Origin of the sequence: Pseudoalteromonas sp. P1-13-1a (assembly GCF_001401875.1) — a bacterium.
Lineage (GTDB): Bacteria > Pseudomonadota > Gammaproteobacteria > Enterobacterales > Alteromonadaceae > Pseudoalteromonas.
The window spans coordinates 57,672-111,557 of sequence record NZ_LKDV01000014.1 but is presented as its reverse complement, the minus strand read 5'-3'; the positions used below and the strand labels follow the sequence as shown (position 1 = coordinate 111,557).

The window sequence follows — 53,886 nt, the reverse complement described above, 5'->3', positions numbered from 1 at the left end:
GAAGGCTGGATGTACCTTGCTGTTGTAATGGATTTATATTCTCGTCGAATTGTTGGCTGGCATATTGATAAACGTATGACGACTGATTTAGTAATGAAAGCCATGATTAGGGCTTATAACCTAAGAAAACCAACCAAAGGCTTGGTATTTCATTCTGATAGAGGGTCTCAGTATACGAGTAAGCGATATCGCAACCTATTAAAGCAGTTTGGTATGCGAGCAAGCATGGGTGATGTGGGGGCTTGTTGGGATAACGCTGTTGTTGAAAGGTTCTTTGGCAGCTTGAAACATGATTGGTTGTTAAAAGTGGCTCAGCCAACTCGTAAACACATGAAAAATGATGTTACTGAATATATGAAATATTACAATCTGGAAAGGCTGCACTCAGCTAATAATGATCAGTCACCAGTAAGGTATGAAAACTCTTTAAGAAAAGTGTCCGGCTGGAGTTGACCAGAACAATCTTGCCAAACGTGCTCGTATAAACAGTTATGAAAATAGTAAAAATTTAAATTCTTATCTTTCTAATAACTGATTTTAATCCTTCTATTTATTAATCTAAATTAAATATGAATCCATGGTTAGTGTCAGATTTAAAAATTATAAAGATTAGGCGCCTAGTTACAAGTGTTATTTTTTTGTTGTGTTTTTAATGCTTTATGCTTATTATTTTAACCGTTGATAAATATAGGGAAATATAATGGAAAATCAATTTAAACTTAAACCTCTTCTTGTTTTACCTTTTGTAAGCGTATTAACTGCATGTGGCTCATCAGATTCTGATAGTGAAACTGCGGTTGTAGGCGAAAATAGCATACCAGTTATCACTTCTCAGGCTGTTATTACGGCAACAGAAGATACTCAATATACTTACGACTTAGTCGTACAAGATGATGATAGTAATTTAACTTATTCATTGAATTCTGCCCCTGAAGGTATGACTATTTCAAGTGATGGTACTATTCGATGGGTACCCACTGAAGGAGTAGTAAGCTCAGGAAATGTAGTTGCAGCAGTAAATGATGGGGTAAATGATAGCGTATTGCAGTCTTTTGAGATTGAAGTTACTCCTGTAAACGATTCTCCGGTACTAACTGAAGTAGCAAATCAGGTGGTTAAAAACGGAGAACATTTTACTATTCAAATTAATGTAACCGACCCTGATGATAACGTTGGCAATGGTGATCTAAACTTTACCTTAACCTCTGCGCCTGAAGGTATGAATATTGATCAAACAGGCTTATTGACATATTCAGCTAGCGCTTCTGAAACGTCTTCCTATGCCGTGACAGTTAGTGTAAGCGATGGCGGAGAAGATGGTTCTGTCCCTTCGACAACATCGTTTACACTTGACGAGCAATATTTTTTAAATATTTCAGCAGTGATTAAAAACTATTACACTGAAGATGTGATTGAAAATGCGACAGCTTATATAACGAATGGAGATGAAATCGTTGACGAAGCAGTATCTAACCAAGATGGTATCGTTTCATTTTCTGTACAAGATATAGATATGACATCCCGTATGTCTGTTATCAGTGATGCTGAAGGCTTTGCTGAGATGGGTATTGGTTTAAACGAAAACCAAATAAACTTAGCCAACAATATATTACTGCAACCTGTTCATGCAGAACAGTCATTTGATCCAACAGTAGAGACGCAGCTTTCGGTAGAGGATACTGTCTTAGTTGAACTACCAGCTAATAGTTTGATAAGAGCTGATGGTACATTGGCCACAGGGATTGTGAATGCCGAGTTAACTATCATAAATCCAGCGATAGATATTAATCTTATGCCAGGCGATATGATCACCAAAAATGATAACGGTGAAGTCAAACCTATAGAATCATTTGGCGCAATTACCGTTACATTTAAAGACGCCAATGGTTTGGAGCTAAATTTAATCGAAAATGCACAAGCCAAAATTTATATTCCTGCTGTAGGGGAGCTTGAACCAACAGTTCCGCTGTATTATTTTGATCAGAATACTGGGTTTTGGGTTAAAGAAGGTGAAGCTGAATTAATATCAAACTCTCAAGGTAACTTCTATACGGGTATGGTGTCTCATTTTACAACGTGGAACGCAGATAGAATCTACGATACAGTATTTATAAATGGCTGTATTGAAGATGAAGAGCAAAACCGTATTGCAGGAGCGCAGGTAAACTCAGAGGGGCGTGACTACATAGGCTCGTCTTCGGCAGTAACAGACGAAAACGGTATGTTTTCGATACCTACTAAAATGAATAGTACAGTTTTAATTTCATCTACAGTTGGTGCTCAAAGCCGAACTTCTTCTATTGAAACAACAGATGTAGATTTAAACTTAGGCGAGTGCATCGTCTTAAATGAAGCGCTTACAAGAATAAAGTTAAATTGGGGTTTAACTCCTTCAGATTTGGACTCTCATTTATGGGGTCCATCAAATAGTGATGGTGGGCAATTCCACATTTACTATATAAATAGAGAAATTGTTGTTAACGATGTCGTTATGTTTTTGGATGTTGACGATGTGACAAGCTATGGTCCTGAGGTCATTTCAATTCCAGAATTTGCTTTACCTGGCACTTATACTTATAAAGTACATAATTATTCTCAAACTCCTGATATAGATACTGATACAGCTAAAGTTGAGCTCATCGTTAACGATAGGCGTTATATATTTACTCCACCAAGTGATGGAGTTGATGATATGTGGTACGTATTTGATTTAGTCGTGAGCGAGTCTGGGAATGTAGACATTAATGAAGTGAATACATTTGAGCCGGATTATCGTTTTTCAAGTAATGTTAATCCTTCAGGTTATAGTATACCTAGAGTTAATTTGTCATCAAAAGCTCAATCTTATGAGCTAATATATAAAGACTTGGTTAAAGGGAAATATTACTCCTACTAATCTACAAATAAGCCTCCATATTTGGAGGCTTATTTTTTTAACTCAGTTCTTTTATCGCATTACTTATGCCATCCAAACTCAGCGGGTACATTCTGTTATCCATCAGCTGCTTTATAAAATCAATTGATTGATAGTACGGCCAGTGTTCAACGGGTTGCGGGTTGAGCCACGCAACTTTATCAAAGTGGTTGGTGATTCGTGATAACCAGGCGCTGCCGGGCTCTTCATTGTAATGCTCTACCGAGCCGCCGGGGTAGGCTATTTCGTATGGGCCCATAGTGGCATCACCGACAAATATCACTTTATAGTCGCTGGTAAATTTATTAATCAGCGTCATAGTGTCGATGATGTTTGAATGGCGGCGCGCGTTATCTTGCCAAACGTGCTCGTATAAACAGTTATGAAAGTAGTAAAACTCTAAATGTTTGAACTCGCTGTGGGCTGCGCTAAATAGCTCTTCGCAGGTATGAATGTAGTCATCCATTGAGCCGCCAATATCAAACAGCATTAATACTTTTACGGCATTGTGGCGCTCGGGTGCCATTTTTACATCTAACATGCCGCCTTGTTTGGCGGTTGCACGAATAGTCTCGTTTAAATCAAGGGTATCGCTTGCGCCAGTGCGGGCAAATTTACGCAGCTTTTTAAGGGCGAGCTTTATTGTACGTGAGCCAATTTCTCTGTCGGAGTCTAAATTGCGGTATTCGCGTTTATCCCACACTTTTACCGCTTGGCGATTGCGGTTACCGTCTTGCCCTATACGTACGCCTTCTGGGTTATAGCCGTAGGCACCAAAAGGCGATGTGCCGCCAGTGCCCACCCATTTATTGCCACCTGCGTGGCGTTTTTGTTGCTCTTGTAAACGCTCTTTTAGGGTTTTCATAAGCTCGTCAAGCCCACCCATGGCTTTTAGCTGGGCTTTTTCTTCATCGCTTAGGTGTTTTTCAAACTCTTTGCGTAGCCAATCTTCAGGTAAGTTGTGTTGTTTCTTTAAACTCTCGAGCAAATCAAGGTCGGCAATGCCGCTAAAGTAATCACTAAAGGCTTTGTCGAACCTGTCAAAATGGGTTTCGTCTTTTACCATTATGGTGCGGGCTAAATGGTAAAAGCCATCTACATCGGCAAATATAACGCCTTTTTTTAAGGCGTTAATTAAATCGAGTAGTTCGCGCAGGCTTACCGGTAAGCGGTATTCACGCAGTTTGAAAAAAAACTGTACTAGCATGTTAGCGACGGCTCATAAAAGCTAATTTTTCGATTAGGCTTATGTCTTGCTCGTTCTTAAGTAAAGCGCCAAACATTGGCATTAAGCCGCCTTTTTGGGTTTTGTCGTGTAGTGTTTTTGCGTCTATGTCTTCTGCCATTAAAAGCTTTAACCAATCGAGTAACTCACTGGTAGAGGGCTTCTTTTTAAGGCCGTTGGCTTCACGTAAGTTAAAAAATACTTCGAGTGCTTGGCGTACTAAATCTTGTTTAACATTAGGGTAGTGTACATCAACAATTTGCTGCATTTCCTCGTTGCTAGGAAAATCAATATAGTGAAAAAAGCAACGGCGTAAAAAGGCATCTGGTAGTTCTTTTTCATTGTTTGATGTGATGATCACAATTGGGCGCTCTTTGGCTACAATGCGCTCGTTGGTTTCGTAAACGTGAAACTCCATCTTATCAAGCTCTAGTAGTAAATCGTTTGGAAACTCGATGTCGGCTTTGTCTATTTCATCAATTAAAAGTACAGGGCGTTTGCCGTTAAGCTCGGCATAGTTAAACGCTTGCCACAATTTACCTTTTACAATGTAGTTGCCAATGTTGTGTACGCGTTCGTCACCTAATTGGCTGTCGCGTAGGCGCGATACGGCATCGTATTCGTATAAACCTTGTTGCGCTTTGGTGGTTGATTTAATGTGCCACTGAATAAGTTCGGTATCTAAGCTTTTTGCAAGCTCCTCAGCCAGCATGGTTTTACCCGTGCCTGGTTCACCTTTAATTAATAATGGTTTTTCGAGCATAATGGCGGCATTTACAGCCTGTTTTAGTGAGCTGCTTGCGATGTAATTGTCGGTAGAATTAAATTGCACGGGTTACCCTTATCTGGTCTGAGCAGTATTAAATGTGGTTTATAATGCCATAGTTAATCTGCAGGTCCAAGGTATGCAAAACGAGGTATGGTTTCGCCATCTTTTTCAACGGTTTCTAAAAACATACTTAGTGGGCGTGCCCACATGCCGTACTCGCCATACAGGGCTTGGTATATAACTAGTTGCTCGTCGGTTTCACTGTGTTTAGCTACGTAAAATACTTTGTATTGCGGCCCTTTGTAGTGCTGATATATGCCAGGTTTGAGGGAAAGCGGTTTTATTGCTGTAGTCATGTTTTGATCTCTTGTATAATTGCGTTTGCTTTTTATTATGCCAAAGAATACACCAACATTATGAATTATATTTCTCTCGATGATCACAAAAAGGCCTGGGTTTTTCGTCATAAAGACCTCCCTGTATCTGATGAAGACGCTGCGCGTATAAAACCCATGACCAGCGAACGTGCTGCGGTGCTTTGGAGCACTATGGTGAGTCGCGAGTTCGACCACCCCGATTTTTTTGATAAAACCGATTGGTGCGGTAAAGAAGAAAGTTTTAGCGATGAAGTAAACTGGGAAGAGGCCTGGGAAAATGGCGATGAAAGCTTACCACAAGCCATATTGGCTCATTTAGATTGGCAGGCTAATACCACTGTTTATTTTTGTATGGCGCGCGATAACGTTATCGAAACCACTTTTGATGTATTTAAACGCAATTGGCAAAACTTTATGTTTTTAGCCGATGGCAGTTTATTAATTGGTAAAAAGCGCAATACAGTGGTGCAATTTTTAGAAAGCGGCATTGCTAAGTTAGGTGAAAAGCCAAGCGCTTAAATTGCTAGGCGCGCTTAAAAAATAGCCGTTATTGTGCTATAAAACAGCTACCTAATTGTTTTTTGAGTATAACTATTGGTAGCGAAGAGTCAGCCACTTGCCGCGCAGCAGCAAGAAATATGGCAAAGTGATGCGCAAAAAGTGCTGTATGCACAATTGTGCAATGCGTTTTATCAGCGAGAGGTGCAGCGCCTAGTTGCTGAGCCTAATGCCGATAAACTACGCCGCCAACTTAAAAGCTTACCGTATTACATAGAGCGGGCGGCGACGTTGGTTGCCAATGGGAGTTCGCCGTTTACGCTCGACTCACAAAATGGCTCATGGCTTGAAAAACAAAAGCCAACGCCACCAGAAGTTAACGCTCAAGCAAATGAACTTTTTTATAAAGAATATGCCAAAGTGGGGCTAATAGTGCCGGTGTTATTAAATAGCCATGACCAAGTGAAGCTAAGAATAGACAGCATAGATCAAGTAAGCGACAATAAACTGCATTGCAACGAACTAGGTTGGTTCGATTTTTTTGGCAAGGGTCTAGAGCATGCAAATGCGCAGTTGGTAAAACCCAGTAAAATGAGTTTAACAGCCGCGTGTTGTGGGCATCAGTGGCAATTTTCAAAACGCTGCGCACCTAGGCTACTTTCACTGCGAGAAATGCTATTAGCGGGTAATATTAATTGGCGTAATATAAAACGTCCACGAGCCTAATTTTATTTAAAAAACGAATAGGGAGTGTTAAATGCGGTTGTTTCAGCTTGGCCTGTTGTGCTTAGCACTGTTCATACAATACCGACTTTGGTTTGGTCATAACGGTGTGCAAGATTATACGCGTTTAAAAGCGGCCGTTGTTTCTCATCAACAAACAAACGAAAAACTAATTAAGCGCAATAAAGTACTTACCGCCGACATAGAAGATTTAAAGCTTGGCCAAGAAGGCATAGAAGAGCGCGCTCGTAACGAATTAGGAATGATTAAACCGGATGAAACATTTATACGTGTTTTACCGGGTAAACAACATGAAAATTAATACTACAATTGCTGCCATCGTCCCTGCTGCCGGCGTGGGTAGCAGAATGCAGCACAGCGCACCTAAGCAGTATATTAAATTGGCAGGAAAAACTATTTTAGAACATACGCTTTGTAAGCTTTCGCAGCTTCAAAGTTTAAGCCAAATAGTGGTCGCCGTGAGCCAAACAGACCCTTATTTTGACACGCTTCCATGTATAGACTCTCGCATCTTGCGCGCTAACGGCGGACAAGAGCGTGCTGATTCAGTGCTTAATAGCTTATTATTTTTAGAAAATAACCCTCCTGAATGGGTGTTGGTGCACGACGCGGCCCGCCCACTTGTCACTATTAACGATATTGAAACCTTAATAGCGCATTGTATAGCCGACGACGAAGGCGGTATTTTAGCAAGCAAAGTGAAAGACACCATCAAACGCGGTAGCACGCATAGTGAGCAAACCGTGCCTCGTAATGATTTATGGCAAGCCCTTACGCCACAGTTTTTTAAATATGACGAGCTAAAAAATGCGTTGCAGCATGCGCTTGGTGAGGGCGTAACAATTACCGATGAAGCCAGTGCCATTGAGTGGGCAAGCAAGCCCGTTAAACTAATTTCAGGGCGCAGCGATAATATTAAAATAACCACGCCAGAGGATTTAGATCTGGCGGGGTTTTTATTAAACAAACAACAAAACGAGCAAGCATTATGATTCGAATTGGCCATGGTTTTGACGTACATAAATTTGGCGGCGAAGGCCCAATAACAATTTGCGGCGAAAAAATAGATTACCCGCAGGGTTTTTTAGCACACTCTGATGGCGATGTTGCTATTCATGCATTATGCGATGCTATTTTAGGCGCGTTGGCGATGGGCGATATTGGTAAGCATTTTCCGGATACGGCGAGCGAGTATGAAAATATCGACAGCCGTATTTTACTTCGCCATGTTGTAGGCCTTGCTAAAGAACAAGGTTATGTATTGGGTAACGGCGATGTCACTATTGTTGCACAGGCGCCAAAAATGCTGCCGCACATCCACGCTATGCGCACTAATTTAGCCAGCGATTTAAATTGCGAACTTAGCCAAATTAACGTTAAAGCCACCACCACCGAAAAGCTTGGGTTTGAAGGGCGCAAAGAAGGTATTTCTAGCCATGCGGTGGTTATTATGAATAAAGCGCTTACGAGTAACACCAACGCATGAGCGATTTAAACTATTTATACGGCGCACCGCTTTCTAAAGGCGACTTTAAAACCATTGCTGAAGATTTTATGGTTGATGAAGACCTTGGTATAGAGTTTACCGGCAGTGGTGAGCATGTATGCTTGCAAGTGGTAAAAAAAGGCGAAAACACGCAATACGTTGCTAAGTTAATTGCACAAAAGGCTGGAGTGTCGCCGCGTGAAGTAAGCTATGCCGGTATGAAAGACCGCCACGGCGTGTGTAGCCAATGGTTTAGCGTAAAAGTGCCCATTAAAAAGCATATTGATTTTAGTGAGCTAAATAGCGACAGCATTTTTGTGGTTTCGCAACAGCGCCACGAGCGCAAGTTACGCACTGGTTGCCATAAAGGAAACCGATTCACTATTACCCTTCGTAATGTTACCGAGCCGCTTGATATATTATGTCGTATTAATGCCGTGCGTGCTGGTGTGCCTAACTACTTTGGCGAGCAACGATTTGGTCGCGATGGGCATAATTTAGTAATGGCCGAAAAAATGTTTGCCGGGGAGCGTATTCGCGATAAAAAACTGCGCGGTATTATTATTTCCGCCGCCCGTTCTCATATATTCAATCAAATAGTGAGCTTGCGTGTTAAAGAGCATGGCTTAGCCAAAACCATGCACCGTGAAGTATTTATGCTCAGCGGTAGTAACGCATTTTTTGAAGATGCAATAAGCGATGAAAACATAGCACGTTTAGCCTCTGGCGATATTATGATGTCGGCCCCTATGGTGGGAAAAAGTGAAAAAGGTTTAACTGAACAAGAAAAAATATGGTTAAAACCGTACCAAGCATGGTGTGAAGGCTTAGGCGAATTAGGCCTTAAAAATGAGCGCCGTATGCTGCGCCTCATTCCGCAAAATTTAACCATAGAAACACTAGACGAAACGACTTTAAAATTAAGCTTTGGATTGCCTAGAGGGTGTTTTGCTACCGCACTTTTACGTGAGCTGGTGGATTACACCGATGCAAGCCCTAATGAGCGAAAAGAAAAGGACAGTCAAAATGAAGATACTGCTTAGTAACGACGATGGTGTAAATGCCAAAGGGATTGCGGTTTTATACCAAGCCCTTACGCAAATTGCCGATGTAACTCTTGTTGCTCCAGACCGCAACTGTAGTGGCGCCAGTAACTCGTTAACGCTCATCAACCCATTACGTTCAACCACCCTTGAAAACGGTTTTATATCTGTGAATGGCACGCCGACGGATTGTGTACATTTAGGGGTTAATCAGTTAGTTGATGAAATCCCAGATTTAGTAGTGGCAGGTATTAACCACGGCGCTAACTTGGGCGATGACACGCTTTATTCAGGTACTGTTGCAGCGGCAACTGAAGGGCGCCATTTGGGTTTACCAGCAATTGCTGTATCACTTTGCTCGCACCATGGTGAGCATTTTGAGACCGCAGCTGCTGTAACCGTAAACATAATTAAAGGGCTTGCCTCGCACCCACTACCTAAAGATCAAATTATCAATGTTAATGTACCTGATGTTCCTTTAAGTGAATTAAAAGGCGTACAAGTAACACGATTAGGTGCTCGTCATAAAGCGGAAACCATGACCAAACAAACAGACCCATGGGGGCGCGATATTTTTTGGTATGGTTCGCTTGGTATTGAAAGTGATGCTGGTGAGGGTACTGATTTTTACGCTATTAATAATGGCTTTGCATCAGTAACGCCATTAAGTGTAGATATGACAGCAAAAGAGAGTATTGAAGCGGTTGGACAGTGGTTGGCAGAAATGGAGATAAACCGTGCTGGCTAATTACTCGCGCAGTGCTAATGCGCTTTCTAAGCTTTTAGAGCAAGAAGGGGTAGAAGATAAACAGGTATTAAAAGCCATTGCCGATATACCACGCCATGCCTTTATTGATGATGTGCTAAAGCACAAAGCATATGAAAACACGGCCTTGCCTATAGGGCAAGGGCAAACTATTTCGCAACCTTATATTGTGGCGCGCATGACCGAGCTGCTTTATTTAGCGGGTGTGCGCGACAAAGTATTAGAAATTGGCACAGGCTCTGGTTATCAAACCGCGGTGTTAGCCAAATGTTTTAATAAAGTATTTTCGGTTGAGCGGATTAAGACGCTGCAATGGCAAGCTAAACGCCGTTTACATCAACTTGATTTATACAATGTAACCATGAAACATGGAGATGGTTGGCAAGGCTGGCAATCTCAAGCTCCGTTTGATGGTATTATAGTTACTGCCGCCGCTTCAAAAGTGCCTCAGGACTTGCTCGGGCAGTTAGCTGATGGTGGTGTATTGCTTGCCCCTATTGGAGAGCAAGAACAAAAATTAACCATGATTATTCGCCAAGGCAATGACTTCGCAGAGCATGTTATTGCACCCGTACGGTTTGTCCCCCTCGTCCCTGGTGATATTGAATAGGAATTCACGTTGAAATTGTTTACTAAGTTATACGATATGGCCCTCGTGTGGGCAAAACACCGTTTTGCTGAGCGCTACTTAGCAGCCATGAGCTTTGCAGAGTCGGTTTTTTTTCCGGTGCCCCCTGATGTCATGCTTGCCCCTATGTCGCTTGCACAGCCAAGTAAAGCGTGGCGTTTTGCAAGCTTTGCAACGGTTGCCTCAGTGCTTGGTGGTATTGTAGGTTATTTTTTAGGGTACTGGTTATTTGAGCCGGTTGTTCAGCCGTTAATAGAGCAAATGCATTGGCAAGAAAAGTTTGAAACAGCGCTTACGTGGTTTAAAGAGTATGGTGTGTGGGTGGTATTTTTAGCAGGGTTTTCACCGATACCTTATAAGGTATTTACCATAGGTGCAGGGGTATTACAGATGGCCTTTTTGCCATTTTTAATCGCTTCAGCAATTGGCCGTGGTGCGCGTTTCTTCTTAGTTTCTGCTTTAATGAAGTGGGGCGGAGTTAAAATGGAGCAAAAATTACGTCAGTATGTTGAGGTACTTGGCTGGGGTTTAGTTGTATTAATAGTAATAGCGTACTTTTTTCTACGTTAACTGTTTAAAATAACACTTTTATAGTTTTGGAGTTAAATCTGTTGAATAAGCGATTGTCATTTTATTTGATTGTATTTGCAGCAGTTTTACTCCATGGTTGCTCATCTCGAAACGCGCCTGCTCCTGTAAGTAGTTTAAATAGTAATGTTAACGGTTTTCAAAAATCTGTTAACATTTATGGTGATAAATACAGGGTGCAAAAAGGTGACACACTTTATTCGATTGCCTTTAGCGCAGGAAAAGATTTTAGAGCGCTTGCAAAAAACAATTTAATTCCATCACCTTATGTTATCTACCCTGGCCAGGTTATTGACCTAACCGCCAATGATAAAAATAGTATTGCTAAAAACTCTTCTAATAAGAGTAAAAGCACTAAAAATAAAACACAGAAAAAAAGTAACAAAAAATTAAAGAAAAGTCTTGATCAGCCGAAACAACGAGAGTATGTTCGAAAACAAGCCAATGAAATAGTTAGTAATGCTAAACCTTCGTCGAGCAGTAAAGTAAAGTGGTTTTGGCCTGCAAAGGGCAAAGTGACTAAACGCTTTTCTAATAAGGAAAACGGTTACAAGGGTTTACAGATTACTGGCCGTACAGGGGCTTCAGTTTTAGCCGCAGCACAAGGAACGGTGGTGTATGCGGGTAATGCGCTTCGAGGATACGGTAATTTAATCATTTTGAAACATAATGATGATTACCTAAGTGCTTATGCACACAACTCGAAACTACTTGTTAAAGAAAAGCAGAAAGTTAAGGCAGGACAAAAAATAGCAGAAATGGGCAAGTCAGAATCTTCGGTCACTGCGCTTCGTTTTGAAATTCGCTACCGTGGGCAAGCTGTCAATCCTGCTAAATACCTTCCCTAATTTCTAGGTATTGATAATTGCTCGGGAGAAGGCTTATGGCTAACGCAGCAAAACTTGACAAAAACACCACCGACGAAAAATTTGATGACACCGCAGTAGAGGAAACTGCAGCCCTACTTGAAGAGGTAGAGAACGAAGAAGAGATATTTGCAAAAGAGGAAGTAACTAAAAACCTCGATGCGACCCAACTATATTTAGGAGAAATTGGTTTCTCTCCCCTGCTTAGCGCTGAAGAAGAAGTCTTTTTTGCCCGCAAATCACTACGTGGATGTGAAGCATCTCGCAAGCGTATGATTGAAAGTAATCTACGTTTAGTTGTAAAAATTGCCCGCCGTTATAATAACCGAGGTTTAGCACTTTTAGATTTAATTGAAGAAGGTAACCTAGGTTTAATTCGCGCTGTTGAAAAGTTTGACCCTGAACGCGGGTTTAGATTTTCAACTTATGCAACTTGGTGGATACGCCAAACAATTGAACGCGCTATTATGAATCAAACGCGCACTATTCGATTACCAATCCATGTAGTTAAAGAATTAAATGTTTACTTGCGTACAGCACGTGAGCTAACTCAAAAGCTAGACCATGAGCCTACCGCTGAAGAAATTGCTGAGTGCCTAGGTAGACCCGTAGAAGACGTAACTAAAATGCTACGCTTAAACGAAAAAATAGCCTCAGTTGATATGCCAATTGGTGGTGAAAACGACAGCGCTCTTTTAGATATCATTGCCGATGAAAAAAGCGCAGGTCCTGAAGGTGAAGTACAAAACAACGATATTAACAAACATATTGTTGATTGGTTAGGTGAGTTAAACCCTAAACAACGTGAAGTATTAGCGCGCCGCTTTGGTTTACTAGGCTACGAGCCATCAACACTTGAAGATGTTGGCCGTGAAATTGGCTTAACGCGAGAGCGCGTAAGACAAATTCAGGTAGAAGCATTACGTCGTTTAAAAGATATTTTACAACAAGAGGGGTTAAGCACAGAAAGTTTGTTTGACCAGTTCTCGTAACTCATACTTAGACTGTCTATGTGTTTAAAGGCTGAAGGATAAAACCTTCAGCTTTTTTTATGCCAAATTAAATTTAAAGCAGCGCTTTTAATTTATAAAGTAATTCGTGTGCTTGACGCGGCGATAGATTATCAGGGTCAATGGCACTGAGTTGCTCCTCAACCTCTGATGGCTGTGGCGCAGGTAACTCATTAGCAAAAGAAAACGCTTGCTGATCTGAATTTGGAGCAGTCACGCTTTGGTGGTTTTCGAGCATTTTAAGCTTTTGCTTTGCTTGAGCTATTACGGCCTTTGGCACACCAGCAAGCGCTGCAACCTGTAACCCAAAGCTTTTACTTGCTGCACCATCAAGTACAGTATGCATAAATGCAATGGTGTCGTTGTGCTCTATGGCATCTAAGTGCACATTCACTAACCCCGCTTTTTGCTCTGCAAGTTCTGTTAATTCAAAATAATGCGTAGCAAATAATGTTTTAGCAGATATTTTTTGTGCCAGATGATCAGCGGTTGCATAAGCAAGTGATAAGCCATCGTAGGTACTGGTGCCTCTGCCTATTTCATCCATTAATACTAAAGATTGCGCAGTTGCATTATTTAATATTGTGGCGGTTTCTGTCATCTCTACCATAAAAGTAGAGCGACCAGAGGCTAAGTCGTCGCTTGCGCCAATGCGAGTAAATATTCGGTCAATATTACCAATTTTTGCACTATCAGCAGGGACATAACAGCCAATATGCGCCATCAATACGATAAGTGCTGTTTGACGCATATAGGTTGATTTACCACCCATGTTAGGACCAGTAATAATCAACATTTTACGCTGGCTATTTAGCTCCACAGGGTTAGCAATAAAAGGTTCTTTCATTACTTGCTCAACCACAGGGTGGCGACCTTGCTTAATACTTATATTATCATCATCGCATAGTTGTGGTTTTGCATAATTAAGCGTTTGTGCTCGCTCTGCTAGGTTATTGAGTACATCTAAATCGGCCAATGCACTAGCCATCATTTGCAGCTGTTCAATATGCGGTGCTATAAATTCAAATAGCTCTTCGTATAACTGTTTTTCAAGTGCGAGCGCTTTTGATTGGCTGCCTAGTACTTTATCTTCATGCTCTTTTAGTTCAGGTATTATATAGCGCTCATTATTTTTAAGCGTTTGGCGGCGAATATAATCAGCAGGTACTAAGTGCGAATTAGCACGACTTACTTCGATAAAAAAGCCATGTACCTTGTTATAGCCAATTTTTAATGTGCTGATCCCCGTGCGCTCGCGCTCTCTAAGCTCTAGTTGCTCAAGTATATCAGTAGCGCCTTTACTCAAGTTTCGCCATTCATCGAGCTCGCTGTTGTAGCCTGGTGCAATAACGCCCCCATCGCGAATGAGTACTGGTGGGTTATCAATTACAGCGCGCTCAAGTAAAGCTTGTAGTTCAGGTAGCTCTGGAGAATGGCGAACAATGCTGGCGATACGCTCATCATTAGCATCGTTTAATAATGCGTGCAGTGGTGCGAGTGCTTGTAAGGCATTGCGTAGCCGAGTTAAATCGCGCGGGCGTGCGGTGCATAAAGCAAGACGTGCTATTACGCGTTCAATATCACCCATTTCTTTTAATGAGTCGTGTAGCTCGCCATATAACTGCGCATCTAAAATAGCGCTAATAGCATTTAAACGTGAGTTAAGTTCATTTTTATTGCGCACAGGTGTATGAATACGGCGTTTAAGTAAACGTGATCCCATGGCTGTGGCAGTCTTATCGAGTACCTGAGCTAAGGTGTTTTCAAAGCCACCTGATAAATTAACAGTTAACTCTAAATTTTTGCGTGTTGCAGCATCTAATATAACGGCATGCTCATTATGCTCAAGTGTAATAGCACGAATGTGAGGCAGGGCAATACGTTGTGTATCTTTTACGTATTGCATTAAACAACCCGCAGCGACCAAAGCAGCATGCGCTTTATCTACACCAAAGCCTACTAAATCTTTGGTGCCAAACTGCTCGCACAGTAAGTGTTGAGCGGTATCTAAGTCAAACTCCCATTCAGGGCGTCGGCGTGCCCCTTTTATATGTTCAATTAAATGTGTGCTTTCAAAGCTTTCACAGTATAAAAGCTCAGCAGGAGCTAAACGCTGTAGGGTTGAAGTAAACGCTTCGTCGGTGTTCACTTCAACTATATTGAAACGCCCTGAATTTATATCAAGGTAGGCAATACCATACAGGCCTTTTTTATTTTGCCATACGCTGGTAAGCAGGTTGTCTTGTCGCTCTTGTAAAAGCGCCTCATCTGAAATAGTGCCTGGTGTTACAATACGCACTACTTTGCGCTCAACAGGCCCTTTACTGGTTGCGGGGTCACCAACTTGCTCACATATAGCGACTGATTCGCCCATTTGCACTAAACGTGCTAAATAGTTTTCTACTGCGTGATAAGGAACACCCGCCATAGGGATAGGATCGCCACCGGCTTTACCACGATGCGTTTGCGAAATATCAAGTAATTGGGCCGCGCGTTTAGCATCGTCAAAAAAGAGTTCATAAAAATCCCCCATACGATAAAACAATAAAATATCGCGATGCTCAGATTTAATTTTTAGATACTGCTGCATCATAGGGGTTTGTTGTTTTATAGTGTGCGGTGCATAAAGATCAAACGACATGTATTTACCCAAAGGCTGAATATGGAATTACATCAAGAGATTAAAACACTTGCTGCGCAATTGGGCGTTATTTTAACGGATAAACGCTTATGGATCACTACCGCTGAATCATGTACTGGTGGTGGGGTGAGTTATGCGCTGACAGATACACCTGGCAGCTCTGCTTATTTGGGCCGCGCATTTGTTACTTATAGTAATGAAGCTAAGCATGAGCTGCTTAATGTGGCTAATACTACGCTTGAGCAATTTGGTGCCGTAAGTGAGCAAACCGTAAAAGAGATGGCTTTTGGTGCCGCAAGCGCTGCCAAAGCTGATATTGCAATTGCTATTTCGGGTATCGCAGGGCCAGGCGGAGCAATGCCTAATAAACCGGTAGGCTTTGTGTGGTTTTGCATACAAATTGCCAATGAACAATTTACGTTTAAGCAAATATTTAAGGGAGATAGAGCACAAGTTAGAATGCAAGCTATTGAATTTGCATTAAAAAGCACTATCGATAAGATAAAGTTATAAATTTAACTTGATACTGTGATTTCATACAGTATACTTGTTCGCATTAGCCGGATTTGGAGAACAGAATGAACGATAATAAACAAAAAGCGCTGGACGCTGCACTATCACAAATTGAGCGTCAATTTGGTAAAGGCTCAATTATGAAGTTGGGCGATAACAAAGCCCTAAACATAGATGCTGTATCTACAGGCTCACTTGGGATTGATATTGCTTTAGGCATAGGTGGTTTGCCTATGGGGCGTATTGTTGAAGTGTATGGCCCTGAGTCATCTGGTAAAACAACGCTTACTTTGCAAGTTATCGCACAAGCACAAAAAGAGGGCAAAACATGTGCCTTTGTTGATGCTGAGCATGCTCTAGATCCGGTATACGCGCAAAAGTTAGGTGTTAACATTGATGAGCTATTAGTTTCTCAGCCAGATACCGGCGAGCAAGCTCTTGAGATTTGTGACATGTTAGTACGTTCAAGTGCTGTAGATGTTGTTATTGTCGATTCTGTTGCTGCACTTACACCTAAAGCTGAAATTGAAGGCGATATGGGTGATTCGCACATGGGCTTACAAGCACGTTTAATGTCGCAAGCATTACGTAAGCTTACAGGTAATATTAAACGCTCAAATACGCTATGTATTTTCATTAACCAAATTCGTATGAAAATTGGTGTAATGTTTGGTAACCCTGAAACCACAACTGGTGGTAATGCACTTAAGTTTTACGCGTCAGTTCGTATTGATATTCGCCGTATTGGCTCTGTAAAAGAAGGCGATGAGGTAGTTGGTAACGAAACCCGTGTTAAAGTGGTTAAAAACAAGGTTGCACCACCATTTAAGCAAGCTGAGTTCATCATTATGTATGGTGAAGGTATTTCTAAACAAGGTGAGTTAATTGATTTAGGTGTTAAGCATAAAATTGTTGAAAAAGCAGGTGCTTGGTACAGCTACAATGGCAATAAAGTAGGCCAAGGTAAATCAAACTCTATTAAGTTTTTGAAAGAAAACCCAGAAATTGCTGATGAGATTGAAGGTAAATTACGCGATATGTTGCTATTAAAAGCAACCGTTGAGCCAGAAGATGGCGAAGACGTACTAGGTGATGAGCCTGATCTTTAAGTGTTAAATGTTCTCTAAGCTTGATTTGACCCGAGCTTTAAAAGGCGCTAACCAGCAATGGTTAGCGCCTTTTTGTATTGTAACTTTAAAAAAACGGCACTAAAAAGTGCCGTTAAATTTAAAAGCTGTGCTTTAAAAGTGCCTCATATCATAGAGGGTATTATAGCTGCCAGTTTACTGATAGCGCGTAATTACGCGGGGCACCGTAGTAACCTTGAGCCCAGTAAAGGCTGTGTAGGTACTTTTCGTCTGTGGTGTTATTTACGTTAAAAGTAACACCTACGTTTTCTGTGATTTTGTAGTTAGCCATCAGATCAAGAATACCGTAAGCATCTTGATTAGTGGTTACAAGGGCGGCACCGGTTGCATCTTCAACTTGTACGCGGCTAACAGAATCTTGCCAGCGGTAGTTAGCACCAAATGTTAAGCCTTCAACAAACGGAACTTGATAAGTTGCAGCAAGTTTTAACTGGTTCTCTGGTGTGTAATCTTCAACTAAATCATCACCTTCAATACTTAAATTACTAAAGCTGATGCTTGCACTTAAATCGTCGGTTACTTTACCACTTAGTTCTATTTCAAACCCATCACTGTTGATACCATCAGCACCATAATAACGAGTATCGCCTGGTAATGAATCAGGTAATGCAACGGCTAGGTTTTCTTGCTTTGCATCAAAGTAGGCAAAGGTGACAAATACTTGGTCATCTAAAAGCTGTGCTTTTAAACCAATTTCGCTACTTTTACCTGTAATAGGCGCCAATTGCTCAGCATTAATATCTAGCTCTTTTTGCGGTACGAACGTTTCAGTGTAACTTGCATAAGCTGAAAGTGATTCATTGAAATCGTATACAGCTCCAACATATGGAATAACTTCACTATCGTCACGGGTTTGCTCAACACCATAAGCTGTTCCTGATGTTTCCCAATCTGTGTAACGTACACCCGCAAGTACACTTAACGGTGCGCTTAATTTTATGCGAGTAGATATATAGGCAGATTGCTGTTTGTTTTCTATCTCACTGCCGTTTAAACCATCAGCAAGGGTTGCTTCAGGTATTACACCATCCCACGTGTCAAGCGAAGGCATTGCTGGGAAGCCATTACCCGTGGTGTAATCATAAAGTGACTGCTCATTGTAATCCATTTTTGCTTGGCTAACACCAAATGATAGGTCGTGCTCTTGGCCAAATAAATCAAATTTACCGCTGGCGTATAAATCAAACAAATCGTGCTTGTCTTCGTAGTCGTAACGGCTTGCGTAACCTGTTAAACCAAGGCCAGTTTCGCTATCGGGTGTGCCATATACGTAAAATAGCTCTGAGTCTTGCTCATTTTCTATGTGTGCATAACGCGCCGTTGCAACCCATGTAGCAGATAAGTTTTGCTCAAGTGTTACGTAGACTTGCTCTGCGCTATTATCCCAGTATGACCAATCAGCTGCAGTGCTTGTAGATACGTCGTAATCTGTTGCTGTGCCATCGGTATAGTAAAGAGGCAATGCTCCCCAAAGAGGGCTGTCGGCATCTTTTTGTTGGTTAACATAGTTGATGCTTAACGTTGTATCGTCAGTTAACTTACCTTCGTAGGCAAGGTAACCAATTGTTTTATCTGTTTCGTAACGATCAAGGTATGACTCAGATTTTTGCTTTGTGAAAACTGCACGCACAGCGTGGTCATCATTAATCGGTGTAGAATAATCGAGCTCTAAGCGCTTGTTATCCCATGAGCCGTAAGATAAAGATGCGTGAGCTTGTGTTATGTAGGTTGGTTTTTTTAGCACCATATTTACAGTGGCAGAAGGATTACCTGCACCTGTCATTAGGCCGTTTGCGCCTCGTACAATTTCTACACGGTCGTAAATAGAAGTATCTAAAGTGCCTTGAATAGAGCCTGAACTTTGTGGGATACCTAAACCATCAACCTGAAAGTTTGTGATTTCAAAGCCGCGGGCTTTAAAATAAGTACGGTCTGTTTCTATTTGCTCTACAGTTACGCCAGGCGTGCTTTCTAGCACTGAGTTAATATCATCTAGTGAAAAATCATCCATTAAAGCGCGAGAAACAACAGAAATACTTTGAGGAGTTTCTTTGATTGTTAGGCCTAGTTTTGTAGCAGATTGCGCATCTTCAGTGATGTAGTTTTTATGATGCTGGCCGTATACCGCTATTTTTTCTAATGAATCATCTGTATTTGTTGTAGTTTCTTGTGCAAATGCATGACCAGATAAAACAAGTGAAGTAATAAGGCTAAGCTTAGATAAACGCAAAATTTGTTGGGACGACATGTGTTTTTCCAATAGGTTCAAAAAAGAAGTGCATAACATAATCTAAATGAGAGTGATTTTCAATAACAAGGTTGTTATATAAACAAAATAATTAGGGCTTACCAGAAATTATTGATAGTTTGGGAATTTTAGCGCCTTAATAGCTACTTAGTTTGATGTTAAGGCAACAATTATATTAAGTGGGATAGGGGATTGAATTACAAGTTCTACTGAGCTTTTAGCTAAATCGTTATTTAGACGATTTAATATGTTAGTCAATTAGTTACTTTAAAATTTGCTACTAAACATTTTTAATGCCTCACGTTAGCAGACGATTTAACAGCTAATCACTCTACTACAACTGATGTAAACGTTGCTAAAGTACAGTTTACGCTGATTAATAGTAAATAGCGCTGGTTCAGTCTTTTTTCAAAGACTAAAAAAAGCGGCCTAAGCCGCTTTGGTGTTATTAATATGCTTAATTAAAAGTTGTACTTAACAGAAAACTGTAAACGGTCTAAATCTCCGTCAATACCACTTTCAGTTTCACGCTCGGCATGCTTAAACTCAGCACCAAATGTCAAACGTTTAACGGGTGAGTATAAAATGTTTGCACTGAAGCTTTGACTTGATTCAACAGGGTCACCCGAAATGGTTAATAAATCAGTGTTGTTATCAGCACTAAAGAAAGAATATAAGAAAGTTGAGCGCCACTGGCTTGTCCACTTATGCTGATAAGCAACAAAGCCCGAGGTTGAGTCAATTGCATCTAACTCATCACCATCAAGTACTGCACCGTGTGCTACATTTAAGCCCACGTAACGGCCAAGGCCTTTACCTTGAGTAAGCATAAATTTAAGGTAGTCTTCACCAAAATTTACACGGCCCGAAGCGCTAATACCAAATGAAGTTTCATCAGCGTCCACATCGCCTACTTTATAAGTAAGTTGGCGAGCAAGTGCTGCAACTACAAAGTTACCCCAGTCGGCGTTATGTGTGTAACGTGCAGTAAAATCAGGAAGTGATGCATCGTCTGTTTCTACACGCGCGCCACCTTGAGTGGTAATAGTGCTCTCTGGGTTCTCTAAAGAGAACGACCATGCGCCTGTTGTGTATTTAATTTGTGTTTGGCGAACAAAAACAGTGCCCTCGGCTGGGCCGACAAAATCAAGCGTTTCAGCAAGTGCACCTACGTTTTGAAAGTTTGACCATGTTTGGCCAAATAACCAACCGTCGTAAGTTACAAATGCATGACGAATACGTGGAGCATAAGAATTTGATACACGCTCGTTACCGCCAGGGGCAGAAGCTAAAAAGTCTAGCTCAATTTTAGTTTTAACTGTTTTACCGTTATCCATTAATGTGGAAGTACCAAAGTTAAAGCGTGACTCACGTGCATGCATATCAAATACAGCATCTGAATCAGCATCATCGCCTACGGGCACTGTGCTTGGTACATAGAAGTCACGCCCTACACTTGAACCAGAAGGGGCTCCTGCAGAGTAGTCACTCCACATAGTATCAAGCTTAATGTATCCGCCGTAAGTAAATTCTGTGTTGCCTACTTTAGCTGCAGTTGCCGCACAAGCTGTGCTTGTTAAGGCACATAACACAGCGCTCGCTGCAAGAGTTTTTAATGGGGTAAATTTCATTGTGGTGTCCTTTAAAGGCTACTTGTTGTTTGTTGCTTTTTATACGTTCAAATGTATTACTTGCTACTGGTATTACTTACGAATAAAACTTTTACTTATTTTGCTTCACGCTATGAATTCATCCGTTAAATAAAGGTTTGAGTAGCATGGTCACATTATTTTAATGCTCGAAACCACTTTTAAATATGTGCAAAATTTACTCAATTACCTATTGGTCTATAAGACGAAGGTTTAAGGGTAATTTAGTGACCACTTACTTATATTTAACATATTGTATTTCTATGTAAAAAAGTCATGAGCCGCGTGATTATAAACCACAAAACGGCAATTAGAAGGGTTGTACAACTAAGGTCTAATACTTAATAAAGTACTGCTGAGTAATCCTTAATTCATGGCAAGTTATTAAAATGGAGACTGAGATGTCACAAAGTATCTATCCTGTTCCTGCACATATTGAAAAAACGACGTTAGTTGATAACGATAAATATAAAACACTCTACAAACAGTCGATTGATGACCCACAAGGGTTTTGGCGTGAACATGGCCAGCGCTTAGATTGGTTTACTCCTTATACCAAAGTTAAAAACACCTCATTTGATAAAGGCCATATAGATATTAAATGGTATGAAGACGGCGTTTTAAATGCTTCTTACAATTGTATTGATCGCCATTTAAAAACCAAAGCTGATAAAGTGGCGCTTATTTGGGAGGGGGACAACCCAAACCAAAGTGAAAACATTACCTACCAACAATTACATGATGAAGTGGCGCGCTTTGCCAACGGTTTAAAAAAACTAGGCGTACAAAAAGGTGATCGAGTAGCTATTTACATGCCAATGACACCGCAGGCAATTTACGCCATGCAAGCTTGTGCGCGTATTGGCGCCATACACTCGGTTGTATTTGGTGGTTTTTCTCCTTCAGCTATTGCTGACCGTATTAAAGACTCAGGCGCTAAAGTGGTGATCACATCTGATGAAGGGCGCAGAGCGGGCAATTGTGTACCATTAAAAGCTAATGTAGATGAGGCGGTAGCCCAAGAATCTGTTACAACAATTGAACATGTTGTTGTACACCAGCTAACCGGTGGCGAAGTTGATTGGAACGAGCATGACATTTGGTGGCACGATCTCGTTGCTGATTTACCTGCGCAGTGCGAACCAGAGCCCATGAATGCAGAAGATCCACTCTTTATTTTGTATACGTCGGGCTCTACCGGTCAACCAAAAGGGGTTGTGCATACTACAGGTGGTTACTTAGTTTACTCATCAATGACCCACGAGTACGTGTTTGATTTACAAGAGGATGACGTATATTGGTGTAGCGCCGATGTGGGTTGGATCACAGGGCACAGCTATATTGCTTATGGTCCATTGGTTAATGGTTGTACACAAGTAGTATTTGAAGGGGTGCCTACCTATCCAACAGCAGGGCGTATGGGTGAGGTGATTGATAAGCACGGCGTCACCATTTTATACACTGCACCAACGGCTATTCGTGCGTTAATGGCCAAAGGTGATGAGCCAACCGCGTCTTCAAAGCGTGAAAGCTTACGTATTTTAGGCTCGGTGGGTGAACCTATCAACCCAGAAGCATGGGCTTGGTATTACGAAAATATTGGTAACGCTAGTTGCCCAATTGTAGATACGTGGTGGCAAACTGAAACAGGCGGCATTATGATCACCCCACTGCCGGGTGCAACCCAAACAAAACCTGGCTCAGCAACCCATCCATTTTTTGGTATTGCACCCGCGTTATTTGATGCAGAGGGTAATACGCTTGAAGGTGCGGTTGACGGTAATTTAGTTATATTAGATAGCTGGCCATCACAAGCGCGTACTGTTTATGGCGATCACGAACGCTTTGAACAAACCTATTTTAGTGCTTACCCTGGTGTTTATTTTACAGGTGACGGTTGTCGTCGTGATGAAGATGGCTATTACTGGATCACAGGGCGAGTAGACGATGTGCTTAATGTATCAGGGCATCGCTTAGGCACCGCTGAAATAGAAAGCGCGCTGGTAGCCCACGAAGCAGTAGCAGAGGCTGCAGTAGTAGGTTACCCGCATGATATTAAAGGCCAAGGTATTTATGTTTACATTACGCCAAACGAAGGCGTTACTGTCAGTGACGAGCTCACAACGCAAGTGCGTAATTGGGTACGTAAAGAACTAAGCCCGATTGCCTCCCCTGATATGATTCAATGGTCGCCAGGTTTACCGAAAACGCGTTCAGGTAAGATTATGCGTCGAATTTTACGTAAAATAGCCGCAAATGAGCACCAACAGCTAGGGGATACATCAACCCTTGCAGACCCAACCGTGGTAGATGAGCTCATAGAAAACCGATTAAATCGTTAAATGCGCGTTAAAAACTTGATTACAAGTTGATTCTAAACGTAGTATATCGGCTGTCAGTAAGTATGTTATACCTTATTGGCGGCCGAATTTATTAGGAGCGAACCATGAGTCAGTTTTTAATAGCGGATGATCATCCGTTATTTCGTGAGGCACTAAAGGGAGCATTAAGTGCTAAGTTTGACGATTTAGAGGTATTTGAATCATCAGATTTTGACAGCACATTGCAAGTACTCAGCGAACAAGAAGATCTTGATATATTACTGCTAGATTTACACATGCCAGGCAATGGTGATTTATATGGCCTGATCCGCATTCGCGAAGACTACCCAAGTTTACCCATAGCGGTTGTCTCAGGGAGTGAAGACATCAACATAGTCTCTAAGGTAATGGGTTATGGTGCAATGGGTTTTATTCCTAAGTCATCGTCTTCAGATGATATTGCCAATGCTATTAACCAAATACTTGAAGGCGATACGTGGCTACCAAACGAATTAAAAAATAAAGTAGCTGAAATAGAAGGAGAGGACAGAGAAATTGCCGCACAAGTCGCCTCGCTCACGCCGCAGCAATACCGTGTATTGCAATACCTGCATGAAGGGTTACTAAACAAACAAATAGCTTACGAATTGCATATTTCAGAGGCAACCGTAAAAGCACACATTACTGCTATTTTTAGAAAGCTTGGGGTCTATAACCGTACACAGGCTGTTTTAATTGCCGCTAAACTACAGTTAGAGCCAATAGAGCAAGCATAAATATAATATAAAAGTGAGGGCGTTTTATTTTCAGCTATTAAATCGCCCTAGCTTGTAAAACGTTTAATTAAAAAGCCTGCTCGTCTCTACACAACTTAATTTTACACTTAAAATGTACACGTCATTTACCTTTTATACATGATCTCTTTTGCAAACAATGCTAGGTTAGCGCAATTTTGTAATTTATAGAGCTAAGTATGACAGACTCCACACACTCACCTAATAATCAACCTAAAGACAATAACGGCTTGTTTAATCGCTTCTTAGCAACCGTTGAGTTTTTAGGAAATATGCTTCCGCATCCCATTACTTTATTTGCGATATTTGCAGTTTCAATTGTGTTGATAAGTGGTATAGCAGATTGGTTCGGATTAAGCGCCGTAGACCCAAGGCCTGTTGGCGCAGCAGGGCGTGCACCTGATGGCGTGATTGAGGTCGTTAGCTTACTCAGTGCTGAGGGGCTTCAGCGTATTATGGCTGGCCTGGTTACTAATTTTACCGGTTTTGCTCCCTTAGGCACCGTACTAGTGGCACTACTTGGGGTAAGTGTTGCTGAGCACTCAGGTTTACTCTCTGCTGCGATGCGAGGCATGGTTATGGGCGCGTCAAAGCGCTTAGTTACCTTTATGGTGGTGTTTGCAGCCATTATGTCTAACACGGCTTCAGAGCTTGGTTATGTGGTTTTAATACCGCTTGCAGCGATGATATTTCATAGTTTAGGGCGCCACCCTTTAGCTGGCTTAGCGGCTGCATTTGCTGGTGTGTCTGGTGGTTATAGCGCTAATTTACTACTCGGTACAATAGACCCACTATTAGCGGGTATCACAACACCTGCCGCACAAATGATTGACCCAAATTACGAGGTTGGGGCTGAGGCTAACTGGTATTTCATGATGATATCGGTATTACTTATAGCCGCCCTTGGTACACTGGTTACCGAAAAAATAGTTGAGCCACGTTTAGGTAAATACAACCCAGATGAAGCCAGCATCGACTTATCACAAAACAATATTGATACACTTACCGCGCTTGAAAAAACCGGTTTAAAGTGGGCGGGCGTCGCGCTATTAGTAGTGCTATCTCTATTTGCTTGGACGATTATTCCCGCCGATGGCATTTTACGCCATCCAGAAACAGGCCAGGTAGCAGGCTCACCATTTTTAAAAGGCATAGTTGCCATAATATTTGTCACATTTAGTGTGCCAGGCTTTGTTTACGGGCGTGTTGTTGGCAGTATGAAAAACGATAAAGACATTATTAACGCAATGAGTAAAAGCATGAGCTCAATGGGTTTATATATTGTTTTAGTGTTCTTTGCCGCACAGTTTGTGGCCTTTTTTAAATGGACTAATTTAGGCACTATTTTGGCAATTAACGGTGCAGCCCTGTTACAGGCCTTAAACCTAACTGGTCCAGAAGTATTTGTATTGTTTATATTAATGTGTGCATTGGTGAACTTGAGTTTAGGCTCATCATCGGCGCAGTGGGCGATTACAGCACCTATTTTTGTGCCTATGCTTATGCTTATTGGTTACGCGCCAGAAACTATTCAAGCGGCTTATCGTATTGGTGACTCTGTAACTAACTTAATCACCCCAATGATGAGCTACTTTGGACTTATTTTAGCGGTGGCGGTTAAATATAAAAAAGACATGGGCATAGGAACGTTAGTAGCCACCATGTTGCCATACAGCATCGTGTTTTTTATTGGCTGGGTTATTTTATTTTACGTATGGGTATTTGCTTTAGGGCTGCCAGTAGGGCCTGAATCACCTATTTACTATACGCCTTAACACGTTAATTGGCATAAAAAAGCCAGCAAAAGGGAAGAGCCCTTTTGCTGGCTTTATAGTATGTAAAAGGGGTTTTATACAAATCCGCAATAATACTTAATCATTTTCAGGGGTTAAACGTGTCGCTATCTGCGTTAAAAAATTCTCATTTACGACTGCATGGATGCAGAAGGTAGAGCAATGCAGGAGCAATTGCCGAGAGCAACTAAATAGCGAATTTTTTGCCTTGCTATCAACACGTTTATCCATCCTCAAAATAGAACACTTAATTATGCGGATTGGTATTAGCTAAATACCACGGTTTTATTACCGTTAATAAATAGCTTGTGTTCAGAGGCAAGCTGAAGCGCTTTGCTAAATACAGTCTTTTCTACGTCTTTACCCATTTTAGCCATCATTTCAGCAGTGTTAGCGTGCGTTACGCTAGTGACGTCTTGTAAAATAATAGGGCCCTCATCTAGCTCATTATTTACAAAGTGAGCTGTGGCACCAATAATTTTTACGCCGCGCTCAAATGCTTGATGATACGGTTTAGCGCCAATAAAGGCCGGTAAAAATGAGTGGTGAATATTAATAATTTTGTTCTCAAACCGGCCCACAAATTCTGGGCTTAGTATGCGCATGTATTTTGCCAAGCCAATAATGTCTGGGTTATAAGAGGCAATTAAATCACCTACTTTTTTATCATGCTCTGCACGGCTTAGGCCTACGTGTGAGACAACATGAAAAGGCACATTAAAGCCTTTTGCTAGTGGTTCTAAATCTGGGTAATTGGCGATTACAGCCAATACTTCAATATTTAACGCTTGCTCAAATTGCTTGAGTAGTACAGTCCCTAAACAATGCGCTTCTTTTGTTGCAAGCAGCACCACTTTAGTTTTTGTATCATCATGCAGAGCAAGTTGTGCACCCTCAGGTAATAATGCGCGTAATTGCGATAAAAAGTCGTTTTGTGGTTCGCCCGTTAGCTCAGTGCGCATAAAAAAACGTTTGGCGTCTTTATCTACAAACTCGTTATTACGTGTAATATTTAAATTGTGCGCGTGGCAAAGCCCAGTAATTTTGGCAATTAGACCTACATCATCGTCACATTGGGTGGTTAGTATATAGCTCATTTTCCTCATTCTTACCCAGATTATAATTGCTTCATTATTTGGTTTTTAGCGCATAAAGCAAGGAGTTTATGCGTAAATTCAGAATTAATTAGTCAAATAGGTATAAATGATTCAATAAAGTGAAGAACAATTAAAAATACGTTAACAGCATGGCACATACACACCCAATTTTTAACAAGGTGGTGTTTACAAAAAGGGTTAAACAGTTAGTAGGTGGTGCGCGGTTTGTAACCTTGTTGGTTAGGCTACAAACCGCGAAGCCGGTTAGCGCTTACAAATATAACAAAGCGATTGTTAAGCTTTGGGCTCTGGCGTTGAGTTTTCTTCTTGCCTTAAATAGCCTGCAGCCTCTTCATCCTCTTTCGTTATAGCTTGCTGAGTAGGGATTGCACGGGTCTGTTGGTTTAGCTGATGTATTTGTGATGCATTGCCTAAATCGCGTTCACTGGTAATTGAAGCGATTGATTCGCGGTCTTTTAGAAAGGCTATCACATCATTTTTAATCGCTTGTAATTGACCTTCGTCTTTATGCATTTCCATAATATGGCGAGGGTGCTCAAGGTTTTTCATGCCAGTAGCTGCAAATGTGCTCGAAATAACACGAGAGACAATGACCCAAGGCGTTATACTGCTACGCACTAAGGTGTTTTCAGAGCGAGTGCTATCGTGAATACCGGTTCCTGTTGAAATTTTTGACTCAGTAAATGTGCCTTCGCATTTGAAGTAAACTAGTAATGATTCAAACTGCATTTCAGCAAAAAATAAGTGTGCGCAGTTAGCCAGTAAGCGCGCAAAAGCTTTAATTATCACTGCTATTATTAAAATATGAACACTGCTCATTAGTAAGCTACTAAACTGTGTAACATTTTGATTATTAAACGCTTGTTGTAGATTGTTAATGTTAGCGCTATCTATATAGTAATAAATATCTATTAATGAATAGGCTAACAATACCGTTAATACTAACGCCACAATATAAAGTAAATTAGCACTTATGAGTGAAACTAATCTTGCGAGGGTAAAGTTTTTTCCAAGCTCCACAGTGTGAAGTTTAGGTTGTACCTCTTGAATCATTTCGCCTCTAAAACCGCCTTTGCCTTCAATTTGCTCTTGCAGTTTTGGGTCTAACTCGCGGTAAACTCTATTTGGCACTTCTTTGTAGCGCCTATTTGCCATAACAAGGTTATCAAGGTTTATAAATACTTCATCAGGGTGAACAGACTCTTGCCAGTTTTCACGTAATTCTGATACTTCTGCGCTAGGGGTTACAGTATTTAAGCGTGCTTTAACCATTGTAAATACAAGTGTGCAGCTTAACGTTGCTAATATAATAATAGCAATCAGGTACAAGCCAGCATGTAAGTTTGGCAGCTGCGCCAGCCATGTGTCTATTTCTTGCTTGCTGATATGCTGCTCTTGCATCAACCACGACATAGACAGACCAATAACAATAGGCAAAATAAACGACAACGAAATAATTTTAGCTAATGTCCCGCCTCCCAGCGCTTCAATGTTTCTTTCAGCATTGCGAGAAATCGGCTTGCTACTCGAACGCCAAGAAAAAAGCACATAAAACATCAAAATAGCACTGTAAACCGGAAAGGCTAATTCGCCGGCTTCGCCGGTAAAGCCCGACAACGAAACAAAGGCAACAAGCCCATAAGCAACGAGTGCAACAAGCGTACTCACCCACGAGCCAAATAACCGCTGTGCGACATTGCGTATAGGATAAGGTAAAAATAATAGTTTGGGGATTAAGCTGTGTAACAAACGAGATAAAAAGCCGTTTGGTTCTTTAAAAGTACTGTTTTTACGACCAACCAGCATTTCTTCAAGTGATTGAGCATTATAGGCAACCTCATTTTTTTCTTCCTGCGCTGTAGAGCTTTCTGACTTACTAAAGTTGTACGCAAGCGAAGTGGGGTGATTCCTGCCAACAAAGTATTTTAAGGTAGCATAAATACCCGTTGATAAAGAGCGAATACCCAGCGCTAAAATGAACATGCCAAACAGCATTAAAACCCAGCCTGCGGTGGTATCTTCTTTCACCGAGCTTGCAGCTATAACAAGTAAACTGATGCCTGTAATTGACTCAACAAGACCTCTTGCTGCAGTTACTTTACCCTCTAGTTTAAAGGGGTTTTTTAATCCTAGATCAATAGAACCATAATCAAATGCCATTGTATGCTCCTTTTAAACAGCACATTTTTGAAGGGGAGGTTATTATTTGCGTGTATTTTGACCAGATTTAAGCATGGCTAAACTGAGCCACAAGGTGCTGTTTATATGCTGAACCAGGCAATTAAACGCGAGCTTTTTTATATTATTATTGAATTTTTGATTATATATCAATTACGTTGTTCAGTTTAAGGTTATTTTACAGTGATACATTTGTTAAAAATGGTTTAAGTTGCTTGGAGCGCAAATGAAACTGATTTACGTAGATGATAATTTACCCGGTATAACTCGTAAGCGCAAAAACAAAACGTGGCTGTACTTTGACCCTATAGGCAAGCAAATTAACGAGCAAAAAGTGATTGATCGTTTAAATGCGTTAGCGTTTCCGCCCGCTTATAAAAATGTCTGGTTTTGCCCTGAAGAAAATGGCCATATTTTAGCTACCGGGTTTGATAGCAAAGGTCGCAAGCAGTATCGTTATCACCCTGAGTTTAGAGCCCAGCAGGAGGCTAAAAAATATCAATCATGCGGTATATTTGGCAACAAGCTCCCCCTTTTACGTGCCCGTTTAGAAAACGATTTACAAGGAGATGAGCTCAGTGTAGAGCGAACCCTGGCTGCGGTAGTTAGACTTATGGACCTAGGCGCTTTGAGAGTTGGGAATGAGCGAAATGTAAAGCAGAACAAAAGCTTTGGCGCCACCACATTGCGTACACGCCATGCCAAGCTGACGGGTAAAAATATACAGCTACGGTATCGGGCTAAATCGGGCAAAGAGCGCGAGGTAAACATAACCGACAGAATGCTTAGTCATGTAATTAAAGATCTTCAAGATTTGCCCGGCCAGCATTTATTTCAATATATTAGCGATGGAGAGCGCACAAACGTAACCTCTAGTGAAATTAACCAGTATATTCAACAAATAATGGGCGAGGACTTTAGCGCTAAGCACTTTAGAACTTGGCGAGCCAGTGTTATTGCCTTTAAGCAACTAGTAAAAGCAAAAGGTGCACTTAGCTTAAAAAGTATGCTCGAGAGCGTGTCTGAACAGCTAGGTAACACGCCAGCTATTGCCCGTAAATCGTATGTTCATCCTGATTTAATTGCCTTGTGTAAAGAGGATGAGCAAACCCAAACTGCGTGGCGAGAGTCATTATCTTTACCACGAAAAACAAAATATTTAAGCCGCTATGAACGTGGTTTTTTAGCCTTTTTAAAGGATTAATTGCTGTGGCAACTTTACACACTACAGCAAATTAATTACACAATGCGATACACTAAACCTGCTTGTATTAAAAATGGAATATATTAAAACTTGTTTAATATCAATTGATTAAAGTTATATTTAAGTTTGGCACTGGCGTTGCACCTTCTTGTTACTGATTAGCAGTAAGTACAAAAGCATTTATCAACGATATTTAGCGAGGAGGTACACAATGAAGGGGTTATTTTCAAACCAAGTGTCTAAAAAGGTAAAAAGCATCACATTAAGCACCGCTTTTATAGGGGGAGCTTGCATAAGCTCTTTACCTGCTTTGGCCGCCTCTGAGCTTGAAAGTACTGCATTAGCAGGCTCTTCATTAATCACCTATAGCTCGCAGCAGCACCTTAAAAGTAACCAAAACTACTACTTTGATCAAAATGCAGCACAACTAATAGAACGTACTGAAAAAGCAATTAACTGGTATAAAGAAATTGTCAGCAATGGTGGTTTTATTCCGCTGCAAATAAGTGAACTGCTTGAATTAGGCAGTACAGGTAAAGAGGTAAACTTGCTTGCAGAGCGTTTATACCAGGAGCGTGATTTAAAAAATAATGCATGTACCGATGCGGAGTGTACTTTTGATCAACAAATTGAACAGGCCGTAAAGCAATTTCAGCGCCGCCATGGCTTAAAGGTTGATGGACGCGTTGGCAAACGCACTGTTGCTAAATTAAATGTACCTGCAAAGGTGAAGCTAAATAAGTTAAAGCTAAATTTTTATCGTATTACTAATTTTGCTGGCTCAAGCGATGAACAATATGTTTATGTAAACATACCTGAGTACACATTACGGTATGTAAAAGCGGGCGAGGTAAAACTACAAAATAACGTCATCGTCGGCAAACCAAGTTGGAAAACACCAGCCTTTAGTGACGAAATCGAAAAGTTTGTTGTAAATCCCGAGTGGCGCATACCTACCTCTATTGCAACCAAAGAAATAGCGCCAAAGGTGGCAAAAGATCCTCACTACCTTGCTAAAAATGACATCGAAGTTAGAAAAAATAGCTACTTAGACTCTAAAACAGTAAACCCCAGTAATATAGATTGGCAGGCTATTAAACCCTATCAGTTTGATCATTTTTTAGTTAAGCGTGCAGGGGATGAAAACCCACTTGGCGAAGTGAAGTATTTGTTTCCAAATCCTGAAGCCATTTATGTTCACGATACCCCAGCAAAGCAACGCTTTGGGCAAACACAGCGTGCGTTATCGCATGGCTGTATTCGAGTCGAAAAGCCATTTTCTTTAGCGCGTGAAATAATCAAGCACCAAGGTGAAACTCACACATTAAAACAAATGGATGAAGCTAGGGTAAACGACACCACGCAAACGTTTCATTTAGATGAGCCGTTACCTATTCATTTAGTGTATTGGACGGCCTGGGTTGATGAGGACATGCTCGTTAATTTTAGAGATGATATTTATCAGCACGACACAAAAGCATTACTTAATGACGAAGAGCAATCAGTTATTGCTGCATTAATAAAATAGATTATGAGGGGATTCATGCCGTTTATTCCATGTATTTTAGGGTGTGTACTAGCGCTTTGCGTAAGCCTAGGTGGTTATGCTGCAGAGCCTGTAAAAAAAGTGCACCCGAGCGTTAATATTCAAAATAAAGCAAATTTTGAAGATGCAGAATTTAGCCTAAAAATTAACGACATAGTAATGCCTTATTCGGTGTTTTCTGTTTTTGTGATGCCTAATGAAGCGGTTGAATTTGAAGTACTTTACGCACAATCAAAACGCAGCTATTCGTTTATTAATGACGACAGCAACGCCACCTTAACTGATACAAACCGATGGCAGTGGCGGGCACCTAAAAAGCCAGGTTTAACAAAGGTCATTATTGAATCCCCCGACAAAAAGCAGCGCATGACAATTAATGTGTTTGTAAAAGTGCCTGCAGGTGAAGTACAAGGTGGAAAGCTTAAATATTACCATATTGGTCATTACCCAAAACCTTCGCAAATTAAAGACAGTGAGCATTACATAGTGCCCAATGGCTTTGTAAAGGTGACACCTGAGAACGAAAATACAAAAATATCACCGCATTTTTCTCTTAAAGAATTTGTGAGTAAGCAACGAAGTAAACACCCTAAATACTTATTTTTACAAAACAAGTTGTTACTTAAACTTGAAAAAATACGCAAAGAGCTGATTTTAGAAAACATACCAGTTAAAAATATGGTGGTAATGAGCGGTTACCGCACCCCTTATTACAATAAAGCCATTGGTAATGTAAAGCTTAGCCGCCATGTGTTTGGCGACGCTGCGGATATATTTATAGATAACGATGGCGACTACCGTATGGATGACATAAACAACGACGGTAAGCACTCTATTGGCGATGCACAGGCGATGGCTGGTATAGTGGAGTCGCTTGCTAAGCGAGAGTCATTCAAAGGCTTATTAGGCGGTTTAGGTGTTTACGGGCCTAAGTCGCACCGCGGCGCATTTATACATGTTGATACACGGGGTTTTAAAGCGCGCTGGGTGAGTAAATAATATATGTTTAGTGGTCAGTTATTACGTTAGCAAAATAAGTATTGCTAAATGTTGATCACGTTTTATAGCTTACTCACAATTTAAGTGCAAAGCTTTAAATCAATACCAGCCATGTTATTAAAACACTTAAGGTATAAGACTCGTTAAAATGGATTAAGCGCAGGTTGAAAATATCAGAAATTAAACGGTTCCAAATTTCTTTAAACAGTGCTGACAAAATACAGGCGCTTATAATCCACATTGCTAGTAGTAGCGCCATTTTTACTGTGAACGAGTGTATATAAATATCAATAAGGCTATTCGTTTGATATGTATTTCCTACATCAAATGTCATTAACGTACACAACAAACTAATAGCCCACAAAGCTATACTCGCAAAGATATTAAAGCGCGTAGTAATTCCTTTTTTCATTAAAGTTAAGTCCTTTTTATTTATCGTTAGCTTTATTATTGTAAGTTACCTATAATGGTACTGGTAATCTACTGTAGCATAAAAGTTTCGTACTCAAGCTCTTCAAATTGTTTTGATAGCCAATACAGGCCAACGACCGAAGTAATTATAGTCGAGAGCGCAAAACCGTAACCATAAAACTGTGGCCCTAATGCAATTGAGGCAATCGTAAATACAATATTGATAAACAAAAACAGCCCAGATAAAAATAATACGGTGGCACGCTTATCTAGATAAAATAAAATATTTAAAATAGATAAAAATATTACCTGTACACCTACACCCACCACATCAATAAACAACAGTGTTTTGTAGTTAGGGTCTATACCAATAAAGCTCAGTATTTGTTCGCCCCACAATAATAAGCACGCAACGGTTATACCTTGGATTTTAAATATATCGTAAAGGCCGCCTTGCGCTGTTTGCACCATTTTATCTTTTAGGTAAAAAATTTCTTCAAGTGATGAGCCTCCTCTAATGGCGGTATAAAAACGGTCGTACTGTTCTACAAAGTCGGTTTCCATTCTGACTAAAAATACCGCCATGCCTGGAATAATGGTTAAATAGGCTAAGAATATAGGCAGGTCGTAAATAGGGCTTGCTCTTAATGTGCCAATAATTTGAATAGAGGTAGCGGGGGTATACCAAAAAATAATTTTATCGGCCCACACGCCTACATTGTAAAAGAGCCCACAAAAAAAGAGACTGTAATACACTTTTTTATTGTTTAAAAAATCAAAACTAATAAGTTCACCGCCGGGGTAGCGGCGAATAATCATAAACAAAAAGCTAAAAAACAGTAGCGCTTCACCGGCAAAAAACGCAAAAAACAACCCGTCTATTTGCCAGTCGCGCAGTAAAAATGCCAGTAACACCATAAAGCTGTAACCGCTTAACATGGTCACTAAAATAAGCCGGTATTCTTTCATTCCTGATAAAAATATAGCGCCAAGCCATTGGTTACATAAGCTTACAAATGCCCCCAATATGATTATTTTAGTGACTACGGGCAACGGTAGTATTGGCCAAACGGCTAAACCAATAAGCAAGGCCGCAACTGTTGTTACTAGTTGTGCCCCCAGTAAGTTAGGCAGTACTTGCTCATCCTTTTTTTGAAAAAACAGATCGGCAACAAAGCGTGTTAATAACAGCTGTAGTCCGCCAGTTAATATAAGAGACGCTGCCATCATGTAGGTAATGAGCGTTAAAAATTGAACAATTAATACTTTAGGCAGTACAACACCCAAGCTTAAAATACCAATGAGCATGAGCGCTATAATAGAAAGTAGCCAAGGCCCTGAGCCTATTAATCCTGCGTAACCGTAGGCTTCAAAAACAGAGAGTAGGGTATTTTTTTTGAGAATTTTACGTATCTCAAAACCTATTCCGGCCATGCGATTGTATCCTTGTAAAGTTTATCGTAACGGGCAAACATGTGGCTCTCGTCGTAGTATGTTTTAACACGTTTGAGGCCGCTTTGTTGGTACTGATACCATGTTTGCTCGTTTTGTAATATCGTGTTTATTTGCTGTGCGGTCTCGCTAGGTGAAGCAATAGACACTACTTCGCCAGCCTTACCAAGCGCCTTGTCTTCTTCGCTTCCTCCTTCTATTATTTCTCGGCACGATCCTACGTCACTTGCAAGCACAGGTACGCCTGCAGCCATTGCTTCAAGCAATACCAGAGGCTGTGCTTCAGAAATTGAAGTCAACGCCACAAGACCTAATTTGGGGAGTATTTCTGCAATGTTTTGCATGCCGGTAAACGTAATGTTTTTGCTCAAATCTAGGCTGCTTACCAGTAACTGACACTCTTTGTAATACTGTGGGTCTTCCTCAAAAGGGCCTATAATCCAGCCTTCTATTTCTGGCATGTTGGCTTGGACCTCTTTAATGGCACGGATAAAGGTTTTAATATCTTTAATTGGCACTACACGGCCAATTAACCCAACCACCCTCGGGACCGATTTAGGTCTTGCGTTAAGTGCATCAACAAAGCGTTTTGTTTTTATACCATTAGGGACTACCGAGGCTTTGCTTTCACTGGCGCCATCTTTAATTTGTCGTTGTCTGTTACCCTCATACAGAGAAATGATTTTGTCTGCCTGATGATAAGTAGTGCGGCCAATTTGCTCAAAGAAGCTGATCCACATTCGGCGAATAAAGCCCATTTCAGTATTTAGGTTTTTACCGAGACTTTGCTCAGACTCTTTTATCCAGCTAGCTTGTATTAAATCTATTTTACGTTCTTTAGTGTAAATACCGTGCTCGGTAAGCAAAAATGGCGTGTTGTGTATAACGCTTGCACCTGCGCCTAATATGCCCGCATAACCTGTCGAAATAGAATGAATCAGTTTAACATCGGGGAGGGAGCGAGCTATTTCGGCTATTTTAAACAGCGGTTTATATAAATTTCTGTACGACCAAAAAAAGTCGATAAATGAGGATTCATCGCAATAGGTTAAATAATAGTTTGCCAGTACTTGCCACGACGATTCGCTATATAAAAAATCGGTTTCGTTTATGCCACTTTTTTTAGCTAGGTTTTCAAAGGCAAACTTGACTAACTCTGTGGGGATAGGATCTTTACAGTCACGGAAATAGCTTTGCAGTTGCTGCCAAAAATCAAACAGCTCTTTTTTATATTTAACGCCATGTTTAGCGCTTATTTTTGCATTATGGGGCGTAACTAAATAATGTTCGTGCAGTTTTGTCACATTACTTGGTAACGTGTATTGAATATCGCTGTAGTGTTCGGGTGCGCCACCGACAAATACAAGTTCAAAGTTATAATGGGGTAGGCCTTCTATTATCTGGTGCACCCAGCTTGATACGCCGCCCCTAACATAGGGGTAAGTGCCTTCAAGTAAGAGTAGAATGTCAGCTTTTTTTTCACTCATGCCAATACTCCTGTAAATGGCGTAACTCAGAACCCTTGGGCTGTAGCGCTAATTCTTCGAGATAGCGCTGACAGTCAGTGTAATTATGTAATCCAAAGGCAACTTCGGCTTTATAAGGCAATACGTGGCGTCTGGCCATGCCCAATTGAGTGGCTAGATTTAAGTTTTGTTGTGCATCATTTAATTTACCCAGCGCTAGCTGAATACGCCCTAAAAACACATAGCTTGCTGGTTGAGGATCAAACTCTATACTTGTTAAAGTCAGTGTTTCTGCTTTCTCTAGTACGTATTTCTTTAGTGCGCCTTGTGCTAACCCTAAGTAACTAAGCTCCCAATAAAGCTCTGCTTGTTGGCGCTGCAGATTGCTTAATTTGGGTTGCTGAGTAGTATTGGCTATGTCTTGCTGGCACTGGCTTATTTTTTCGTTCAGTTTTGTTTCTTTGCTATCTAAAGTTGAATAGGCAAGTAAGCGAATATCATCTTCTAAGTCTTTTAAGGCCAGTTTGAGAATAGGAATAGCCTGGGCATCGCTCATGTGCCGAGCAGCCATTACTGCACTTAGGCGTTTATTGGGCTCACTGGCGTGTTTTAAAATAGCTTTTAATCCACCCATTGAGTAAATAGGCGTTGCTGAAACACTTCTTGCTTCAAAAGGCAGGGCAGGAACCTTGTGCTCTACAATATCAACGTCGCTGTTTTTAAGCGGTTTACTAAGGGCAAAAGTAATGGCAAATACCACCCCTAAAATACCAAACACTGGCAAGGTAAACAGCAGCAAAAATAACAGCGCTGAGCCACTTTTTAAGGTGGTTTTATATTTGTTAGGCATAAAAGCATGGCTAACAAAGGTAAAGCACAGGCTAGCAATGCCATGCAATAAAACAATCAATAGCCAGTTAGGCGCATCTAAAATATGCGCAAACGCAAAGTATTCACATAAACAGCCAATAAAAGCGGCAGCAATAATTTTAATCATGAGGTGCAACTAGCTTAGCGATGTGTTCGCTACTTATTGGTAAGGCCATTTGTTCTTCTATTTTAATATGCAGTTGCTCAATGGTTTTGCCAAAGTGTTCAATACACCATGTGTTAATGCGCGATATAAATCCGCTTTTATCCAGTTCATTTGCCATTGGCATAAGCAATAACAGAGTGTGGTTCTCACTGTCGTAAAGGTAAATATCTAGTCCCCGACGAGCCTCACTTAAATACTCTAACAACTGACGCGACTCCTCACTTGTTTGCACTGCTTTTAGTTTAAGCAGCTGCGAGGGAATGTTATAGCGTTTAGCTTCTTTGTTTGCTCTGCGTAGCTGCCTTACAAAATAAGGTGTTTCTTCTGGGGTCATTACCGGGTTGGTTATTTCATGGCGAAGTAAATCACCGATATTACCGGCCATAACCGCAAGCAAGGTGAGAGTGGTGTTTTTGAGCGCAAAAAATTGAATGTTTTGTACTAAAATAACCCCATAAATGGTGTTATTAATATCAACCAGTGGGATAGCAATGTGGTATTGGCTAAACGTATTTTTAATCTCTTTTACCGAAACCAATTCGCGCTCTTCAAACATAGCTTTTATAAGTGGGTCGTCCAGCTTTAGCTCCCCCATAGCACCTATACTTGCTAAGGGCGGCTCTATTATGGCGTTGTTTTCTACTTTATAAAGTGCGGCTTTTTCGAGTGAGCCATACTCAACAAATAAGTTTAAAATGCTTGTTGCTGCACTGTCTAAGCGTCTTTGTGTTAGTTGCCCGATAACGGCCCGAACCGCTTGAAGTGATTCGCGAAGGCTAAGAGTATGACCTGCCAGCATTTGCTCAATCCGGTCATGGGATGAGTTTATTAAATGATATTGGCGGGTAAAGGTCTCTAATCGGTTAGTGACATATTCAAGTTCAATGCTTTGCTGGTGATTGGTGCGCTCCCATACATCTCTGAATTCGCCAGCAATCATAATAACAATTAAATAACCAATCATAGCGTTGATATTAAACTCGCTAGGTTGCGCTAATACCTGGCTTTCACTTAACAATAACTGCCCAGCTAATAAACATAATATACTTATAAAACCTTTTGAAAAACCGTAGCGTAGAGCCACTAACAGCGGCCCTAGGACTGGCCACGAAAACCCATTTTCCGTCCAAAAGGGGTCTGCGGCGTTAAATATAACCGGCAGTACAATTGCAAGCGTGGTAAATATAATTACCTCAGCCCAAATTTGTAGCTCAGGGACCTCTCTTGGTCGAAAAAAATGTGTTTTCACTCACTAACCTCAATGTACGAAATTAAATCGGCAATAACATCTTGTGCTGTGGCGGCAATACTATCGCGTCCCCAGCCACTTTTGGCGATAGTACCGGTCCAAAGTGGTGTTGTTTGACCTGTAGCCGTTAAGCTGAGTGTTAGTGCTACTACAGGCTCACCATCGAGGCCTGCTTTATAACGCCATTCTTCAATGCTGCCTGATAATACATAGTCTGTTTGCTGCGTGTTTAGCCACTGCATAGCGTTATCAAGGCGGTATTGGTCATCAAGCGGCGGAAGCTCCTTGTTATTATTTCGCGGTGCACGTAATAACTTTGGTAGCTTATTTTGCTGCCAAATACTAGCCAGTATATCTTCTGCACGTTCACCAGCTAGTGGGGTTTGCGCATGATTTACCAAAGGCAGTAACGCCACGGTAGTTGATGGTCCCAGCTCTACATCATCAGCCACACGGCTGGTGGTACATGCGCTGAGCACTAATACCAAACACGGTATGATTAAACGAAACATATTCTCTCCTAACATTAAAAATGTACGTAATAGCCCAATTGTAATTGTGTATCTGAGTTGCCCACTTTATTACTACTTTGATAACCCAGTTGTAATTTAAATAAGTCATCCCCTAGCACAGACCAGCCTGCTCCACTTGATACTGACACATCAAGGGTATCATTTAACGTTTGATAACCCGTACTGATGTCAAATAACCATGAGGGACTTTCGCCTAAGTATGGCGGAGCTAAGTTTGTGTTTGACGAAAGCGAGGTACCCAGAGCAAAGCGCCTAAATGGTTGTATATCAATAAGTTGCGGTCGTGCTCTTTGGTCTACACCTAAAGGGGCGAGTGTGCGCTCAAAGTCTTGCCATTGCGCACTAAAATAGGTATTCCAAATAGGGCGGTCTTTTAAAATAGTGTATTGATAGCGGGCGTTGTATTCTTGGCCTTTTACAAGCGTTGAGCTATCGCTGCGGCGTTTAAACGCCATTGCAGCTGCCGAGAGCTGCACGTTTTGGCGACCATCAATGGCGTAATTAATATAAGCCGTGGTTTTATTTAATTTAGCAAAGCTAAGCAAGGTTTCTGACTGACGGTTTTCAACATTGTGCTCAAGTTTTACACCTACCTGCGTGCGAGAGTTCCATTGGTAACGCGCATCTAGGCTCAGGCCTTGGCGGCTCATTAATTTGCCCTGATGCGAGTCTACTTTTGCATCAAAGTACCAGCGGCCCCACGTCATTTTATCTTCAATGGCAAACAGTAACCCGTTGTTATTTAGATTTTGCTGATTACTAATACTTAGTTTCCATTGCCCTTTAGCATACGGAAAATAAACATTTACATCGTATTGGCTAGTGTTTAGACCTGCCTCGGGCGATAGATTAATCTCTAATGCTCTAAAGTAGCTGGTGCGGGCATTACGTAATAAAGACGTTTCGGCTAGTGTTGGCTCTTGTGTTAACTCCTCATACCAATGCTGCATAGTTGCATAAGGTTGCTTTAAATATAATAAAGCGCTGAGTTCATCTACTTTGCCTAACGTTTGTGTATTTACCAGCGCCTTCACTTTATTAAATTCGCCGTTGCTCATAGCTAATTGTAGCTTTTGCCATGGATCAAGCTTTTGTGCAGCCCGTCTTGCTAACCACCAGTTAGCGGTTGCGTTGTTTATAGCCTCAGGCGCTATGTCATCTAAGCTACTAAATTGGCGTAAGTGGGGCACGGCCATAGCACCTGCCCACTGGATCATTAAACCGCGGTATGCGTATTTGTCTTTTGGTAAATGGTTTAATAAATAATGTTTAAGTTCGCTGGCGTTAGCGTAGTAGCCTAATTGGTTCATCACATCGGCTAAATTTACTAAAGTGGTTAAATCCCGAGGATTACTAATAGCTAACTGGCGCAGATAAAAGTAAGCACTATTAAAGGCTTTTTGATGAATAGATAAACTCGCCAGTAATTGTGCCCAATCTCGGTTGGGCTCATTGCTTGAGTAGTTAGCTAAAATACGCTTAATCATAATGGTGTCGTGCATTTGTAATGCAAGCCAGCCTTGTGCCAGTACCACATCGGGATTGTATTCGCTTAGTTTTGCTGCACGGTTAAGTGTTGTGTACGCGTAGTTTAAGTCACTTTGGTTTTGGTACCAGTTTGATAAGATTAACCAGGCTGGGTAAAGCGCTTTATTATAACGCTGCTTTTCAAGTGCCTGATGAATACGTGTAACATGTTTTTCATCGCCAATTTGCGTACTTAATAAGGTGATTTGAATTAATTGTCTATCGGTCAATGGCGCTTGCTGCCATAGGTAATTTAATAAACCTTGTGGGTTGTCGGCAAATTTTAACTGCTGATAATGCAGCATATCACCTACACTCAAAGGGGTGATGTTTTTTAATTGCTCTAAGGCGTACAACTCTTCTTGTTTATCGTTCACACGCATAGCCATATCAACACGTGCACTCCAAAACTCATCATCGTTACTGTGCGCTTTTTGCTTTAGAATGGTCAAAGCAGTTGTAAAGTCATCATTCAACCAATGTGCTCTTGCAAGCCAGAGTAAATCTTCTTCGTTTTTTGGCCCTGCGTAGTGAGGCCACAAGGCTCTTAATCCAGCTAAATTACCGGTATCGTGTAACACCTTGGCTTTCCAAAATTGAGAAAGTGGTGTTTTACCGTTTATTTGTTCATAGCGCTCAATATGGTTAAGCTCTTGTTTTGCATTACCAATAAATTCGTTGGTTTGCATCCAATTTGCAAAGCCATTGCCTTTAAGTTGCCTGTTCTGGGCTTTATATTCGTAAATGTCGTTAGCGTCTTGGTACAAGTAAAGAGCGTTGGCGTCATTAATACTATCGGTCAGCATAGCCACATCAACGGCTTTGTGAGCCATTAACCATTTAAATTCTTTAAGCGCTTGCTTTGGTTTGTTTTGCCAGCGCATAATTTTCCAGTTTAAAAGCCTAAGCGCTTTATTATTTGGGGTTTTACGTAATAACTTTGCGATTAATTGCTCAGCCCCTGGTGCATCGCCATTAGCTAAGCGTAAATGCATGGCTTTGGTTAAATACTCGCTGTTATTAGGTTGTGCTTTTAGTAATATTTCAACCGCTTTCAAGGCGGCTGCATCATCACCTGCTAGGCTTGCATAATATAATGTACGCTCAGAATTTGCCGTATCACCGTATTTTTTCCACCATCGGTAGGCTTGCTTTGTGTTGTTAGCGCCAAGCGCAGTTTCAATTGCTTTTTGAGCTACATCAGCATTTATATGGGTTTTATAAATGGCCAAGGCCTTGGCTGGCTCTCCAGCGCTTAACCAAAAATCAGCGGCTAGTAATGGCTGAGCGTATCGCTCATAGTATTGGGCTACGCTTGTATTAAGCCCTGTTGCTTTGGCTATTTCTAATAATTGTTCATCCCAATGTGTGAATGCCGACAATTTAAGAGTTAATTCTTCAAAACGGTCATCTTTTTTAGCACCGCTATCAACCCATAGTGCGTATAAAAGTTTAATTTCTAGCTCAGTTTTTTTATCACTTTTAGGAAGCTTTTTAAGCTCGCTAGTTGCTTGTGAATATTCATTTAAACCAATATGAATGGCTATTTTTTTTGCACGTAGTTTTTCATTGTAGGGGTCTGTACTTAACGCGGCATTTAAGTAGGTTTTTTCAAAGGTATAATCTTGCGATAATGAGTCGTCTTCAAAAAAGAGGGTGTGTGGGAACAGCGCGTAAAGAGAAAAGCAGCTTACGGCTAAAATAATTAAAATAGTTTTAACAGACACTAAGTGAGGGCGTTTTTTATTATTCATCATTGAGCCCTTGTTGCGCAGTTTAAATAGCCATAAAATTCGCCAGCAGGTAATGTAAACTGCGTTTTATTACCAAACGTTTTTCCACTGTAACGCTCACCCATATGAGAGATAAACTGACAGTTTTGGGCATTTCTTAGCTCAATTTTAGCTTCAATCCACGCTTTAAAGCTGACAGGGCCGTTTACCTGCCAATGACTAAACGCTACATTGGCAGAAAGCAAATAAGGTTGGTTATCAGGGGTTGTATGATCAAAGTTGATTGTGGCTATTTCATCGCCCACGTGAATATAATTGCCTTTCGCCGTTACCCCTAAAATACCGTGGCTGTTAGTCATGTTAGGTACATCAAAAATAGCAGGCAAGCGTAGCGTTTTTATATATTTAGAGCTAAAGAGCCATTCGCCACGCGCATTTTTAGCAAGCGCAGAGAAATAAAAATCTTTGGCGATACGTGCATATTGGCTCAAATGCACAGGGGTGTTTTCTCTGGCTAATACATAATCCACATTGTAATGCAGCGCGTCAAGCCCCGCCGGCACCTCGCCAGAGTAAAAATGAAAGTAAATTGTGTAAGGTTTTAACCTGTATGGCTTCTCGGTTATTTCAAATGTCTCTACTAAACGCTTAAAGCCATAGTAAGGGCCATGCCATAAGTTAGTGTAAACATTTTCGTTTAAAATAGGGGCGTATATTTGATACAGCAAATCTCGCTCAGGGCGGCCAATAGGCGAAATATGCGACAAGCTTGGGTTATCAGCATTGACGTCGGTATTTCCTCCATTTACGTTAATTACTCCCGCATTTCGTGCAAGCTCAAGCGCTTTAGGCCCAGGGGTCGCATCACCTGACCATAGCATCATTACGGTTTTTTTGTTTTTTGGTGCGAGTCGCTCATTAATGTAATTTATTGAACCAGTTATTTCTTTGTTTAAGTCTATGGCGTCATAGCCGGGAACATCTAAATGAAACCCGTAGTCGGTATCGTCTTTATCTATTTCTTTTCTGCCAGATAAGGCTGTCCAAAAATAGGGGTGGCTGTAGGTGTGTGATGCAACCTCAACATAGGGAAGCGCAAATATTTCTTTGGCTATTTTTTCAAGCTTTGGGCTGTCAGCGCTATGCAATCCATTAGGTTCAATATCAGCTTGAATAATTGAAGAGGTTAATGGCAGCTTATATTTTTTTATAAATTCATCACGGATTATTTCTGCAGCATAAGGCTTACCTGCAAAGTGCGCAATGCTCGTGAAACCGTCGCCATCAATATGCAGTGTCAGCATCCGCCGGCCACTTAATGTGGTGGTATCAGGGGCAAGTATTGGTGCAAGTCCCATCGCATCAGTTAATAAAGCAACTGGGTCTACAACCCAGTTGCTGCCCTCCATAGGTAATGTATCTATTAGCCAGGGGGCCGCAATGAGTGCACCGTACTTTGTTTTGCTGGCCTGAGTTAGCGTGGTGCCATCGTCAGCGTGTATTGATATTAATGATTGCGCGTTCGTAGTAAGTGTTAATAAATACGGTTTTACAATAGCGGGCGCGCTGGAAGATTCACCCTTTAGCCAAGGTACCATCGTTGCAAGCTTATAAGGCCCATTTGAGGGAGTGTTAAGGGTTTCTACCCCTAAACTTTGTAATAATTTATTAGAGGGTGGAAGCTCGCCGAGAATCAGTTGTGGTACCACCCCCAAATTACCTTCGAGCCACTCAATAACTTGAGCATCATAAAACTGATCGCTCGTTGTCCACGAGATAATGCCAGCATGGAGGCTAGTATCTACTTTAGGTAAAGGCGTATTTGCTACATCAATGTAATCGGGGATGTAGCCTAAATACTCAATCATTGTGGCAAGTTTTAAATGGACAGTGGTGTATATCAGTGGCTTTACATTACTGTTATACGGAATGAGTATACGCCTAGGCACAGGCTGGATGCTTGATGTCCCCCAAGTTTGAAGGTGTCCATCAGTAACCCAAGGTGCATAGCCTTGATCGCTAATTTGTTTTGCCATTGCAAGGCGAGCCTGCGGTCTTGCATAGTCAATAACCTGCACATTAAAGCCAAGTTTTTGTGCTTTGTTAAGCTGTGCATTTAACCAGTTTTGATCATCCACAGTGGTGAGTTTGTAACTGTTATCGACTGGGTTAAAGTGGCTAAAGAGTCCTTCGGCAACTAAATCAGATGCGTAATTATTAAGCTTAGGCAATAACTCAAATCCTCTGTTGAGGATTAAGTGTTTGTTAAACGTACTCGACAAACCTTTAATTATATCAACAAGGCCCGCTTGTTGAGCTGCTTTATCGTAATCGGGTTTTAATAATTGGTAGCTGTCGAGCGTGTCTAAAAACAAACCGTTAAAGCCGCGTTGCTTTAACTGATTCGCTTGTTTTTGCAAGTGTTGTTGCCAATGCTCAGCGGTTAAATCAGCAATGTGGCTATCCCAATGTGGGTTTTGAGCTACTGAAGATTCATTCTCAGTATACGATTCTCCTACACTCAGATAAGCATATACACTAATATCACGCTCTTTTAGCCAATTCAGTTCGTGTTTAGTGATATTTTGTGGTTGCACAACAACCCGTGAATAAAAGGTCATTTCAGCCAGTGGCATGGGCGATGAATAGTAAAAAGCAATACTCTTACTGGCAGGTTGAGCGCACACGTTTAAACAAATTAACAACGTTAGATATAAGAAATACTTCATTATTTTTTAAAAACCACAGCCTAAGTTAACGTTGAACATTGTTCCGTTTTTCGTATAAGTATTTATTATTAGAATTGTGATGATTATATGTTAAATAAAAATGCCTGGCTACCTTAATGTGAGGTGAAGACCGGCTCTATTGCTTAAGTGTTAACTAAATAAAAGGTAATAAAAACGCGTTACTGCACAGTATTTTCGATTAAAATTACGACTAATGTCGAGTGATACTATATATCTAAAGCGCTGTAATCTAATTATAATGCGCCCACCTTGCCAGCCCTTGGCAAACCCCTATGCTATTTATAAATTGGTATAAATAGTGACATATTGAATGCTTACTTTATTACGTTGATTACTGCAAAGCAGACAGTGTTAACGTGTATAACTTATTTGTGGAGATTTAATGAGTAACTTAAGCTTGAGAAATAAACTTTTGTTACTGGCTATTTTACCGTTGAGCTTGTTATTAATTAGCTTAATGGCCAGCTCGTACTATTTAGAATCGCAAAACCAGCAACAAAATTTTGAAACAATTAAATCTAAACTCATTAAAGACAAACACACGCTACTTGCCACTGAAGTGGAAATCGCAAGCAAGTTGGTACGCCATCAGTTGGATAACGGATCTACACAAAGTGTTAAAAATGTCCTTAGGGAGCTTACTTTTGGTGACGACGGTTACTTTTTTATTTACGACACACGCGGCGTTAGCGTGTTCCATGCCCTGTTAGGAAGTGCTATTGAAGGGCAAAATAAAATAGGGATGACAGACCCAAATGGTAAAAAAATAATTATTGGATTATTAGAGCAAGCACGTAAAGGTGGCGGGGCATTTAATTACCATTTTCAAAAGCCAAATACCAATGGACTGGTAGAGAAAATAGGGTATGCCGTGATGATACCTGGTACCGATTGGATGATTGGCACCGGTGCCTATATGGATGATATACAAACAGAGCTTGCAAATTATAAACAGACTATGCAATCGCATACTCAAGAGAAAATCACCACCTTGTTATTAATTGCCTTATTTTGGGTTGTAGTTAGCGTTGTGGGCGCACTTTTAGCGTCTAACGCTATGGTTAAACCTATCCAAATAATGGGCCAAAGCTTAGATGATATTGCTAAAGGTGAAGGCGACTTAACAAAACGCCTAGCTATACATACGCATGATGAAATAGGGCAGTTGGGCGAATCGTTTAATGTGTTTGTTAGCAAGCTGCAAAGCATTATAAGTAATGTGGCTGATGTTACTAATGATGTAAAAAACGCTTCAAGCAATATTAATTCGCAAACAAAACTGTTTGAAAATAAACTACTTAATCATAACCACGAAACGGATTTGGTGGCCACAGCGATTACCGAAATGGCGGCCACTTCTCACGAAGTAGCTAAAAATACCACGCAAGTTGCTGAGTCTACTCAGACAGCAACACTAGAAGTGGCAAAAGCGCAAGAGTGCGTAGATATATCACTTAGTGAAGTTTCTAACCTTATGGGCGAAATTAACCTCGCTGCTGATCAGGTAAACTCTTTAAGTGAGCAATCTAAAAAAATTGACAGTGTACTTAGTGTAATAGGTGGCATTGCCGAGCAAACTAATTTGCTTGCCCTTAACGCGGCCATAGAAGCAGCACGTGCCGGTGAACAAGGTCGGGGTTTTGCCGTGGTGGCTGATGAGGTAAGAAGCTTAGCGAGTCGTACACAACTTAGCACCCATGAAATTAGTGAAATGCTAAGTGAGTTACATAACTTAGTGGGCGCCGCGGTAGATGCCATGCAGGCGAGCCAAGCAAGTTGTAATCGCTCAGTTGAGTCATCGCGCGATATATCGCAAAGTTTAGGTGCCGTGACTACGTCGGTTACCAGCATAAACGATATGAGTACGCAAATTGCGACCGCTGCAACAGAGCAAAGCTCAGTGACAGAAGAGATAAACCGTAATGTGTTTGCCATTCAAGAAATTGTCAATGAACTAACTCAAGCAAGTAAAGCCACTTCTGAGGTTAGTCGAGATTTAGCTGGGCGCGGCGAGAGCTTAGGGCAATTAATAGGGCAGTTTAAGGTTTAAAGTTTTAAACGGTATTGTTTAAATTACTAATAGCCGCGACTTACGTTGCGGCTTTTATTATTGAAAGTACGCTAACCCTAGGGAATTTTATTAATTATGTGTAGTCTATTACACGCATTTTAAATAAACTGAGTAACCCTTATATGCAACAAAGTATGCCTTCGATAAATAGCTGTAACCGAGCACAATTAATACCTGAGCAAGATTTAGGGCGAGTAATTTCGTTTTTACGTTCAAAGCTTTCTAGCCATATTGATACACAGCTTCAGTCAATGGGTTTAACGTCGGCCCAATATATTGTGGTGGTATTATTAGCAAAAGGCTCGGCAAATACATTAGCTGGGCTGTGTGAGCATATGGTTTACGATAAAGGGGCTATGAGCCGCTTGCTAAAGCGCCTAGAAGAAAAAGATCTTATAGCAAAAACTCAGTGCGAGTTCGATAAGCGCTCTACCATTTTAGGTTTAAGTGAAAAAGGCAAAGCCTTGTACCCGCAAATAATGCCTTTGGTAAATGAGGTATATGCTAAAGCGCTTAATGGATTCTCTGAAGATGAAAAACAGCAAGTTATAGATTTATTATTTAAAGCAATAACCAATTTAGACTCACCGACCGAATAGATTATCAACATTTTAGCGATACTGTTTCAATAAAAACTTAGCCTGCTAAGTACTAGTTCTCATTGTGCGGCAAATCCAATCTTGTTAATATAGTTGCCTAGGCAATTAAAGTTATCATCTTGTTAGGTTTGTTATGATTGAAAATAAGTTGTTATCACAATTACAGCAGCAGTTTCCTGAACATGTATTTATGCAACAGTATTTAAGTGTTGTTCATAAAGGGCGTTTTGCGAACGCAATTGTATACAGGTACAAAGATGATACGTTTGACTTAATAGTAAAAGACTTTAGCCAAAGCCCGTGGTTTATCCGTAAAACCTTTGCCAAGCTTTCTGTAAATCAAGAATTTAAAGGGTTGAGCCGCTTAGCACAGCTTGATGCAGTAGCTAATCGGTTTAGCCGTTTATCTCCGATAGCGGTGGCGTATGACTACATAGAAGGCACGCCGCTTAGCAGCTTAATACAGCAGGGTAAGACGTTGCCTGTTGAGTTTTTTATTGAGCTTGAACGCCAAGTTGCAAAAATGCACCGCCTAGGCATTGTGCATTTAGATTTACGTAATATGGGCAATATATTATGTGGTAGCGATGGCAAGCCTTATATCATTGATTTTCAGTCAACCATTAGCTTTTCGCGCTTTGCGCGTTGGTTGCAGCGTTTTATGCGCGGCTGCGACATGTCGGGCGTATACAAAGCGTGGGATAAGCTAAGTAGTACACCTTTGCCGCGTGCTAAGCAGCAGTATTTGCAGCGTTTTAACCATGTTCGTAAGCGATGGATATTCAAAGGCTACCCAATACAACGTGCATATGCATGGGGTGCTGCAATGGTCACGCAGTTTGTGGACTCTGACCTAATACGTAACTTAACCGATAGATTTTAATTCCTCTTTTTTCATTGTGTAACTTTGCCCGTAACCGCTTAGCGTTATGGGCTTTTTTTTGGCTAAAAATAAGGCCAATTACTTCTTTTTTAATTTTTAAAATAAACAGTAGTATCGCGGGTGTTTTTGCCCCTACAATGCGCAAAAAAATGAGTGCAGTTTCAAATGCTAAAGCTTAAAGTGCTTTAATAAGTTTAGGTTTTTTCTGCAATTTTTTATTGTTCAAGTAAACTATAAGCAATGTGCATTTTTAAATTTAAGGTTTCAAGATGATTGAGTATCCAGTCGACCAACTACCGCAGCTAATAAACGATTTATTACAATGCGAAACACACGCACAAAAAAGCCAGCTTTTAGCCGATGCACAGCTTAATTTATCTACTGAGCATTTATCACTACTTTTTGAAGCCATACCCAAAGAGCAGCGCCTAGAAATTTGGCAACTATTAGATAAAGACACGCAACACGAAATATTTGTCACCCTCAGTGATGACAGCTGTTTATGGTTACTACAAACCTTAGATGATAGCGAGGCGTACGCGTTATTAGATGAAGTAAATGTTGAGGAGTTACTTGAGCTTGAAGAGGTTATCCCTGAGCGCTTTGTTGATTATGCAAAAAAGCAACTCGATGAAGCACAAACCAAACAATACGATCTTGCTCAACAGTATTCGCCTGAGCAATTAGGCCACTGGGCTGGTTTCGACTTTTTAAAAATAACCGAAAAAGCAACAATAGCAGGTGTTAAAAAACTACTGCAAAAAGGGTTGCCGCAATACAGCGAAGTGGTGTATTTAGTTAGCCGCCAAGGCAGCCTAATAGGTGAACTTGCAATAAATGATTTAATAAAAGCCGATGAAGGCGATAACCTATTGGCGCTGGCAAACTATGACTTTTCATCATTACATGCAGATGATGATTTATACGAAGCGGCAGAAGTGGTTATTCACAGTGAAAAAATGGCGATGCCGGTGGTTAATAGTGATAATAAATTGGTAGGGCGTTTAACCATTAGCGCGGCATACGAATTACGCCAAGAAATTGCCGATGAAGCCGCGGCAAAAGCCGGTGGTTTACGTGAAGACGAAGACCTGTTTGCGAGTGTCAAAAAGAGTGCTAAAAACCGCGGAATTTGGTTGGGTATAAATTTAGCGACGGCGTTTTTAGCATCGTGGTTTATAGGTTTGTTTGGCGCAACAATAGAGCAAGTTGTGGCCTTGGCGGTGCTTATGCCTGTGGTGGCCTCTATGGGCGGAATTGCGGGTAGTCAAACGTTAACAGTAATAGTGCGCGGTTTAGCGCTTGGGCAAGTCACCGACTCTAACCGCAATGCACTTTTAAAAAAGGAGCTACGGGTAGGCGCTGTAAATGGTTTGGTGTGGGCCTTAGTGATTGGCGGGTTAACTTTTGCTTGGTTTAGCGACACCATGCTTAGCATTACAATTACCATTGCGATATTGCTCAACTTAGTTGCTGCGTCGTTAGCTGGGGTTGTTATACCGTCTATTTTAGACAAAATGAAAATAGACCCTGCGCTTTCTGGTTCGGTAATATTAACCACTGTGACCGATATAGTCGGGTTTGTGACCTTTTTAGGGTTAGGCAGTTTATTACTGCTTTAAGCTATAAAACAACAAAGCCGCATTAAGCGGCTTTGTTTGTTATTACAAATGCGCGTTGTTATTAATAGTCACTACGCGTTGCGGGAACGGTATTTCTATCTCAGCGCCATTAATGGCTTTATAAACACCAGCATTAATAGCTAGTTTGGTTTCTATAATTTTGGTTGTAGGTACCCAATAGCGATAACTAATGGTAACGCCGCTATCGGCAAAGCGTTCTATACCCACTTGTGATAGGGGATTTTGAGCGACCTGGTCATGGGCCTTTAACACTTCTTCAATAAGGCTAACAGCGGTATCAGCGCATGCAGTGTAGGCTATGTCTATTTCTCCTTTAACTAACGAGTAGCTAAAGGAGTTATGAATAATTTCACCCACTATGTGCTTATTAGGAATCGTGATCTCTACTTTCTCTTCATCAATTAAAATGGTGTAACCCAGCTCAATTGTTTTTACTTGGCCGCTGACCCCTTTTACTTCAATGGTATCGCCTACCACAAAGGGGCGCGTGGCAATAATAGCAAGGCCTGCGCCATAGTTTGAAAGCATTCCTTGTAAGGCTAAACCCGCACCTAGAGAGGCGGCACCTATAGCCGCTACAAAGGGGGTAACACTAATGCCTATTTTGCCAAGCGCTATAACGATGACCATCACAATAAGTAATACTTTTACCACGTTACTCACAAAACTGGTAAGTGTGACATCTACATTGTGACGAGCCATCAATTTTGCGACTAGGTTTGAGAGTTTTTTTGCAACCCACAAACCTAATATAAGTATAAGAATGGCGCCCACAATTTGCATGCTGTAGGTAACCAAATACTCAGTGAGCATGGTGTAGTATTTTTCAAATTGTTCTATTTCAGAACTGATCATAGTGGGCTCTTTATATTGCGTAATTATTTTTGCTAACTATAGCAAAGTGTTGATTAAAAATGGATATAGCACAGGGACGATAATTGCCGTTAGTAGTGCACTTAAGGCCATAGCAACTGAGGAAATTGCGCCTATTTTTGGGTGTTCAGCAAGAGCTGCCGCGGTGCCTATAGCATGGCAAGCGGTTCCCATAGCTACACCTTGAGCTTGGTGATTATAAACACCCATCCACTTAATGAGCATTAAGCCAAAGAGCGCACCGAGTAATCCAATAAAAATAACTAACGCGGCGGCAAGTGAGCTAATCCCCCCTAAAGACTCCGTAACTATTAACGAGATAGGCGTAGTTACACTTAATGCAGCTACGGATGCGCTTAAGTTAGCAGGAACATCAAATAAAATACTTAAAATAAAGGCCACAACCGTGGCGTTAATAATACCTAAACTGCATGTACTTACTATTAAAAGAAGATTTTTTCTGACATGAATAAATTGCTGGTATAAGGGTAAGGCTAGGGCCACTATAGCGGGCTCTAATAGCCAACTAAGTAGTTGGCTGTGAGCAAAAAAATCAGCATAAGGTAAGTTTAAATTAACCAGCACTAAGGCAATAATCGCAATACTTAAAAACACCGGGTTGGTGAGCGACTTCACTACACTGTGCTGCCAGCGTTGATTAAACGCTCTTAATAGTAAAAACAGCATAATAATAGCGGGGGTCGTTAAGTACCAAAGCGTTACGTGCTGTTCAGTCATTGTTATGTTTCCCTTTTTTGTAGCTAACAACGCTACTTACCAGTAATAGTGTACTGGTAGGAACGAGCAAAATAACGAACACTAAATACGGCCAATGCAGTTTTATAAGTGCTATGTGCTCGATAAAGCCCACGCCTGCAGGTATAAAAAATATTGGCATAATATTCAAAATAGGGGAGGCGCAGGGCTTAATATGGTGCTCTTTAACTACACCTAACAGTAGTAAACTTAGTAAGATAACCATGCCAAGGAGGGGGGCAGGAAAGCTGCCACCTATCAAATGCATTATTAATTTAGCACACCCTAAACACAGTAAAATAATTGCACTGCTAAGCAAGTACTTCATGATAATGGCTCATTAGTATATAAAAAAGCTAACGTTAGCAAATCCACCCCATTTTTAAATGCGAACTTAGTCTTACCAGCGTTTAGAGTTTGCATAGTTTATATCTGCTTTCCCTTTTGTTTTGGCGATCGCTTTTTTTGTGTTGGGGTTGAGTAGCAAACGAACTTGGCTAAACGTTTCTTTAGCTAATATTTTTCGTTGGTTTGTTGCATAGCTTTGCTGAGTAACGCGCTTTATAGCGGCCAGTGTGTCGGGGGAGCGCTCTAGTAATGTATTTAACATACGTTGGGTGGCTTGCTCTGTATTACTTGTTAGCTCTGTGACTAATCCAAGCTCGTAAGCTTTTTGCGCATTAATAGGGTTTGCGTGGCTTGCAAGCCAAAGCGCTTGGTCACGTTTTAATAAACCAGCTAGCACTGCATTGGCACCCATATCGGGGCATAATCCCCAGCGCGCTTCCATAATGGCCAGCTTTGCTTGAATATCAACAATTCTGTAATCGGCGCCTAGCGCTATTTGTAGCCCACCTCCTAAACAATTTCCATTTATTTGTGCAATAACTGGTACGCTTAAAGATTGCCATCCCAGCACCACTTTTTGCGCTAGGTTTTGATTGCCTGGCAACCATTTGAATAGCAGCCTTACAATATTTAAAGGTGAAGCCATAACGCCTGCAACATCAAGCCCTGAGCAAAAATGCTCACCGTCACCTTTTATCACTACAGCGCGAACACGCTTATCTTTTTTGATACGTTTAATTGTGTTGTTTAATTGCATAAACATATCAAAGCTAAGTGCATTTTGTTTTTCTGCGCGGCTTAGAGTAACGTTAGCAATGCCTTGTTGTATTTCTAGTTTTATCATTGCGCTCTCCTATTAGCGTGTGTTTGAGCTTATGACGTACGCAGTGCTAAGTAAAGTAACAGTTTGTTTTATAATACAAAATAAATTGAATTATTTTTAACTTTTTTAGTCAAAGTACGTTGAATCTTATTCAAGCTTAACCACACATGAGCTGGTAACAAAAAAGTCATTATTTTTTGGTGTTTTTTCTCAAATCACAGATGAGTTTTGGTATTATGTGTGCACTTAAAATGCATTGAGGTTTTACCCATGTCAGGCCCACGTTTATACAGCGAAGAAGAAGTTACCCATCAAGCGTACGATATTTTTTTAGAGCTGGCGCCAAATAATCTTAGCGAGCAAGATGTTGAAGACTTTAACGAATACCGAGAAGAACTTGGGTTTATTGAAGAGGGCGAACCTGATGCGCAATGGCAAGACTTTGTAGCACTTGAAATAGAGCCGGAGTTATTTGTACAGGTGTTAGTGGGGTTAGAGTTTGAAAACGAAGATGTGTTGTTTGCAAAAATTTTAATTAGCCGTGATAAAGACGCGCCGTTTTGTCATATTTTGTGGAAAGAAACAGAGCACGCTGAGTAAGCAGTTTTGTTTGTATGTGCCAGAGAGTTTACCGTGCATAAGTATTTACTATTCGTGTTTTTAATAA

Annotated in this window: 47 protein-coding genes (1 of these 47 cut by a window edge); 27 read left to right on the top strand and 20 right to left on the bottom strand. The window is 40.9% G+C overall.

Annotated elements, in window-relative coordinates; translation table 11 throughout:
- Both AN391_RS10810 and AN391_RS10805 read left to right on the top strand, forming a co-directional pair.
- Positions 1–453: IS3 family transposase (locus tag AN391_RS10810; protein WP_152967900.1), on the top strand; the 453-nt coding region annotated here is incomplete at its 5' end.
- A 247-nt stretch (positions 454–700) separates the two neighbouring features.
- Positions 701–2,896 (top strand): putative Ig domain-containing protein, encoded by a 2,196-nt coding sequence (locus AN391_RS10805; RefSeq protein WP_055015413.1) that lies wholly within the window; start codon positions 701–703, stop codon positions 2,894–2,896.
- Positions 2,897–2,933: 37 nt separating this feature from the next.
- Here AN391_RS10805 and AN391_RS10800 read toward each other — a convergent pair whose 3' ends face one another.
- Genes AN391_RS10800 through AN391_RS10790 form a run of 3 tightly spaced genes read right to left on the bottom strand, consistent with a single transcriptional unit; the run spans position 2,934 to position 5,264 of the window.
- On the bottom strand, positions 2,934–4,121 hold the full coding sequence (locus AN391_RS10800) for a VWA domain-containing protein (protein ID WP_055015412.1): 1,188 nt from the start codon (positions 4,119–4,121) through the stop codon (positions 2,934–2,936).
- 1 nt (position 4,122) lies between these two features.
- Positions 4,123–4,971: a MoxR family ATPase gene (locus AN391_RS10795; protein WP_055015411.1), complete on the bottom strand. Its 849-nt coding sequence runs from the start codon at positions 4,969–4,971 to the stop codon at positions 4,123–4,125.
- 53 nt (positions 4,972–5,024) lie between these two features.
- Positions 5,025–5,264, bottom strand: coding sequence for a DUF1653 domain-containing protein (locus tag AN391_RS10790; protein WP_055015410.1), 240 nt, complete (start codon positions 5,262–5,264; stop codon positions 5,025–5,027).
- Between the two features lie 60 nt (positions 5,265–5,324).
- Here AN391_RS10790 and AN391_RS10785 point away from each other — a divergent pair, with 60 nt between their 5' ends.
- The 11 genes from AN391_RS10785 to rpoS all read left to right on the top strand — a co-directional run bounded on the left by AN391_RS10785 (position 5,325) and on the right by rpoS (position 12,896).
- Positions 5,325–5,804, top strand: coding sequence for a DUF2947 domain-containing protein (locus tag AN391_RS10785; RefSeq protein WP_055015417.1), 480 nt, complete (start codon positions 5,325–5,327; stop codon positions 5,802–5,804).
- Positions 5,805–5,879: 75 nt separating this feature from the next.
- Entirely contained in the window at positions 5,880–6,509 is a 630-nt protein-coding gene (locus tag AN391_RS10780; RefSeq protein ID WP_055015409.1) for a hypothetical protein, read from the top strand.
- 31 nt (positions 6,510–6,540) lie between these two features.
- Positions 6,541–6,828: a cell division protein FtsB gene (gene ftsB, locus AN391_RS10775; protein ID WP_055015408.1), complete on the top strand. Its 288-nt coding sequence runs from the start codon at positions 6,541–6,543 to the stop codon at positions 6,826–6,828.
- Positions 6,818–7,519 (top strand): 2-C-methyl-D-erythritol 4-phosphate cytidylyltransferase, encoded by a 702-nt coding sequence (ispD, locus tag AN391_RS10770; RefSeq protein ID WP_055015407.1) that lies wholly within the window; start codon positions 6,818–6,820, stop codon positions 7,517–7,519. Before ftsB ends, ispD begins: the two co-directional genes overlap by 11 nt.
- Positions 7,516–8,013 carry a 2-C-methyl-D-erythritol 2,4-cyclodiphosphate synthase gene (gene ispF / locus AN391_RS10765; RefSeq protein ID WP_055015406.1) on the top strand — a complete coding sequence of 166 codons (498 nt, stop codon included), beginning with the start codon at positions 7,516–7,518 and terminating at the stop codon, positions 8,011–8,013. The genes ispD and ispF overlap by 4 nt, the downstream gene beginning before the upstream one ends.
- Positions 8,010–9,056: a tRNA pseudouridine(13) synthase TruD gene (gene truD, locus AN391_RS10760; protein WP_055015405.1), complete on the top strand. Its 1,047-nt coding sequence runs from the start codon at positions 8,010–8,012 to the stop codon at positions 9,054–9,056. Before ispF ends, truD begins: the two co-directional genes overlap by 4 nt.
- On the top strand, positions 9,040–9,804 hold the full coding sequence (gene surE / locus AN391_RS10755) for a 5'/3'-nucleotidase SurE (protein WP_055015404.1): 765 nt from the start codon (positions 9,040–9,042) through the stop codon (positions 9,802–9,804). The genes truD and surE overlap by 17 nt, the downstream gene beginning before the upstream one ends.
- Positions 9,794–10,432 carry a protein-L-isoaspartate(D-aspartate) O-methyltransferase gene (locus AN391_RS10750; RefSeq protein ID WP_055015403.1) on the top strand — a complete coding sequence of 213 codons (639 nt, stop codon included), beginning with the start codon at positions 9,794–9,796 and terminating at the stop codon, positions 10,430–10,432. The genes surE and AN391_RS10750 overlap by 11 nt, the downstream gene beginning before the upstream one ends.
- A 9-nt stretch (positions 10,433–10,441) precedes the next feature.
- Positions 10,442–11,020, top strand: coding sequence for a YqaA family protein (locus tag AN391_RS10745; protein ID WP_055015402.1), 579 nt, complete (start codon positions 10,442–10,444; stop codon positions 11,018–11,020).
- Between the two features lie 41 nt (positions 11,021–11,061).
- Entirely contained in the window at positions 11,062–11,886 is an 825-nt protein-coding gene (locus AN391_RS10740) for a peptidoglycan DD-metalloendopeptidase family protein (protein ID WP_055015401.1), read from the top strand.
- Positions 11,887–11,921: 35 nt separating this feature from the next.
- Entirely contained in the window at positions 11,922–12,896 is a 975-nt protein-coding gene (rpoS, locus tag AN391_RS10735; RefSeq protein WP_055015400.1) for an RNA polymerase sigma factor RpoS, read from the top strand.
- Positions 12,897–12,969: 73 nt separating this feature from the next.
- Here the strand turns inward: rpoS and mutS are convergent, their stop codons facing one another.
- Positions 12,970–15,555 (bottom strand): DNA mismatch repair protein MutS, encoded by a 2,586-nt coding sequence (gene mutS, locus AN391_RS10730; RefSeq protein WP_055015399.1) that lies wholly within the window; start codon positions 15,553–15,555, stop codon positions 12,970–12,972.
- 21 nt (positions 15,556–15,576) lie between these two features.
- Between mutS and AN391_RS10725 the strand changes: the two genes are divergently transcribed.
- Both AN391_RS10725 and recA read left to right on the top strand, forming a co-directional pair.
- Positions 15,577–16,068: a CinA family protein gene (locus tag AN391_RS10725; protein ID WP_055015398.1), complete on the top strand. Its 492-nt coding sequence runs from the start codon at positions 15,577–15,579 to the stop codon at positions 16,066–16,068.
- A 65-nt stretch (positions 16,069–16,133) separates the two neighbouring features.
- Positions 16,134–17,177: a recombinase RecA gene (gene recA, locus AN391_RS10720; protein WP_055015397.1), complete on the top strand. Its 1,044-nt coding sequence runs from the start codon at positions 16,134–16,136 to the stop codon at positions 17,175–17,177.
- 160 nt (positions 17,178–17,337) lie between these two features.
- Here the strand turns inward: recA and AN391_RS10715 are convergent, their stop codons facing one another.
- Positions 17,338–19,464: a TonB-dependent siderophore receptor gene (locus AN391_RS10715; RefSeq protein WP_055015396.1), complete on the bottom strand. Its 2,127-nt coding sequence runs from the start codon at positions 19,462–19,464 to the stop codon at positions 17,338–17,340.
- Positions 19,465–19,925: 461 nt separating this feature from the next.
- Complete coding sequence (locus AN391_RS10710; RefSeq protein ID WP_055015395.1) at positions 19,926–21,095, bottom strand: DcaP family trimeric outer membrane transporter; 1,170 nt, start codon at positions 21,093–21,095, stop codon at positions 19,926–19,928.
- A gap of 419 nt (positions 21,096–21,514) precedes the next feature.
- Between AN391_RS10710 and acs the strand changes: the two genes are divergently transcribed.
- From acs to AN391_RS10695, 3 genes are all read left to right on the top strand, one after another.
- Positions 21,515–23,455 (top strand): acetate--CoA ligase, encoded by a 1,941-nt coding sequence (acs, locus tag AN391_RS10705; protein WP_055015394.1) that lies wholly within the window; start codon positions 21,515–21,517, stop codon positions 23,453–23,455.
- 104 nt (positions 23,456–23,559) lie between these two features.
- Entirely contained in the window at positions 23,560–24,210 is a 651-nt protein-coding gene (locus tag AN391_RS10700; protein WP_055015393.1) for a response regulator transcription factor, read from the top strand.
- 197 nt (positions 24,211–24,407) lie between these two features.
- Complete coding sequence (locus AN391_RS10695) at positions 24,408–26,003, top strand: AbgT family transporter (protein WP_055015392.1); 1,596 nt, start codon at positions 24,408–24,410, stop codon at positions 26,001–26,003.
- A gap of 284 nt (positions 26,004–26,287) precedes the next feature.
- Here the strand turns inward: AN391_RS10695 and purU are convergent, their stop codons facing one another.
- Both purU and AN391_RS10685 read right to left on the bottom strand, forming a co-directional pair.
- Positions 26,288–27,118: a formyltetrahydrofolate deformylase gene (purU, locus tag AN391_RS10690; RefSeq protein WP_055015391.1), complete on the bottom strand. Its 831-nt coding sequence runs from the start codon at positions 27,116–27,118 to the stop codon at positions 26,288–26,290.
- A 294-nt stretch (positions 27,119–27,412) separates the two neighbouring features.
- On the bottom strand, positions 27,413–29,299 hold the full coding sequence (locus AN391_RS10685; protein ID WP_055015390.1) for a hypothetical protein: 1,887 nt from the start codon (positions 29,297–29,299) through the stop codon (positions 27,413–27,415).
- A 244-nt stretch (positions 29,300–29,543) separates the two neighbouring features.
- Here AN391_RS10685 and AN391_RS10680 point away from each other — a divergent pair, with 244 nt between their 5' ends.
- The 3 genes from AN391_RS10680 (at position 29,544) to AN391_RS10670 (ending at position 33,066) form a co-directional block, all read left to right on the top strand.
- On the top strand, positions 29,544–30,521 hold the full coding sequence (locus AN391_RS10680) for a DNA topoisomerase IB (protein WP_055015389.1): 978 nt from the start codon (positions 29,544–29,546) through the stop codon (positions 30,519–30,521).
- Between the two features lie 211 nt (positions 30,522–30,732).
- Positions 30,733–32,049 carry a murein L,D-transpeptidase gene (locus AN391_RS10675; protein WP_055015388.1) on the top strand — a complete coding sequence of 439 codons (1,317 nt, stop codon included), beginning with the start codon at positions 30,733–30,735 and terminating at the stop codon, positions 32,047–32,049.
- 15 nt (positions 32,050–32,064) lie between these two features.
- Positions 32,065–33,066: a D-Ala-D-Ala carboxypeptidase family metallohydrolase gene (locus AN391_RS10670; protein WP_055015387.1), complete on the top strand. Its 1,002-nt coding sequence runs from the start codon at positions 32,065–32,067 to the stop codon at positions 33,064–33,066.
- 94 nt (positions 33,067–33,160) lie between these two features.
- On the opposite strand, the gene AN391_RS10665 is transcribed toward AN391_RS10670, so the two are convergent.
- From AN391_RS10665 to AN391_RS10630, 8 genes are all read right to left on the bottom strand, one after another.
- Positions 33,161–33,478 carry a hypothetical protein gene (locus AN391_RS10665; protein WP_055015386.1) on the bottom strand — a complete coding sequence of 106 codons (318 nt, stop codon included), beginning with the start codon at positions 33,476–33,478 and terminating at the stop codon, positions 33,161–33,163.
- 68 nt (positions 33,479–33,546) lie between these two features.
- Entirely contained in the window at positions 33,547–34,911 is a 1,365-nt protein-coding gene (gene pelG, locus AN391_RS10660) for an exopolysaccharide Pel transporter PelG (RefSeq protein ID WP_055015385.1), read from the bottom strand.
- On the bottom strand, positions 34,899–36,416 hold the full coding sequence (gene pelF, locus AN391_RS10655) for a GT4 family glycosyltransferase PelF (protein WP_055015384.1): 1,518 nt from the start codon (positions 36,414–36,416) through the stop codon (positions 34,899–34,901). The genes pelG and pelF overlap by 13 nt, the downstream gene beginning before the upstream one ends.
- Positions 36,409–37,392: a HEAT repeat domain-containing protein gene (locus tag AN391_RS10650; protein WP_055015383.1), complete on the bottom strand. Its 984-nt coding sequence runs from the start codon at positions 37,390–37,392 to the stop codon at positions 36,409–36,411. Before AN391_RS10650 ends, pelF begins: the two co-directional genes overlap by 8 nt.
- Complete coding sequence (locus tag AN391_RS10645; protein ID WP_055015382.1) at positions 37,385–38,680, bottom strand: PelD GGDEF domain-containing protein; 1,296 nt, start codon at positions 38,678–38,680, stop codon at positions 37,385–37,387. Before AN391_RS10645 ends, AN391_RS10650 begins: the two co-directional genes overlap by 8 nt.
- On the bottom strand, positions 38,677–39,192 hold the full coding sequence (locus tag AN391_RS10640; protein WP_055015381.1) for a hypothetical protein: 516 nt from the start codon (positions 39,190–39,192) through the stop codon (positions 38,677–38,679). Before AN391_RS10640 ends, AN391_RS10645 begins: the two co-directional genes overlap by 4 nt.
- 14 nt (positions 39,193–39,206) lie before the next feature.
- On the bottom strand, positions 39,207–42,494 hold the full coding sequence (locus AN391_RS10635; RefSeq protein WP_055015380.1) for a tetratricopeptide repeat protein: 3,288 nt from the start codon (positions 42,492–42,494) through the stop codon (positions 39,207–39,209).
- Positions 42,494–45,202, bottom strand: coding sequence for an endo alpha-1,4 polygalactosaminidase (locus tag AN391_RS10630; protein WP_055015379.1), 2,709 nt, complete (start codon positions 45,200–45,202; stop codon positions 42,494–42,496). Before AN391_RS10630 ends, AN391_RS10635 begins: the two co-directional genes overlap by 1 nt.
- 403 nt (positions 45,203–45,605) lie before the next feature.
- Here AN391_RS10630 and AN391_RS10625 point away from each other — a divergent pair, with 403 nt between their 5' ends.
- The 4 genes from AN391_RS10625 (at position 45,606) to AN391_RS10610 (ending at position 50,398) form a co-directional block, all read left to right on the top strand.
- Positions 45,606–47,273 carry a methyl-accepting chemotaxis protein gene (locus tag AN391_RS10625; protein ID WP_055015378.1) on the top strand — a complete coding sequence of 556 codons (1,668 nt, stop codon included), beginning with the start codon at positions 45,606–45,608 and terminating at the stop codon, positions 47,271–47,273.
- A gap of 143 nt (positions 47,274–47,416) precedes the next feature.
- A complete protein-coding gene (locus tag AN391_RS10620) occupies positions 47,417–47,893 on the top strand; it encodes a MarR family winged helix-turn-helix transcriptional regulator (protein WP_055015377.1) in 477 nt (158 codons plus the stop codon).
- A 133-nt stretch (positions 47,894–48,026) separates the two neighbouring features.
- Positions 48,027–48,776, top strand: a complete 750-nt coding sequence (locus AN391_RS10615) for a serine/threonine protein kinase (protein ID WP_055015376.1) — start codon at positions 48,027–48,029, stop codon at positions 48,774–48,776.
- A 269-nt stretch (positions 48,777–49,045) separates the two neighbouring features.
- On the top strand, positions 49,046–50,398 hold the full coding sequence (locus AN391_RS10610) for a magnesium transporter (RefSeq protein ID WP_055015375.1): 1,353 nt from the start codon (positions 49,046–49,048) through the stop codon (positions 50,396–50,398).
- Between the two features lie 42 nt (positions 50,399–50,440).
- Here AN391_RS10610 and AN391_RS10605 read toward each other — a convergent pair whose 3' ends face one another.
- From AN391_RS10605 to AN391_RS10590, 4 genes are all read right to left on the bottom strand, one after another.
- Entirely contained in the window at positions 50,441–51,274 is an 834-nt protein-coding gene (locus tag AN391_RS10605; protein WP_055015374.1) for a mechanosensitive ion channel family protein, read from the bottom strand.
- A 36-nt stretch (positions 51,275–51,310) separates the two neighbouring features.
- Complete coding sequence (locus AN391_RS10600) at positions 51,311–52,030, bottom strand: LrgB family protein (protein ID WP_055015373.1); 720 nt, start codon at positions 52,028–52,030, stop codon at positions 51,311–51,313.
- Positions 52,023–52,376 carry a CidA/LrgA family protein gene (locus AN391_RS10595; protein ID WP_055015372.1) on the bottom strand — a complete coding sequence of 118 codons (354 nt, stop codon included), beginning with the start codon at positions 52,374–52,376 and terminating at the stop codon, positions 52,023–52,025. The genes AN391_RS10600 and AN391_RS10595 overlap by 8 nt, the downstream gene beginning before the upstream one ends.
- 72 nt (positions 52,377–52,448) lie before the next feature.
- Positions 52,449–53,240 (bottom strand): crotonase/enoyl-CoA hydratase family protein, encoded by a 792-nt coding sequence (locus tag AN391_RS10590; protein ID WP_055015371.1) that lies wholly within the window; start codon positions 53,238–53,240, stop codon positions 52,449–52,451.
- Positions 53,241–53,489: 249 nt separating this feature from the next.
- Between AN391_RS10590 and AN391_RS10585 the strand changes: the two genes are divergently transcribed.
- Positions 53,490–53,819, top strand: a complete 330-nt coding sequence (locus AN391_RS10585) for an HI1450 family dsDNA-mimic protein (RefSeq protein WP_055015370.1) — start codon at positions 53,490–53,492, stop codon at positions 53,817–53,819.
- A gap of 66 nt (positions 53,820–53,885) precedes the next feature.
- Position 53,886 carries a 1-nt sliver of a DUF481 domain-containing protein gene (locus tag AN391_RS10580; RefSeq protein ID WP_146258063.1) on the top strand. It continues 779 nt past the right edge of the window, so a 1-nt sliver of its 780-nt coding sequence is all that appears in the window; only part of the start codon is in view: it crosses the right edge, with 1 base visible at position 53,886; its stop codon lies beyond the right edge, outside the window.

Coding starts and splice junctions, on each gene's coding strand:
- AN391_RS10620 (WP_055015377.1), top strand. CDS start 47,417: ATGCAACAAAGTATGCCTTCGATAAATAGCTGTAACCGAGCACAATTA.
- AN391_RS10625 (WP_055015378.1), top strand. CDS start 45,606: ATGAGTAACTTAAGCTTGAGAAATAAACTTTTGTTACTGGCTATTTTA.
- AN391_RS10715 (WP_055015396.1), bottom strand. CDS start 19,464: ATGTCGTCCCAACAAATTTTGCGTTTATCTAAGCTTAGCCTTATTACT.
- AN391_RS10685 (WP_055015390.1), bottom strand. CDS start 29,299: ATGGCATTTGATTATGGTTCTATTGATCTAGGATTAAAAAACCCCTTT.
- AN391_RS10695 (WP_055015392.1), top strand. CDS start 24,408: ATGACAGACTCCACACACTCACCTAATAATCAACCTAAAGACAATAAC.
- AN391_RS10785 (WP_055015417.1), top strand. CDS start 5,325: ATGAATTATATTTCTCTCGATGATCACAAAAAGGCCTGGGTTTTTCGT.
- acs (WP_055015394.1), top strand. CDS start 21,515: ATGTCACAAAGTATCTATCCTGTTCCTGCACATATTGAAAAAACGACG.
- AN391_RS10650 (WP_055015383.1), bottom strand. CDS start 37,392: ATGATTAAAATTATTGCTGCCGCTTTTATTGGCTGTTTATGTGAATAC.
- purU (WP_055015391.1), bottom strand. CDS start 27,118: ATGAGCTATATACTAACCACCCAATGTGACGATGATGTAGGTCTAATT.
- ispF (WP_055015406.1), top strand. CDS start 7,516: ATGATTCGAATTGGCCATGGTTTTGACGTACATAAATTTGGCGGCGAA.
- AN391_RS10640 (WP_055015381.1), bottom strand. CDS start 39,192: ATGTTTCGTTTAATCATACCGTGTTTGGTATTAGTGCTCAGCGCATGT.
- pelG (WP_055015385.1), bottom strand. CDS start 34,911: ATGGCCGGAATAGGTTTTGAGATACGTAAAATTCTCAAAAAAAATACC.
- AN391_RS10800 (WP_055015412.1), bottom strand. CDS start 4,121: ATGCTAGTACAGTTTTTTTTCAAACTGCGTGAATACCGCTTACCGGTA.
- AN391_RS10805 (WP_055015413.1), top strand. CDS start 701: ATGGAAAATCAATTTAAACTTAAACCTCTTCTTGTTTTACCTTTTGTA.
- AN391_RS10670 (WP_055015387.1), top strand. CDS start 32,065: ATGCCGTTTATTCCATGTATTTTAGGGTGTGTACTAGCGCTTTGCGTA.
- AN391_RS10790 (WP_055015410.1), bottom strand. CDS start 5,264: ATGACTACAGCAATAAAACCGCTTTCCCTCAAACCTGGCATATATCAG.
- AN391_RS10680 (WP_055015389.1), top strand. CDS start 29,544: ATGAAACTGATTTACGTAGATGATAATTTACCCGGTATAACTCGTAAG.
- AN391_RS10665 (WP_055015386.1), bottom strand. CDS start 33,478: ATGAAAAAAGGAATTACTACGCGCTTTAATATCTTTGCGAGTATAGCT.
- AN391_RS10605 (WP_055015374.1), bottom strand. CDS start 51,274: ATGATCAGTTCTGAAATAGAACAATTTGAAAAATACTACACCATGCTC.
- surE (WP_055015404.1), top strand. CDS start 9,040: ATGAAGATACTGCTTAGTAACGACGATGGTGTAAATGCCAAAGGGATT.
- AN391_RS10615 (WP_055015376.1), top strand. CDS start 48,027: ATGATTGAAAATAAGTTGTTATCACAATTACAGCAGCAGTTTCCTGAA.
- recA (WP_055015397.1), top strand. CDS start 16,134: ATGAACGATAATAAACAAAAAGCGCTGGACGCTGCACTATCACAAATT.
- AN391_RS10600 (WP_055015373.1), bottom strand. CDS start 52,030: ATGACTGAACAGCACGTAACGCTTTGGTACTTAACGACCCCCGCTATT.
- mutS (WP_055015399.1), bottom strand. CDS start 15,555: ATGTCGTTTGATCTTTATGCACCGCACACTATAAAACAACAAACCCCT.
- AN391_RS10700 (WP_055015393.1), top strand. CDS start 23,560: ATGAGTCAGTTTTTAATAGCGGATGATCATCCGTTATTTCGTGAGGCA.
- AN391_RS10590 (WP_055015371.1), bottom strand. CDS start 53,240: ATGATAAAACTAGAAATACAACAAGGCATTGCTAACGTTACTCTAAGC.
- rpoS (WP_055015400.1), top strand. CDS start 11,922: ATGGCTAACGCAGCAAAACTTGACAAAAACACCACCGACGAAAAATTT.
- AN391_RS10595 (WP_055015372.1), bottom strand. CDS start 52,376: ATGAAGTACTTGCTTAGCAGTGCAATTATTTTACTGTGTTTAGGGTGT.
- AN391_RS10630 (WP_055015379.1), bottom strand. CDS start 45,202: ATGAAGTATTTCTTATATCTAACGTTGTTAATTTGTTTAAACGTGTGC.
- AN391_RS10725 (WP_055015398.1), top strand. CDS start 15,577: ATGGAATTACATCAAGAGATTAAAACACTTGCTGCGCAATTGGGCGTT.
- AN391_RS10710 (WP_055015395.1), bottom strand. CDS start 21,095: ATGAAATTTACCCCATTAAAAACTCTTGCAGCGAGCGCTGTGTTATGT.
- truD (WP_055015405.1), top strand. CDS start 8,010: ATGAGCGATTTAAACTATTTATACGGCGCACCGCTTTCTAAAGGCGAC.
- pelF (WP_055015384.1), bottom strand. CDS start 36,416: ATGAGTGAAAAAAAAGCTGACATTCTACTCTTACTTGAAGGCACTTAC.
- AN391_RS10610 (WP_055015375.1), top strand. CDS start 49,046: ATGATTGAGTATCCAGTCGACCAACTACCGCAGCTAATAAACGATTTA.
- AN391_RS10675 (WP_055015388.1), top strand. CDS start 30,733: ATGAAGGGGTTATTTTCAAACCAAGTGTCTAAAAAGGTAAAAAGCATC.
- ispD (WP_055015407.1), top strand. CDS start 6,818: ATGAAAATTAATACTACAATTGCTGCCATCGTCCCTGCTGCCGGCGTG.
- AN391_RS10585 (WP_055015370.1), top strand. CDS start 53,490: ATGTCAGGCCCACGTTTATACAGCGAAGAAGAAGTTACCCATCAAGCG.
- AN391_RS10635 (WP_055015380.1), bottom strand. CDS start 42,494: ATGAATAATAAAAAACGCCCTCACTTAGTGTCTGTTAAAACTATTTTA.
- ftsB (WP_055015408.1), top strand. CDS start 6,541: ATGCGGTTGTTTCAGCTTGGCCTGTTGTGCTTAGCACTGTTCATACAA.